At 71.0% G+C, this 56564-nt stretch carries 58 protein-coding genes (1 of these 58 running past the window's edge); 20 read left to right on the top strand and 38 right to left on the bottom strand.

Features of this window, described 5'->3' with window-relative positions; genetic code table 11:
* Window positions 1-622, top strand: the 3' portion of a protein-coding gene (gene ypfJ, locus KUV85_RS04715; protein ID WP_219962066.1) for a KPN_02809 family neutral zinc metallopeptidase. Its footprint begins 347 nt before the window's first position; the window shows 622 of its 969 coding nt (coding positions 348-969); its start codon lies off the left edge, out of view; its stop codon occupies window positions 620-622.
* Between the two features lie 8 nt (window positions 623-630).
* Here ypfJ and KUV85_RS04710 read toward each other — a convergent pair whose 3' ends face one another.
* Together KUV85_RS04710 and KUV85_RS04705 are read right to left on the bottom strand one after the other, a co-directional pair.
* Window positions 631-1536: a phosphotransferase family protein gene (locus KUV85_RS04710; protein WP_219962065.1), complete on the bottom strand. Its 906-nt coding sequence runs from the start codon at window positions 1534-1536 to the stop codon at window positions 631-633.
* 48 nt (window positions 1537-1584) lie between these two features.
* Window positions 1585-2193: an acVLRF1 family peptidyl-tRNA hydrolase gene (locus tag KUV85_RS04705; RefSeq protein ID WP_219962064.1), complete on the bottom strand. Its 609-nt coding sequence runs from the start codon at window positions 2191-2193 to the stop codon at window positions 1585-1587.
* Window positions 2194-2235: 42 nt separating this feature from the next.
* Here KUV85_RS04705 and KUV85_RS04700 point away from each other — a divergent pair, with 42 nt between their 5' ends.
* Complete coding sequence (locus KUV85_RS04700) at window positions 2236-2739, top strand: SRPBCC family protein (protein WP_219962063.1); 504 nt, start codon at window positions 2236-2238, stop codon at window positions 2737-2739.
* A 24-nt stretch (window positions 2740-2763) separates the two neighbouring features.
* Here the strand turns inward: KUV85_RS04700 and KUV85_RS04695 are convergent, their stop codons facing one another.
* Window positions 2764-3276 carry an ASCH domain-containing protein gene (locus KUV85_RS04695; protein ID WP_219962062.1) on the bottom strand — a complete coding sequence of 171 codons (513 nt, stop codon included), beginning with the start codon at window positions 3274-3276 and terminating at the stop codon, window positions 2764-2766.
* 85 nt (window positions 3277-3361) lie between these two features.
* Here KUV85_RS04695 and KUV85_RS04690 point away from each other — a divergent pair, with 85 nt between their 5' ends.
* The gene (locus KUV85_RS04690) at window positions 3362-3919 is read left to right on the top strand and encodes a type 1 glutamine amidotransferase domain-containing protein (protein ID WP_219962061.1); all 558 of its coding nucleotides are present in this window, start codon (window positions 3362-3364) and stop codon (window positions 3917-3919) included.
* A 73-nt stretch (window positions 3920-3992) separates the two neighbouring features.
* Here KUV85_RS04690 and KUV85_RS04685 read toward each other — a convergent pair whose 3' ends face one another.
* The 10 genes from KUV85_RS04685 to KUV85_RS04640 form a co-directional block, all read right to left on the bottom strand.
* Entirely contained in the window at window positions 3993-4397 is a 405-nt protein-coding gene (locus tag KUV85_RS04685) for a metal-sulfur cluster assembly factor (RefSeq protein WP_219962060.1), read from the bottom strand.
* The gene (gene sufU / locus KUV85_RS04680; RefSeq protein WP_237690200.1) at window positions 4394-4879 is read right to left on the bottom strand and encodes a Fe-S cluster assembly sulfur transfer protein SufU; all 486 of its coding nucleotides are present in this window, start codon (window positions 4877-4879) and stop codon (window positions 4394-4396) included. The genes KUV85_RS04685 and sufU overlap by 4 nt, the downstream gene beginning before the upstream one ends.
* Window positions 4880-4881: 2 nt before the next feature.
* Window positions 4882-6135 carry a cysteine desulfurase gene (locus KUV85_RS04675; RefSeq protein ID WP_237690199.1) on the bottom strand — a complete coding sequence of 418 codons (1254 nt, stop codon included), beginning with the start codon at window positions 6133-6135 and terminating at the stop codon, window positions 4882-4884.
* Window position 6136: 1 nt separating this feature from the next.
* Window positions 6137-6895 (bottom strand): Fe-S cluster assembly ATPase SufC, encoded by a 759-nt coding sequence (gene sufC, locus KUV85_RS04670; RefSeq protein ID WP_219962059.1) that lies wholly within the window; start codon window positions 6893-6895, stop codon window positions 6137-6139.
* The gene (locus KUV85_RS04665) at window positions 6892-7239 is read right to left on the bottom strand and encodes a non-heme iron oxygenase ferredoxin subunit (RefSeq protein WP_219962058.1); all 348 of its coding nucleotides are present in this window, start codon (window positions 7237-7239) and stop codon (window positions 6892-6894) included. The genes sufC and KUV85_RS04665 overlap by 4 nt, the downstream gene beginning before the upstream one ends.
* Window positions 7236-8435 carry a Fe-S cluster assembly protein SufD gene (gene sufD, locus KUV85_RS04660; protein ID WP_219962057.1) on the bottom strand — a complete coding sequence of 400 codons (1200 nt, stop codon included), beginning with the start codon at window positions 8433-8435 and terminating at the stop codon, window positions 7236-7238. Before sufD ends, KUV85_RS04665 begins: the two co-directional genes overlap by 4 nt.
* Window positions 8435-9853 (bottom strand): Fe-S cluster assembly protein SufB, encoded by a 1419-nt coding sequence (sufB, locus tag KUV85_RS04655; protein ID WP_219962056.1) that lies wholly within the window; start codon window positions 9851-9853, stop codon window positions 8435-8437. Before sufB ends, sufD begins: the two co-directional genes overlap by 1 nt.
* Entirely contained in the window at window positions 9850-10587 is a 738-nt protein-coding gene (locus KUV85_RS04650; protein ID WP_219962055.1) for a helix-turn-helix transcriptional regulator, read from the bottom strand. The genes sufB and KUV85_RS04650 overlap by 4 nt, the downstream gene beginning before the upstream one ends.
* 65 nt (window positions 10588-10652) lie before the next feature.
* Window positions 10653-11057: a hypothetical protein gene (locus KUV85_RS04645; RefSeq protein ID WP_219962054.1), complete on the bottom strand. Its 405-nt coding sequence runs from the start codon at window positions 11055-11057 to the stop codon at window positions 10653-10655.
* Complete coding sequence (locus tag KUV85_RS04640; RefSeq protein WP_219962053.1) at window positions 11050-11415, bottom strand: hypothetical protein; 366 nt, start codon at window positions 11413-11415, stop codon at window positions 11050-11052. The genes KUV85_RS04645 and KUV85_RS04640 overlap by 8 nt, the downstream gene beginning before the upstream one ends.
* A gap of 45 nt (window positions 11416-11460) precedes the next feature.
* On the opposite strand from KUV85_RS04640, the gene KUV85_RS04635 reads away from it, so the two are divergent.
* From KUV85_RS04635 to KUV85_RS04625, 3 genes are read left to right on the top strand one after another with little or no spacing between them, the layout of a single operon-like run.
* Window positions 11461-12399, top strand: coding sequence for an ABC transporter ATP-binding protein (locus KUV85_RS04635; protein ID WP_219962052.1), 939 nt, complete (start codon window positions 11461-11463; stop codon window positions 12397-12399).
* The gene (locus tag KUV85_RS04630; RefSeq protein ID WP_219962051.1) at window positions 12399-13184 is read left to right on the top strand and encodes an ABC transporter permease; all 786 of its coding nucleotides are present in this window, start codon (window positions 12399-12401) and stop codon (window positions 13182-13184) included. Before KUV85_RS04635 ends, KUV85_RS04630 begins: the two co-directional genes overlap by 1 nt.
* A gap of 14 nt (window positions 13185-13198) precedes the next feature.
* Complete coding sequence (locus KUV85_RS04625) at window positions 13199-14110, top strand: COX15/CtaA family protein (RefSeq protein WP_219962050.1); 912 nt, start codon at window positions 13199-13201, stop codon at window positions 14108-14110.
* 25 nt (window positions 14111-14135) lie between these two features.
* Here the strand turns inward: KUV85_RS04625 and KUV85_RS04620 are convergent, their stop codons facing one another.
* Window positions 14136-15182, bottom strand: a complete 1047-nt coding sequence (locus tag KUV85_RS04620; protein WP_425299384.1) for a heme o synthase — start codon at window positions 15180-15182, stop codon at window positions 14136-14138.
* A gap of 119 nt (window positions 15183-15301) precedes the next feature.
* On the opposite strand from KUV85_RS04620, the gene tkt reads away from it, so the two are divergent.
* From tkt to KUV85_RS04585, 7 genes are all read left to right on the top strand, one after another.
* Entirely contained in the window at window positions 15302-17407 is a 2106-nt protein-coding gene (gene tkt, locus KUV85_RS04615; RefSeq protein WP_237690198.1) for a transketolase, read from the top strand.
* A 37-nt stretch (window positions 17408-17444) separates the two neighbouring features.
* Window positions 17445-18551, top strand: coding sequence for a transaldolase (gene tal / locus KUV85_RS04610; protein WP_219962048.1), 1107 nt, complete (start codon window positions 17445-17447; stop codon window positions 18549-18551).
* 2 nt (window positions 18552-18553) lie between these two features.
* Window positions 18554-20233 (top strand): glucose-6-phosphate isomerase, encoded by a 1680-nt coding sequence (pgi, locus tag KUV85_RS04605; protein WP_219962047.1) that lies wholly within the window; start codon window positions 18554-18556, stop codon window positions 20231-20233.
* The gene (gene pgl, locus KUV85_RS04600; protein WP_219962046.1) at window positions 20230-20979 is read left to right on the top strand and encodes a 6-phosphogluconolactonase; all 750 of its coding nucleotides are present in this window, start codon (window positions 20230-20232) and stop codon (window positions 20977-20979) included. Before pgi ends, pgl begins: the two co-directional genes overlap by 4 nt.
* 54 nt (window positions 20980-21033) lie before the next feature.
* Entirely contained in the window at window positions 21034-22599 is a 1566-nt protein-coding gene (locus KUV85_RS04595; RefSeq protein WP_219962045.1) for a sodium-dependent transporter, read from the top strand.
* Entirely contained in the window at window positions 22596-22700 is a 105-nt protein-coding gene (locus KUV85_RS04590; RefSeq protein WP_219962044.1) for a methionine/alanine import family NSS transporter small subunit, read from the top strand. The genes KUV85_RS04595 and KUV85_RS04590 overlap by 4 nt, the downstream gene beginning before the upstream one ends.
* 237 nt (window positions 22701-22937) lie before the next feature.
* The gene (locus KUV85_RS04585; RefSeq protein ID WP_219962043.1) at window positions 22938-23891 is read left to right on the top strand and encodes a hypothetical protein; all 954 of its coding nucleotides are present in this window, start codon (window positions 22938-22940) and stop codon (window positions 23889-23891) included.
* Between the two features lie 100 nt (window positions 23892-23991).
* On the opposite strand, the gene KUV85_RS04580 is transcribed toward KUV85_RS04585, so the two are convergent.
* From KUV85_RS04580 to uvrA, 12 genes are all read right to left on the bottom strand, one after another.
* Window positions 23992-24351: an RNA polymerase-binding protein RbpA gene (locus tag KUV85_RS04580; RefSeq protein ID WP_219962042.1), complete on the bottom strand. Its 360-nt coding sequence runs from the start codon at window positions 24349-24351 to the stop codon at window positions 23992-23994.
* Between the two features lie 56 nt (window positions 24352-24407).
* Complete coding sequence (secG, locus tag KUV85_RS04575; RefSeq protein WP_273544004.1) at window positions 24408-24638, bottom strand: preprotein translocase subunit SecG; 231 nt, start codon at window positions 24636-24638, stop codon at window positions 24408-24410.
* Window positions 24639-24671: 33 nt separating this feature from the next.
* Entirely contained in the window at window positions 24672-25463 is a 792-nt protein-coding gene (gene tpiA / locus KUV85_RS04570; protein WP_219962041.1) for a triose-phosphate isomerase, read from the bottom strand.
* Window positions 25464-25512: 49 nt separating this feature from the next.
* Window positions 25513-26727, bottom strand: a complete 1215-nt coding sequence (locus KUV85_RS04565) for a phosphoglycerate kinase (RefSeq protein WP_219962040.1) — start codon at window positions 26725-26727, stop codon at window positions 25513-25515.
* A 6-nt stretch (window positions 26728-26733) separates the two neighbouring features.
* Entirely contained in the window at window positions 26734-27729 is a 996-nt protein-coding gene (gene gap, locus KUV85_RS04560; protein WP_219962039.1) for a type I glyceraldehyde-3-phosphate dehydrogenase, read from the bottom strand.
* Between the two features lie 119 nt (window positions 27730-27848).
* A complete protein-coding gene (whiA, locus tag KUV85_RS04555) occupies window positions 27849-28835 on the bottom strand; it encodes a DNA-binding protein WhiA (RefSeq protein WP_219962038.1) in 987 nt (328 codons plus the stop codon).
* A gap of 22 nt (window positions 28836-28857) precedes the next feature.
* Window positions 28858-29838, bottom strand: a complete 981-nt coding sequence (locus KUV85_RS04550; RefSeq protein ID WP_219962037.1) for a gluconeogenesis factor YvcK family protein — start codon at window positions 29836-29838, stop codon at window positions 28858-28860.
* A 9-nt stretch (window positions 29839-29847) separates the two neighbouring features.
* Window positions 29848-30738 (bottom strand): RNase adapter RapZ, encoded by an 891-nt coding sequence (rapZ, locus tag KUV85_RS04545; protein ID WP_219962036.1) that lies wholly within the window; start codon window positions 30736-30738, stop codon window positions 29848-29850.
* A complete protein-coding gene (uvrC, locus tag KUV85_RS04540) occupies window positions 30738-32708 on the bottom strand; it encodes an excinuclease ABC subunit UvrC (RefSeq protein ID WP_219962035.1) in 1971 nt (656 codons plus the stop codon). Before uvrC ends, rapZ begins: the two co-directional genes overlap by 1 nt.
* 42 nt (window positions 32709-32750) lie before the next feature.
* Window positions 32751-33188, bottom strand: a complete 438-nt coding sequence (locus tag KUV85_RS04535) for a Rieske (2Fe-2S) protein (RefSeq protein WP_219962034.1) — start codon at window positions 33186-33188, stop codon at window positions 32751-32753.
* Window positions 33185-33694, bottom strand: coding sequence for a Rieske (2Fe-2S) protein (locus KUV85_RS04530; protein WP_219962033.1), 510 nt, complete (start codon window positions 33692-33694; stop codon window positions 33185-33187). The genes KUV85_RS04535 and KUV85_RS04530 overlap by 4 nt, the downstream gene beginning before the upstream one ends.
* 78 nt (window positions 33695-33772) lie before the next feature.
* Window positions 33773-36790 carry an excinuclease ABC subunit UvrA gene (gene uvrA / locus KUV85_RS04525; RefSeq protein WP_219962032.1) on the bottom strand — a complete coding sequence of 1006 codons (3018 nt, stop codon included), beginning with the start codon at window positions 36788-36790 and terminating at the stop codon, window positions 33773-33775.
* A 56-nt stretch (window positions 36791-36846) separates the two neighbouring features.
* Here uvrA and KUV85_RS04520 point away from each other — a divergent pair, with 56 nt between their 5' ends.
* Both KUV85_RS04520 and KUV85_RS04515 read left to right on the top strand, forming a co-directional pair.
* Window positions 36847-37530, top strand: coding sequence for a maleylpyruvate isomerase family mycothiol-dependent enzyme (locus KUV85_RS04520; protein ID WP_219962031.1), 684 nt, complete (start codon window positions 36847-36849; stop codon window positions 37528-37530).
* The gene (locus tag KUV85_RS04515) at window positions 37527-38198 is read left to right on the top strand and encodes an MBL fold metallo-hydrolase (RefSeq protein ID WP_219962030.1); all 672 of its coding nucleotides are present in this window, start codon (window positions 37527-37529) and stop codon (window positions 38196-38198) included. Before KUV85_RS04520 ends, KUV85_RS04515 begins: the two co-directional genes overlap by 4 nt.
* 3 nt (window positions 38199-38201) lie before the next feature.
* Here KUV85_RS04515 and KUV85_RS04510 read toward each other — a convergent pair whose 3' ends face one another.
* The 5 genes from KUV85_RS04510 to KUV85_RS04490 form a co-directional block, all read right to left on the bottom strand.
* Entirely contained in the window at window positions 38202-39395 is a 1194-nt protein-coding gene (locus KUV85_RS04510) for a hypothetical protein (RefSeq protein WP_219962029.1), read from the bottom strand.
* A complete protein-coding gene (locus KUV85_RS04505; RefSeq protein ID WP_219962028.1) occupies window positions 39392-39901 on the bottom strand; it encodes a SigE family RNA polymerase sigma factor in 510 nt (169 codons plus the stop codon). Before KUV85_RS04505 ends, KUV85_RS04510 begins: the two co-directional genes overlap by 4 nt.
* A 64-nt stretch (window positions 39902-39965) precedes the next feature.
* Window positions 39966-41048, bottom strand: coding sequence for a ferredoxin--NADP reductase (locus KUV85_RS04500; protein ID WP_219962027.1), 1083 nt, complete (start codon window positions 41046-41048; stop codon window positions 39966-39968).
* A 34-nt stretch (window positions 41049-41082) separates the two neighbouring features.
* Entirely contained in the window at window positions 41083-41379 is a 297-nt protein-coding gene (locus KUV85_RS04495) for a hypothetical protein (RefSeq protein ID WP_219962026.1), read from the bottom strand.
* A 2-nt stretch (window positions 41380-41381) separates the two neighbouring features.
* Window positions 41382-42527 carry a Rieske 2Fe-2S domain-containing protein gene (locus KUV85_RS04490; protein ID WP_219962025.1) on the bottom strand — a complete coding sequence of 382 codons (1146 nt, stop codon included), beginning with the start codon at window positions 42525-42527 and terminating at the stop codon, window positions 41382-41384.
* A gap of 61 nt (window positions 42528-42588) precedes the next feature.
* Between KUV85_RS04490 and KUV85_RS04485 the strand changes: the two genes are divergently transcribed.
* The 3 genes from KUV85_RS04485 (at window position 42589) to KUV85_RS04475 (ending at window position 46490) form a co-directional block, all read left to right on the top strand.
* Entirely contained in the window at window positions 42589-43776 is a 1188-nt protein-coding gene (locus KUV85_RS04485; RefSeq protein ID WP_219962024.1) for an acyl-CoA dehydrogenase family protein, read from the top strand.
* A gap of 72 nt (window positions 43777-43848) precedes the next feature.
* Complete coding sequence (locus KUV85_RS04480) at window positions 43849-44919, top strand: acyl-CoA dehydrogenase family protein (RefSeq protein WP_219962023.1); 1071 nt, start codon at window positions 43849-43851, stop codon at window positions 44917-44919.
* Window positions 44916-46490, top strand: a complete 1575-nt coding sequence (locus tag KUV85_RS04475; protein ID WP_219962022.1) for a long-chain-fatty-acid--CoA ligase — start codon at window positions 44916-44918, stop codon at window positions 46488-46490. The genes KUV85_RS04480 and KUV85_RS04475 overlap by 4 nt, the downstream gene beginning before the upstream one ends.
* A 15-nt stretch (window positions 46491-46505) precedes the next feature.
* On the opposite strand, the gene KUV85_RS04470 is transcribed toward KUV85_RS04475, so the two are convergent.
* From KUV85_RS04470 to KUV85_RS04460, 3 genes are read right to left on the bottom strand one after another with little or no spacing between them, the layout of a single operon-like run.
* On the bottom strand, window positions 46506-48020 hold the full coding sequence (locus KUV85_RS04470) for an LVIVD repeat-containing protein (RefSeq protein ID WP_219962021.1): 1515 nt from the start codon (window positions 48018-48020) through the stop codon (window positions 46506-46508).
* A gap of 12 nt (window positions 48021-48032) precedes the next feature.
* Window positions 48033-49139: an NAD(P)H-dependent flavin oxidoreductase gene (locus KUV85_RS04465; RefSeq protein WP_219962020.1), complete on the bottom strand. Its 1107-nt coding sequence runs from the start codon at window positions 49137-49139 to the stop codon at window positions 48033-48035.
* Window positions 49139-50788, bottom strand: a complete 1650-nt coding sequence (locus tag KUV85_RS04460) for an acyl-CoA synthetase (RefSeq protein ID WP_219962019.1) — start codon at window positions 50786-50788, stop codon at window positions 49139-49141. Before KUV85_RS04460 ends, KUV85_RS04465 begins: the two co-directional genes overlap by 1 nt.
* Before the next feature lie 46 nt (window positions 50789-50834).
* On the opposite strand from KUV85_RS04460, the gene KUV85_RS04455 reads away from it, so the two are divergent.
* Window positions 50835-51653, top strand: coding sequence for a crotonase/enoyl-CoA hydratase family protein (locus tag KUV85_RS04455; RefSeq protein WP_219962018.1), 819 nt, complete (start codon window positions 50835-50837; stop codon window positions 51651-51653).
* Here KUV85_RS04455 and KUV85_RS04450 read toward each other — a convergent pair.
* The 4 genes from KUV85_RS04450 to KUV85_RS04435 all read right to left on the bottom strand — a co-directional run bounded on the left by KUV85_RS04450 (window position 51640) and on the right by KUV85_RS04435 (window position 55481).
* Window positions 51640-52200 (bottom strand): cytochrome b, encoded by a 561-nt coding sequence (locus tag KUV85_RS04450; RefSeq protein WP_219962017.1) that lies wholly within the window; start codon window positions 52198-52200, stop codon window positions 51640-51642. The genes KUV85_RS04455 and KUV85_RS04450 overlap by 14 nt on opposite strands.
* 39 nt (window positions 52201-52239) lie before the next feature.
* On the bottom strand, window positions 52240-53838 hold the full coding sequence (gene fadD8, locus KUV85_RS04445) for a fatty-acid--CoA ligase FadD8 (protein WP_219962016.1): 1599 nt from the start codon (window positions 53836-53838) through the stop codon (window positions 52240-52242).
* Window positions 53839-53986: 148 nt separating this feature from the next.
* Complete coding sequence (locus KUV85_RS04440) at window positions 53987-54373, bottom strand: hypothetical protein (RefSeq protein WP_219962015.1); 387 nt, start codon at window positions 54371-54373, stop codon at window positions 53987-53989.
* 64 nt (window positions 54374-54437) lie between these two features.
* Window positions 54438-55481, bottom strand: coding sequence for an LLM class F420-dependent oxidoreductase (locus KUV85_RS04435; protein WP_219962014.1), 1044 nt, complete (start codon window positions 55479-55481; stop codon window positions 54438-54440).
* A 123-nt stretch (window positions 55482-55604) separates the two neighbouring features.
* Between KUV85_RS04435 and KUV85_RS04430 the strand changes: the two genes are divergently transcribed.
* A complete protein-coding gene (locus tag KUV85_RS04430; protein WP_219962013.1) occupies window positions 55605-56564 on the top strand; it encodes a Zn-ribbon domain-containing OB-fold protein in 960 nt (319 codons plus the stop codon).

Genomic DNA, 56564 nt, shown 5'->3' with positions numbered 1-56564 from the left:
GGAGAACTCGTTGACCGACTACTGGGCCGACGAGCTCGGCGGCGACTTCCGCCCCATCTCCTCCCTCACCACGTTCACCGGCGGCGTGACCACCCAGTGCGGGACCGCGACGACCGCGGTGGGCCCCTTCTACTGTCCCGCCGACCTCGGCATCTACCTCGACACGACGTTCTTCGACGACGTCCTCGAGCGCGAGCTCGGCGGACCCGACGGCGGTTTCGTGGAGTTCTACGTGCTGGCCCACGAGTACGGGCACCACGTCTCCAACCTGCTCGGCTACCTGGGCCGAGTACGGAGCCAGGACACCGGCCCGCAGAGCCAGACGACCCGCCTGGAGCTGCAGGCAGACTGCTACGCCGGCATGTGGGCGCACCACGCGACGACGACCGAGGACGCCAGCGGCCAACCACTCGTCCTCGACCTCACCCGGCGCGACGTGGACCTGGCCCTGGAGGCCGCCGCGGCCGTCGGTGACGACCACATCCAGCAGCAGACGCGGGGGCAGACGAACCCCGAGACCTGGAACCACGGCTCGTCCGCGCAGCGCATGCGTTGGTTCACCGTCGGCTACGAGCAGGGCTCGTTGCGCGCCTGCGACACCTTCGCAGCGGACCGGGTGTAGGGCACGTCCTAGCGCTGGAGCAGCGCCTCGATCAACGGATACTGCCGCTGCAGCGCTCTCAGGTGCGGGGCGACGGCAGGGTGCCGGAACTTGCTGCCCAGGGCCCCCTCGCCCCCGGCCACCCTGGCCAGGGCCCACTCGGCCCGGCTCAACGCCGTGAAGACGGCGGTCACCTGGGCGCCGAGCACGACGTCCTCGCGGTCGGCGACCCCCTCGGGCACGCCCATCAGGTAGGCATCGAGCAGCGGCTCGAACTCCTCGCGCGCGGAGAGCGCCAGGTAGCCGAGGTCGCCGCCGACGGGGCCGATGCCCAGCGTGCCCCAGTCGATCGCCACCGCATCGCCACCCTCGCGACCGGGGAGGTTGCCGGGCGTCGGGTCGCCGTGCTGCGGCACCTGCGGCACGCCGTCCAGCAGGTCCAGGAACACTGCCCGTCGCGACCACAGGTGCTCGGCGACGTCGGCAACCGGCGTCCGCGCCAGCGTCGGCCAGCCGCCGTTGTGCTCGACGCGGGCCAGGCGGTCCCGCAGCAGGCGGCGCGCGAGGAAACGCGGCCGGCCGATCTCGGCGCCGGCGAAGCGCCCGAGGGCGATGGCCAGGAACAGGCCGCTCGACGCGGCGTCCTCCACCCAGTCACGGGTGATCGTGACCCCCTCGGCGTCCTCCGCCACCGAGGCGACCACGGAACGCAGTCCCGGCGTGTGGGTGGTCAGCCCCGTGGTCAGGACGTCGGCCTCGCGGCGCCAGTAGCCGACGTGGTCGGGATCGGACAGCGAGCGCGGCTCATCGGGCCCCGGCGGCGCCAAGCGCTTGATCACGACCGGTTCGCCGCCGAGCGCCGTGCGCCAGACACCGACGGTCGAGGTGCCGGTGCCGCCCGGCAGCGGATGCCAGTCCGGCTCGGGCTGCCACATGGTCCGAACCTAGAACGAAAATGGGCCCGGATGCAGCACCCGTGCCACTCACGGCGCGTTCTCGACGTGCACGGCCACCGCTCGCGCGTCCGTCGCGGCCCGCTCCAGGACCTGGCGGCGCGGGTCCGCAACCGCCAGCCACCGCTCCACCGGACGGACCCGACCCATCCGCGGATCGGTGAGCACCTCCGCCACGGCCGCCCGGTCGCCCCCGGTCACCACGGTCGTGATGCCGTGCAGCACCCGTGCGGCATGGTCGGCGGCCGCCTCGTTGGCCTCACGGGCCTGCTTCTCACGGCGGCGGGCGAACCGCTGCTGCGACTGGCCGCCGGCCTTGGTCCGGCCCTGCACATGACGCCGTCCGACCTTGGAGTCGACCATCTCCTCCCCCGCCATCCGAGCGACGGCGAAGCCTCCCTTGCGCACCAGCAACAGGCCCCACTCCCGCGGCGTGGCCGCCGCATCGCGGAAGCCCTCGGCCACCGCCGGTCCGACGTACGTCGCGTCGAACGGGAGGAGGGCCACGAACCAGGACCCGTCCTCGGCCTCGCCGCGCAGTGCGCCGTCCGCCACGTCGAGTCGTGCGCCGCCGTGACCGGTGGTGAAGTTCTCGACCCAGCGGGGCCACCGCGCGGGCGGGACGAAGACATCGGGCACAGCCCCGACAGTACCGACAAGAACATGTTCTAGCATGGCGGGATGGCAACCATGCGCCCTTGCGAGCGGGTCGGCCTGGACTTCCTCGGCACCGCTCCCCACCGCTTCCGCAACAGCGTCGAGCTCGACGTCAGCCCCGACCAGCTCTGGGACGTGCTCACCGACGCCGCCGCCTGGCCCGAGTGGGCCAGCGTCATCACCCGGGTGACCTGGACCAGTCCCGAGCCGCACGGCGTAGGCACGACGCGGACCGTGGCCATGCGCGGTGGACTGGTCGGCGAGGAGGAGTTCCTGGCGTGGGAACCCGGTCGGCGCATGGCGTTCCGGTTCAACGCTGCGTCCACCTCGGCGGTCAGGGCATTCGCCGAGCTCTACGAGATCGAGCCGACGCCCGCGGGCTGCCGGCTGACCTGGACCCTGGCCCAAGAGGTCGGCGGACCGTCGCGGTTCACCATGCCGCTGGGCCGGCCGCTGCTGGACATCGGTTTCCGCCGGTTCCTGGGCAACCTCCAGCGCTACACCGCACGGCGGTTCGCCACCGCGTGAGCGACGTGCTGCTACACCGCCGCCTCACGCGCGGTGCAGCACCTCGAACCGCTCCAGCACCACCGGCATGTCGGAGCGAAAGCCGTGGCCGTGCGTGGCGTGGTCGGTGAAGAACTCCTCGTGAACCTGTCGCCAGTACGCCAGGCTCCGGTCGCCCTCACCCTCGAGTCGGGCGTGCTCCTCGTCGACCTCGTCGAAGGGAACCACGGTGACTTCGGTCGTCACCAGCAGCGCCTGCGGACGTCCGGCCGAGTCCAGCACGATGCCCAGCGTGCCGACCTCGGGCAGTGGCTCGTCCTCGGCCTCGTAGTCCCACAGCGCGCTGGCGGTCGCGGTCTTGGTGCCCTCCAGCACCAGCGCCAGCAATTCGTCGGCGTGCTCGGGCGTCGCACCGAAGGACCACGCCGGCGGCGGGACGGCCTCGGTCGGGTTGGCACCGAAGTAGCCGGGCATGGTCGTCAGCTTCGCGCGGTGCTTGGCGTCGTTCCAGAACGCCGCGATGGCCTCGTCCGCGGCCCCGGTCCCCGTTTCGCTCATGGCGACATGGTCGCACCTGCCGCCAACCCGCCGTCGGCTCCCTCGCGACACGCATGGATCGCGGCCCGGCGGGTACTGCTCCGGCATGACTGACACCACGCTGCAGGGACGCCGTATCGCCTTCCTCGTCGCCGGCGAGGGCATCGAGCAGGTCGAGCTCACCGACCCGTGGGAGGCGGTGACGCGCGCGGGCGCGACCGCAGAGCTCGTCGCCACCGAGCCCGGGACCGTCCGCGGCTACCACCACCTCGAGGCCGCGGACAGCTTCGACGTCGACGCGGTGGTCGCCGAGGCCGACCCCGCCGGGTACGACGGTCTCGTCCTGCCGGGCGGCGTCGCCAACGGCGACTTCCTCCGCGGCGACGCCGACGCGGTGCGGTTCGTCCGCGCCTTCGTCGAGTCGGGGCGCCCGGTCGCCGCCATCTGTCACGCAATCTGGAGCCTGGTCGAGGCCGACGTCGTCCGCGGCCGCGAGATCACCTCGTTCCCGACACTGCAGACCGACGTGCGCAACGCCGGTGGGACCTGGGTCGACCGCGAGGTCGTCGTCGACGAGAACCTGGTGACCAGCCGCAAGCCCGACGACCTGCCGGCCTTCAACGCACGCTTCATCGAGCTCGTGGCCGAGTTGCCGCGAACCTGAGGCACGCCGGCCGCACAGCACGACGACGGCCCCGGAGCATCGCTCCGGGGCCGTCGTCACGTCGCGACGCGCCTCAGACGTTGAAGCCGAGCGCGCGCAGCTGCTCGCGACCGTCGTCGGTGATCTTGTCCGGACCCCACGGCGGCATCCAGACCCAGTTGATCGCGACCTCGTTGACGATGCCCTCCAGTGCCGACTCGGTCTGGTCGGTGATGACATCGGTCAACGGGCACGCGGCCGAGGTGAGCGTCATGTCGAGGGTGACATTGGAGTGCTCCTCGACGTGGACGTCGTACACCAGGCCCAGGTCGACGACGTTGATCCCGAGCTCGGGGTCGACGACGTCCTTCATCGCCTCGGTGACGTCCTCCTTGGTCAGCGTGGAGGTGCCGGCACCGGTCGCCTCGGGGACCTCGGGCAGGTCGCTGTGGTCAGCGGTGGTCTCGGTCTGGCCCGTCTCTTCAGTCTGCTCAGTCATGTCTTCTCCTCAACCCCGGATGCCTGCGTGGTCGCGTCCTTCCACGCCATCCAGGACAGTAGTGCGCACTTGACGCGCGCCGGGAACTTGGCGACACCGGCGAAGGCGACCCCGTCCTCGAGGACGTCCTCGTCGGGCTCGACGGCCCCCTTGCCCTGCATCAGGGCCACGAACTCACCGTGGATCCGCTCGGCCTCGGCCAACGGCTTGCCGACGAGCAGCTCGTTCATCACCGAGCCGGAGGCCTGCGAGATCGAGCAGCCCACGGAGTCGTAGGAGACGTCGGCCACCACGGGCCCCTCCGCGGAGTCCTCCAGGTGCACCCGCAGGGTCACCTCGTCGCCGCAGGTGGGGTTCACGTGGAAGACCTCGGCCTCGTAGGGCTCGCGCAGTCCCTTGCCGATGGGGTTCTTGTAGTGGTCGAGGATGATCTCCTGGTAGAGCGCATCCATGTTCTGGGCGTCGCCCGGCGTGGTGGTCATCGTCAGTCCAATCGGAAGAACGAGCGGGTGTATTCCAGCGCCTCGACCAGCGCGTCGATCTCCCCCGGCGTGGTGTAGAGGTAGGACGACATCCGCGTGGAGGCCTGCACGCCGAAGCGGGCGTGGGCCGGCTTCGCGCAGTGGTGCCCGGCACGCACCGCGACCCCGCGCGAGTCCAGCAGCTGGGCCACGTCGTGCGGATGCACCCCGTCGACCTCGAACGAGATCGCGCCCCCGCGGGACGCCGCGTCGGTCGGTCCGAGGATCCGGACACCGCTCACCGACGCCAGCCCCTCCAGGGCGTACGCCGTCACTGCCTGCTCGTGGGCGTGGACCGCGTCCATGCCCAGGTCGCTGAGGTAGTCCACCGCCGCACCGAGACCGACGGCCTCGGCGATGGGCGGCGTGCCGGCCTCGAACTTGTGCGGGATGCCGGCGTAGGTGGACCGCTCCATGGTGACGGTCTCGATCATCTCACCGCCGCCGAGGAAGGGCGGCAGCTCCTCGAGCACCGCGCGGCTCCCCCACAGCACACCGATGCCGGTCGGACCCACGACCTTGTGGCCGGTGAAGGCCAGCAGGTCCGGCCGCTCCTCCGGCGCCATCGCCGCGAGATCGATCGGCACCTGCGGCGCCGCCTGCGAGGCGTCGACCATCACCAGCGCACCCACGGCGTGGGCACGGCGGGTGATCTCGGCGATCGGGTTGATCGTGCCGAGCATGTTCGACACCCACGTCAGCGAGACCACCTTGGTCTGCTCGGTGATCAGCTCGTCGATGTCGGACAGGTCCAGCCGCCCGTCGTCGGTCAACCCGAACCACCGCAGCTCCGCGCCGCTGCGCTCGGTGGCCAGCTGCCACGGCACGATGTTGGAGTGGTGCTCCATCTCGGTGATCACCACCCGGTCACCGGGCCCGAGCGGGATGGTCTGCGCGGCGAGGTTGAGCGCCTCGGAGGCGTTCTTGGTGAAGACCACCTCGTCGCGCTCCGGCGCCTTGATGAACGCGGCCACGCGGTCGCGCGCTCCCTCGAACGCCTCGGTCGCCTCGGCGCCGATCTGGTGCATCGCACGCGCGATGTTGGCGTTGTGCCGCTCGAGGTGGTCGACCATCGCGTCGATCACCACCTGCGGCTTCTGCGAGGTGTTGGCGCTGTCGAGGTAGACCAACGGGTGGTCCCCCGCCAGCGCTCGCTCGAGGATCGGGAAGTCCTTGCGGACCACCTCGAGCTCGGGGAGCAGGCCGGGAAGCGTCATCTCAGACCGCGGCCTTCACGTACTTGTCGTAGCCGGTCTCCTCGAGCTGGTCGGCCAGCTCGGGGCCGCCCTGGTCGGCGATGCGACCGTCGACGAAGACGTGCACGTGGTCGGGCTTGATGTAGCGCAGGATCCGCGTGTAGTGCGTGATCAGCAGCACGCCCTTGTCCTCGCGCTCACGGAACCGGTTGACACCGTCGGACACGACCTTCAGCGCGTCGATGTCCAGGCCGGAGTCGGTCTCGTCCAGGATCGCGGTGTTGGGGTCGAGCAGCTCCAACTGGGCGATCTCGTGCCGCTTCTTCTCACCACCGGAGAAGCCCTCGTTGACCGCACGCTGGGAGAACGTCGAGTCCAGGTCGAGGTTCTCCATCGCGGTGTTGACGTCCTTGACCCAGGTCCGCAGCTTCGGGGCCTCGCCGTCCATGGCGGTCTTGGCGGTGCGCAGGAAGTTCGCCACCGAGACGCCGGGGACCTCGACCGGGTACTGCATCGCGAGGAAGAGGCCGGCACGGGCGCGCTCGTCGACGCTCATCTCCAGCACGTCCTCGCCGTCGAGGGTCACCGAGCCGCCGGTGATCTCGTAGCGGGGGTGGCCGGCGATGGAGTAGGCCAGCGTGGACTTGCCCGATCCGTTGGGGCCCATGATCGCGTGGGTCTCGCCGCCGTTGATGGTCAGCGTGACGCCCTTGAGGATCTCCTTGGGACCGTCGTCGGTCTGGACCTGCACCTTCAGGTCGGTGATCTCGAGCTTGCTCATTGGGGGGTGACTCCGTTCAGGGTGGTGGTGGTGTCGACGTACACCTGATCGACGCCGTCGTCCCGACGAATTTCGACCGGGAACGTGGCGACGGGTTCGGTCGCAGGTAGTTGGGTGGGCTTGCCGGTGCGGAGCTCGAAGCAGGAGCCGTGGAGGAAGCACTCGATCGCGCCGTCCTCCACCTCGCCGTCGGTGAGCTCCACCGCAGCGTGGGTGCAGAGGTTCTGCACCGCGAAGAACTCCTCGCCGTCACGTGCGACCGCGACCTCGTACGCACCGATCGTGGCGGCGACCGCCTCGTCGGTGGGTACGTCGGCCACGGCGCACGCCCGCTGGAAGCTCACGACGCGGGCTCCGTGGTGCCGAGATCCTTGAGGACGTTCTTGGCCAGCTCGGCCTCGACCGTGGTCAGCAGCTGCTCCTCGAAGGCGGGGATCCCGACCTTGCGGATCAGGTCGTTGAAGAACCCGTGCACCACCAGGCGCTGGGCCTCCTTCTCCGAGACGCCGCGCGAGCGGAGGTAGAACAGCTGCTCGTCGTCGAACCGGGCGGTCGCCGACGCGTGGCCGGCGTCCTCGATCTCACCGGTCTCGATCTCGAGGTTGGGCACCGAGTCGGCCTGGCAGCCGTCGGTGAGCACCAGGTTGCGGTTCTCCTCGAACGTGGTGATGCCCTCGGCGACCTTGCGGATCAGCACGTTGCCGATCCACACCGTGTGGGCCTTCTCGCCCTGCAGCGCCCCCTTGTAGAGCACGTTGCTCTTGGTGTGGGGGGCGTTGTGGTCGGCGAAGAGCCGGTGCTCGATGTGCTGGCCCTCGTCGGCGAAGTACAGGCCGAGGAGCTCGGCCTCGCCGCCGGGACCGTCGTACTCGACGTTGGCGTGCATGCGCACCAGGTCACCGCCGAAGGAGATCGCGGTGTGGCGCACGTGGGCATCACGGCCGACACGGATCGCGTCGCGACCGAGGTGGACCGCGTCGTCCTCCCAGTCCTGGAGGCTGAGCACGTTGACCTGGGCGCCGTCGCCGACGATGACCGACGTGGTCGCCGAGTAGCGGGCCGAGCCGGAGTGCACCAGCACGACGGTCGCCTTGGAGTAGGCACCGAAGCGGAGCACGTAGTGGCCCCAGACGAGCTGGTCGACCGACTCGCCGTGGAGCCGGATGACGACCGGCTCGTCGACCTCGGTCTCGGCCGGGACGTCGATCAGGGTCGCGCCGCCGGCGTTGGCCACCGCCAGCGCCGAGGGGCGGTCGCCGGGGGCCAGCTCACCGAGCTCGCGGGCCTCCGCGGCGGAGATCTCCGACGTCGTGACGCCCGCGGGCAGGTCGGCGTCCCAGCCGAGCCGGTCGCCGGACTCCTCCCCGTCCAGGACGCCGAGCAGGCGCTTGAGCGGGGTGAACCGCCAGACCTCCTCGCGCCCGGTCGGCGCGGGGTGGTCGGCGAGGTCGTAGGACGGCGGGGGGTTGAGGTGGCTGACCACCGGGGCGGCCTCGGCCGCCCCGGCAGCGGCAGCCGCCGGGTCCTGGGTGACCGTCATCAGCCGACGGCTCCTTCCATCTGCAGTTCGATCAGGCGGTTGAGTTCGAGGGCGTACTCCATGGGGAGCTCCTTGGCGATCGGCTCGACGAAGCCGCGCACGATCATCGCCATCGCCTCGTCCTCCTCCATGCCGCGCGACATGAGGTAGAACAGCTGGTCGTCGGAGACCTTCGAGACGCTGGCCTCGTGCCCCATCGAGACGTCGTCCTCGCGGATGTCGACGTAGGGGTAGGTGTCGGACCGGCTCACCTGGTCCACGAGCAGCGCGTCGCACAGCACGTTGGACTTCGACCCGTGGGCGCCCTCGTTGACCTGGATCAGGCCGCGGTAGGACGTCCGGCCGCCGCCGCGGGCGACCGACTTGCTCAGGATCGAGGACGAGGTGTGGGGCGCCGCGTGCACCATCTTGGCGCCGGCGTCCTGGTGCTGGCCCTCGCCGGAGAAGGCAATGGACAGCGTCTCGCCCTTGGCGTGCTCGCCCATCAGGTAGATGGCCGGGTACTTCATCGTCACCTTGGAGCCGATGTTGCCGTCGACCCACTCCATGGTCGCGCCCTCCTCGCAGGTGGCGCGCTTGGTGACGAGGTTGTAGACGTTGTTCGACCAGTTCTGGATCGTGGTGTAGCGGCAGCGACCGCCCTTCTTCACCACGATCTCCACCACGGCCGAGTGCAGCGAGTCGGTGCTGTAGATCGGGGCCGTGCAGCCCTCGACGTAGTGCACGTAGGCACCCTCGTCGACGATGATCAGCGTCCGCTCGAACTGGCCCATGTTCTCGGTGTTGATCCGGAAGTAGGCCTGGAGCGGGATGTCGACGTGGACGCCCTTGGGCACGTAGATGAACGAGCCACCCGACCACACGGCGGTGTTGAGCGCGGCGAACTTGTTGTCGCCGACCGGGATGACGGTGCCGAAGTACTCCTCGAAGATCTCCGGGTGCTCGCGCAGCGCCGTGTCGGTGTCGAGGAAGAGGACGCCCTGCTCCTCCAGGTCCTCACGGATGGAGTGGTAGACCACCTCGGACTCGTACTGCGCCGCGACACCGGAGACGAGGCGCTGCTTCTCGGCCTCAGGGATGCCGAGCTTGTCGTAGGTGTTCTTGATGTCCTCGGGGAGGTCGTCCCAGGTCTGCGCCTGCTTCTCGCTGGAGCGGACGAAGTACTTGATGTTGTCGAAGTCGATCCCCGACAGGTCCGAGCCCCAGGTGGGCATGGGCTTGCGGTCGAAGAGCTTGAGGCCCTTCAGCCGTCGGTCCAGCATCCACTGCGGCTCGTCCTTCTTGCCGGAGATGTCGCGCACGACCTCTTCGCTGAGGCCGCGCTCGGCCTTCTCACCGGCGACGTCGGGGTCGGACCAGCCGAACTCGTAGCGACCGATCCCCTTCAGCTCGGGGTTGAGGTCTTCGATCGAGGTCATGGGGTGACCTGCTCCTTCTTCTCGGGGGACGGAGTCCTGTGCGCCGTCGGGCCGTCCGCGGCCCGGCGGTGGTCGATCTGGTGGATGTCGGGAAGGCTCGTGGTGCACACGCCGTCGCCGTGGGCGATCGTGGCGAGCCGCTGCACGTGACGACCGAGCACCCGACCGATGGCGCGGGTCTCGGCCTCGCACAGCTGCGGGAACTCGTGCGCCACGTGGGAGACCGGGCAGTGCTGCTGGCACAGCTGCTCGCCGACGGGCACGTCGCGCACCGCGGCGGCGTAGCCCTGCTCGGTCAGCACCCGGGCCAGCACCTCGGCCGCGCTGGCGTCGGGGTGGGCGGCGGCCACCGCCGGGAAGCGCTCCTCGATGAAGGCGACCCGCCGTTCCGCGAACTGGCGGACGGCTTCCTCCCCCACCTCCTCGGCGAGGAAGCGCAGCGCGTCGGCCGCGAGGTCGTCGTACTGACGGTCGAAGGCGTCGTGCCCCTGCTCGGTGAGCACGAACTCCTTGGCCGGGCGACCACGCCCACGGTGGCTCCGCGGGTGCGGGTCACGGGCGCGGACGGCGCCCTCCTCGACCAGCTGGTCGAGGTGGCGACGGACCGCGGCCGGCGTGAGCTCCAGGCGCTCGGCCAGGGCGGCGGCCGTGGAGGGTCCGTTGAACAGGATCGTCTGCGCGACCCGGTGACGGGTCGGCTGATCCTGGTCTCGGTGGCCCTGCACGATTTCCACAACATCAGTGTGGCGTTATTGATTCCGGCGTTCAACGAAGGTGAGGCAACCCTTGGTGGCCTGGGTCACGTCGGCCGCGTGTGTCGCAGCCACAGCAGCCCGGCAACGGGCAGCACCAGGGGGAAGAACGCGTACCCCTGCCCGAAGTGGGACCACACCGTCCGGTCCGGGAAGAGGTCCGGTGCGGCGTAGCTCAACGCCCCGACCCCGAGCACGCCGACCAGCTCGACCACCACGGCAATGCCGGCGATGCGCCAGCCCCGGACACCGCCCAACAGCAGGCAGGTCGTGGCGAGCAGGTAGATCACCGCCGCCACGAGCGAGAGGGAGTAGGCAAGGGGGGCCCGGTCGGCGTCGGTGCCCAGCTGGACCAGCGAGCGCCCGGTCGCGGCCACGGCGAACACGCCGTAGACGAACACGAGCGCGCGACCCCAGCCGGTCGCCAGGTCGACCCGCCGCGACTCAGGCACCGGCCGCGCCCCAGATCGCATCGAGCCGCACCTCCAGTGCAGCAACCGTCACCACGGACAGGACCAGCACGAGCGTGCCAGCGCGGGAGCGCTCCGCGAGTGACCAGAAGGCCCCGATCACCGGCGCCACCGCGACGCCGACCAGGTAGCTCACGAACAGCACGCCGGCCACGTCCGCGTCCGTGCGTGCCAGCGCGACACCGCCCAGCACCAGCTGCACCACCAGGAGCAGCTCGAGCACGCCGACGATCACGAACGCCGGGTCGCCGGCGGGGAGGTCGCGCACCAGGAGGCTCACGAAGTACAGCACCGCCAGCAGGCAGATGGCGAGGATCACGCCGTACAGCCACTCGTACACAGCCCGCACACTAGAGGACCACCGGCGCGGTCCTAGACTCCCCGGGTGCCCGCACCGCTTCCCTCCCCGGCCGTGACGGTCGACGACCTCGTGATGCGGTACGACGACAAGACGGCTGTCGACGGCCTCAGCTTCGACGTCGAGCCCGGCACGATCACCGCCGTCCTCGGTCCCAACGGTGCCGGGAAGACCACGACGCTCGAGACCTGCGAGGGATACCGGACCGCCCAGCACGGCCGTGTCCGCGTGCTGGGGCTCGACCCGGTTGCCGACCGTCGGGCGCTGCTGCCGCGGATCGGCGTCATGCTCCAGTCCGGCGGCGCCTGGAGCGGAGCGCGCGCGGAGGAGATGGTGCGCCACTTCGCGCGGCTCCACGCCCACCCCCTCGACCCCGACCTGCTCGTGGAGCGACTCTCCCTCGCCGACTGCGGGCGTACGCCGTACCGTCGCCTCTCCGGTGGCCAGCAGCAGCGCCTGGGCCTCGCGCTGGCGCTGGTCGGGCGACCGGAACTGGTGTTCGTCGACGAGCCGACCGCGGGCCTGGACCCCCAGATCCGCCGCACGGTGTGGGAACTGCTCGAGGAACTGCGCGGCGACGGCGTCACCGTGGTGCTCACCACCCACTACCTCGAGGAGGCCGAGCGCCTCGCCGACCGCGTGCACATCCTGGACCGGGGACGACTGGTCGCCAGCGGCTCGCCGTTGGAGCTCACCCGCGGCGGCACCGTCGCCACCATCCGGCTCGTAGTGACCCAGCCGTTCCCTCCCGGCTCCCCCGACTCCCTGGCCACCACGCTCGGCAACGGCACGGAGGTCACCGTGCTCGACGAGCTGAGCCTGCAGGTGTCGGGCCCGGCGGACAGCACGACGCTGGCGAAGGTCGCCGGCTGGTGCGAGGACCACGCGGTGCTGCCCGAGTCGCTGACCCTCGGCCAGCGCAACCTCGAGGACGTCTTCCTCGAGCTCACCGGAGGCAACGAGTGATGGCCACGACCCGCCCCGCCGCCGGCCGCGGCACCTTCACGCCGCGCCCCGGCGCCGCTCCCCTGCTCCGGCAGGTCACGACGCAGGCCTCGATGGAGGCCCGACTGCTCCTGCGCAACGGCGAGCAGCTCCTGCTCGCGCTGGTCATCCCGCTGATCGTGCTCGTCGGCGCGGTGACGGCGGCCGACCGGCTCTCCTTCACCTTCGACCGGCCCGTCATCGACGTCCTGACCCCCGGCGTACTCGCGCTGGCGGTGATGTCCACCTCCTTCACGTCCCTGGCAATCGCGACCGGATTCGAGCGGCGGTACGGCGTCCTCAAGCGGCTCGGCACTGCTCCCCTGCGGCGCCCCACGCTGCTCGCCGGGAAGATCGCGGCCATGCTGCTGGTCGAGGTCCTCCAGGTCGCCGTGATCGGCGCGGCCGGCCTGCTGCTCGGCTGGAACCCCGACATCTCGGTGGTGGCACTGGTCCTCGCCGCGCTGCTGGGGACGGCCGCCTTCGCCTCGCTGGGCATGCTGCTCGCCGGCACGCTGCGCGCCGAGGCGACCCTGGCGGCCGCCAACCTCGTCTACCTGCTGCTGCTGGCCGGCGGTGCCGTCGTGCTGCCCACGACGTCCTACGGCGCCCTCGGCGAGGTCGTGCACTGGCTCCCGTCGGGGGCGCTGGGTGAGGCACTGCGCGCCGCCTGCTCCTCGACCATCGCCTGGCGGGAGCTGGCCGTACTGTTCGTGTGGGCGGTGGCGGGCTCGGCCGCGACCGCCCGATGGTTCCGATGGGAGTGACGGGGAGTGACACGGTGAGCACCCTGCGCGAGGCGCCGACACGGTCCCGGCTGCCGCAGTTGCCGTTGCTGCCGCTGGCGGTGGCGAACCTGGTCGCCAACATCGGCATCGTCGTCACCGGCGGTGCGGTGCGGCTGACGAGCTCGGGCCTCGGGTGTCCCACGTGGCCCCGCTGCACGGCCGATTCCTACCGCCCCCACGGCGAGCTGGAGTTCCACAGCGCGATCGAGTTCGGCAACCGGCTGTTGACCTTCGTGCTCGTCGCGATCGCTGTCGCGACCTGGGTGGCGGCCCTGCAGCGGGTGCTCGCCGACCGCACCGGTGCGGACCGCCGCCCCCTCACGCTCGCGACCGTCGTCGCCCTCGGCGTCCCGTTCCAGGCCGTCATCGGTGGCGTCACGGTGCTCACCGACCTCAACCCGTGGGTCGTCGCCCTCCACCTGCTGCTCTCGATGGCGATGATCGGCGTGTGCGTCGTGCTCGTCGACCACGTCCGCGGCGGTGCCCGTCCCGGGGCCGCAGCCGGGGTCCGCCGCCTCGCGTGGGCGGTCTTCGCCAGCGGCTGGCTGGTGCTCTACCTCGGCACGGTCGTGACCGGGTCCGGTCCGCACTCCGGCGACGAGAACGCCCGACGGACCGGACTGGACCCGCAGGTCATGTCCCACGTGCACGCGGCGAGCGTCTACCTCCTGCTCGCCCTCACCGTCGCGCTCCTCCTCGCGACGCGGCGTACGTCGACCGCGGGTGGGAGTGCCGCCCGAGCGGTGACCGTGCTGCTCGTCATCGAGCTCGCCCAGGGCGTCATCGGGTTCGTGCAGTACTTCACGGACCTGCCGGAACTGCTGGTCGGCACCCACCTGCTGGGCGCGGCGTTGACCTCGGCCGCGTTGACCTGGGTCGTGCTCGCCACCCGGTCCCGCGACTGACCCTGCGGCGGACTCCGCGGGTCGCTCAGCCCAGCAGCGGGTCGATCGCGACCGCGACGAACAGCAGCGAGAGGTAGAGGTTGCTGCTGTGGAACAGGTGCATCGGCCGGATGACCGACAGCTCGTCGGACCGGCTCGCGCGACGCTCCATCTGGTGGGCCTGCACCAGGAAGATCGCGCCGAGCACCGTCGCCGCGATCGGGTACGCCGGCCCCGTGCCGGCCACCGGCCACAGCAGCAACGACGTCGCGACCATCACCCAGCTGTAGGCGACGATCTGCTTGGCCACCGAGTGGGCGGACTTGACCACCGGCAGCATCGGCACGTCGACCTGTGCGTAGTCCTCGCGGTAGCGCAGCGCCAGCGCCCAGGTGTGCGGCGGTGTCCAGAAGAACACCACGGCGAAGAGGACGACCGGGACCCACGAGAGCTCATTGGTCACCGCGGTCCAGCCGATGAGCGCCGGGAAGCAGCCGGCGATGCCGCCCCACACGATGTTCTGGGTCGTCCGCCGCTTGAGCAGCATGGTGTAGCCGAAGACGTAGAACGCGTTGGCGCTGACCGAGAGCACCGCGGAGAGTGGGTTGACCAGGAACCACAGCACCAGCGTGGACCCGACGCCGAGCACGACGCCGAACACCAGGGCCGCACGGGGCGTCACGATGTGGCGCGGCAGCGCCCGCCGCCGGGTGCGGCGCATCTGCTCGTCGATGTCGCGGTCGTAGACGCAGTTGAAGACCGAGGCGGAGCCGGCCGAGAGCGTGCCGCCGAGCACGGTGGCGGCGACGAGCCCGAGGTCCGGGACGCCGCGGGCGGCGAAGAACATCACCGGCACCGTCGTCAGCAGCAGCAGCTCGATCACGCGCGGCTTGGTCAGCCCGACGTATGCGGCGACCACGTCACGCAGCGACGCCCGAGGGCGGTCCGTCCCGGCCTCCACGGCGCCGTTGACCCCGACGAGCTGCCGCGGGGCAGACCGGGTCGGATCGGCGTACGTCACGGAGGTCCTCGAAGCGATTGCGGGGGCTGAGCCGTCAGCGATTGTAGCCCTCCACTCCGCTGGTCGAGGCATCGCCGGGGGCCTTCGGGCCACCGACCCGGAGCGATTGCCGTCGCGGCCCCCGCGCTGGGTAGGCTCGGTCCCGACAGCGCCCCCGTCCCCCTTCCGTCTGATCGAAAGGCACGCGCCTCGTGACCAGCATCCCCGCACTGGAGTGGACCGAACTCGACGACAAGGCGGTGGACACTGCCCGGGTGCTCGCCCTGGACGCCGTCCGGCCACCCGCGAACGGACACCCCGGCACGGCCATGAGCCTCGCCCCGGTGGCGCACCTGCTGTTCCAGAAGGTCATGCGGCACGACCCGGCCGACCCGCAGTGGGTCGGGCGCGACCGCTTCGTGCTCTCCATGGGGCACTCGTCGCTGACGCTGTACAACCAGCTCTTCCTCGGCGGCTTCGGCCTCGAGCTGGACGACATCAAGGACCTGCGCACCTGGGGCAGCCGCACCCCCGGCCACCCCGAGCACGGTCACACCGCCGGCGTCGAGACCACCACCGGCCCCCTGGGCCAGGGCGTGGCCAACGCCGTCGGCATGGCGATGGCCGCGCGTCGCCAGCGCGGCCTGCTCGACCCCGACGCGCCGGCCGGCGAGTCCGTTTTCGACCACGCGATCTACTGCCTCGCCTCCGACGGCGACATCCAGGAGGGCGTGAGCGCCGAGGCGTCGGCGCTCGCGGGCGTGCAGCAGCTGGGCAACCTGACGCTCATCTACGACGCCAATGAGATCTCGATCGAGGACGACACCAGCATCGCGCTGGGCGAGGACGTGGGAGCCCGCTACGCGGCGTACGGCTGGCACGTGCAGGAGGTCGACTGGCGCCGCGGCGGTGAGTACGTCGAGGACGTCGCCGCACTGCACGCGGCGCTCGCCGAGGCCTCCACCGTCACCGACCGTCCGAGCCTGATCACCCTGCGCACGATCATCGCGTGGCCCGCGCCCAACGCGCAGGACACCGGCGCCGCCCACGGCAGTGCACTCGGCGAGGACGAGGTCGCCGCCACGAAGAAGGTGCTCGGCCTCGACCCCGAACAGTCCTTCGACGTGCCGCCCGAGGTCCTGGAGCACACCCGCGGTCTCCGCCAGCGCGGTGCCGCCGCTCACGAGGAGTGGCAGCAGCGGTTCGACGCCTGGTCCGAGGCCCACCCCGAGGGCCGGGCCGCCCTCGACCGGATGGCCGCCCGGTCGCTCCCCACGGGATGGGACGCCGACCTGCCCACCTTCGAGGCCGACGCCAAGGGCGTCGCGACCCGCAAGGCCTCCGGCAGCGTCATCAACGCCGTCGCCCCGGCCATGCCGGAGCTGTGGGGCGGGTCCGCGGACCTCGCGGGATCCAACAACACCACCATCGACGGCGTGCCCTCGTTCCTGCCCGCGGAGCGCTCCAGCGACATGTTCACCGGCGACCCGTACGCCGGTCGGGTGCTGCACTTCGGCATCCGCGAGCACGCGATGGGGTCGGTGATGAACGGCATCACCCTCCACAGCGGCACCCGCATCTTCGGCGGCACCTTCCTGGTGTTCTCCGACTACATGCGTCCGGCGGTGCGTCTCGCCGCGCTCATGCACCTGCCCACGATCTACGTGTGGACCCACGACTCGATCGGGCTCGGCGAGGACGGCCCCACCCACCAGCCGGTCGAGCAGCTCGCCTCGCTGCGCGCCATCCCCGGCCTCGACGTGGTGCGCCCCGCCGACGCCAACGAGACCGTCGCCGCCTGGTCGACCGTGCTCGAGCAGACCGACCGGCCGGCCGGCCTGGTCCTCACCCGCCAGAACGTGCCGACCTTCCCCCGCGGCACCGACCCGGAGACCGGCCAGGAGTGGGGCGCGGTCGACGGCGTACGGCGCGGTGCCTACGTGTTGCTCGACACCGACGGCACGCCCGACGTCGTGCTCGTCGGCACCGGCTCGGAGGTCCAGCTCGCGGTCGAGGCACGCGCCGAGCTCGCCGAGCAGGGCATCGCCGCACGGGTGGTGTCCATGCCGTGCCGAGAGTGGTTCGACGCCCAGGACCAGGCCTACCGCGACTCGGTCCTGCCCCCCGAGGTGCGCGCCCGGGTGAGCGTCGAGGCCGGCATCGCCCAGGGCTGGCGCGACATCGTCGGTGACGCCGGACGGTCGGTCTCGCTGGAGCACTTCGGCGCCTCGGCCGACTTCGCCACCCTCTACCGCGAGTTCGGCATCACCACCGAGGCCGTCGTGGCGGCAGCCCAGGAGTCGCTCGCCGCCCGCTGATCGGACCCCCTACGTCCCCACCACCCGAGGAGAACCCATGAGTGATCGTCTGCAGGCCCTCGCCGAGGCGGGGGTGTCCATCTGGCTCGACGACCTGTCGCGCGAGCGGATCGAGACCGGCAACCTCGCCGCGCTGATCGAGGACCGGTCCGTCGTGGGGGTGACGACGAACCCCACGATCTTCGCCGGTGCCGTCGCCGACGGCGAACGCTACGACGCCCAGGTCCGCGAGCTCGTGTCGCGCGGCGCGCAGGTCGACGAGGTGGTCTTCGAGCTCACCACGCGGGACGTGCGCGAGGCGTGCGACGTGCTGGCGCCCGTCCACGAGCGCACCCCGGCCGACGGACGTGTCTCCATCGAGGTGGAGCCCGCGCTGGCGCACCGCACGGAGGACACCATCGCGTCGGCGCGCGCACTGTGGAAGGCCGTCGACCGTCCGAACGCGCTGATCAAGATCCCGGCGACCGAGGCGGGCCTCCCGGCGATCACTGCCGCGATCGCCGACGGCATCAGCGTCAACGTCACCCTCATCTTCGGCCTCGACCGCTACCGCGACGTCATGGCGGCCTACCTCGAGGGGCTCGAGCGGGCCCACGAGGCCGGCCACGACCTGTCCCGGATCCACTCGGTGGCCTCGTTCTTCGTCTCCCGCGTCGACGCGGAGGTGGACGGCCGGCTCGACGAGATCGGGACGGTGCAGGCGCAGAACCTCCGTGGCCGCGCCGCGGTCGCCAACGCCCGGCTCGCGCACGCGGCGTACGCCGAGGTGTTCAGCGGTGAGCGCTGGGAGGCCCTGGCCGCAGCCGGCGCCAACGTGCAGCGACCGCTGTGGGCCTCGACCGGGACCAAGGACCCGGCCTACCCGGACACCCTCTACGTCAGCGAGCTCGTCGTGGCCGGCACCGTGAACACGATGCCGGAGAAGACGCTGGAGGCCTACGCCGACCACGGCCCGGTGGAGTCCGGCAACGCCCCCGACACCGTCACCGGGACGGCCGACGCGGCCCAACAGGTCATGGACGAGCTGGCCGAGGTCGGGATCGACCTCGACGACGTGCTCACCGTCCTCGAGCGCGAGGGCGTCGAGAAGTTCGTCGCCTCCTGGGACGAGCTGGTCGCCACCGTCCAGGGCCAGATGGGCTGACCGTGGAGTCCCGGCCCGGAGCACCCGTCGACCCGACCGGGACCGCCGCGTGGGCCCGGCTCACCGACCTGGCCGCGGGGTTCTCCCCCGACCTGCGGGGCTGGTTCGCCGCCGACCCCGACCGGGCCACGCGCTGGACTCACCCGGCGGCCGACCTGCACGTCGACCTGTCGAAGAACCTCGTCGACGGCGAGGTCCTGGCCGCTCTCCTCGCGCTCGCGGACGAGACCGGCGTCGCCGACCACCGCGACGCGATGTACGCCGGTGCCCCGGTCAACGCGACCGAGGACCGCCCGGCCCTCCACACCGCGCTCCGGCTCCCCCCGGGCGCCGACCTGACCCTGGACGGGCAGGACGTCGTCGCCGACGTCCACGACGTCCTCGCCCGCGTCTACGCCCTCGCCGAGAGCGTCCGCTCCGGGGCGTGGACCGGCGTGACCGGTGAGCCGATCACCACGGTCGTCAACATCGGGATCGGCGGGTCCGACCTGGGGCCGGTGATGGCGTACGAGGCGCTCGCCGCGTACCGCCACGAGCGCATCACGTGCCGCTTCATCAGCAACATCGACCCGACCGATGCGGCGCAGTGCCTGGCGGACCTCGACCCCGCGACGACGCTCTTCGTCGTGTCGAGCAAGAGCTTCTCCACCCTCGAGACCCTCACCAACGCGCGGCTGTGCCGCGCCTGGCTGCTGGACTCGCTGACGGCGGCCGGCGCCCTCACCGAGGACGACCGCGCCGAGGCGGTGGCGCGCCACTTCGTAGCGGTCTCGACCGCACTGGACAAGGTCGCGGAGTTCGGCATCGACCCCGCCAACGCCTTCGGGTTCTGGGACTGGGTCGGGGGCCGCTACTCGCTGGACTCCGCGATCGGCACCTCGCTGGCGATCGCGATCGGGCCCGAGGGCTTCGCCGAGCTGCTCGACGGGTTCCACCGGCTCGACGAGCACTTCCGCACCGCCGCCCCGCACGAGAACGTGCCACTGCTGATGGGGCTCCTCAACGTCTGGTACGTCAACTTCCTCGACGCCCACACCCACGCCGTCCTGCCCTACAACCAGCACCTGCACCGCTTCCCGGCGTACCTCCAGCAGCTGACCATGGAGTCCAACGGCAAGCGGGTCCGGTGGGACGGCTCGCCCGTCGCGGCGCACACCGGCGAGGTCTTCTGGGGCGAGCCCGGCACCAACGGCCAGCACGCCTTCTACCAGCTGCTGCACCAGGGCACCCGACTCGTGCCGGCCGACTTCATCGCGGTGGCGACGCCCGCCCATCCGCTGCAGGACGGCGACGTGGACGTGCACGAGGTGCTGCTGGCGAACTTCTTCGCCCAGACCGCGGCACTCGCCTTCGGTCGCACCGCGGAGGAGGTCCGTGACGCCGGCGTCGCCGCGGACCTGGTCCCGGCACGAACCTTCCCCGGCAACCGGCCCACGACCTCGATCATGGCCCCCGAACTGACCCCGGGCGTGCTCGGCCAGCTCATCGCGCTCTACGAGCACATCACCTTCGTGCAGGGTGCACTATGGGGTGTCGACAGTTTCGACCAGTGGGGAGTCGAGTTGGGCAAGGAGCTGGCACAGCAGGTCACCCCCGCGGTGGCCGGCGACACCGATGCCCTCGCCCGGCAGGACCCCTCCACCCGGTCGCTCATCGGCTACTACCGGGAGCACCGGCGGTGACCGGCCAGCGGCCCGAGTCCCGCATCGAGATCCATCCCGATGCCGACTCCCTCGCCACCGCGGTGGCGGGCGCACTGCACGGCCGCCTCTCCCGCATGGAGGCCGCCGGTCGGGCACCCAACCTCGTGCTCACCGGCGGCACCGTCGCCGGGCTGGTGCACGCCGAGATCGCGCGCCACCACTCCCCCGCCATGCCCGACGTGCGGCCGGTGGACTGGAGCGCCGTCAGCCTGTGGTGGGGCGACGAGCGCTTCGTCGACGCCGACTCCGAGGACCGCAACGCCGTCCAGGCACGCCGTGACTTCCTCGACGACGTCGGCGCCACGAGGGTGCACGAGGTGCCGGCAGCGGGCCAGGCGCCCGACGTGCAGGCCGCGGCGGCGGCGTACGCCGAGACGTTGGCGGCGCACCGTCCGGACCTGTTCGACATCGTGATGCTCGGCGTCGGACCGGACGGCCATGTGGCGTCCCTCTTCCCGCACCACGCCGCCCTCACCGAGCACGACCGGAGCACGGTGGCGGTCACGGACTCGCCCAAGCCGCCGCCCGAGCGGGTCAGTCTCACGCTGCCGGCGCTCAATCGGGCACGGTCGGTGTGGTTCCTGGTCTCGGGCAGCGAGAAGGCCGAGGCCGTGGCGCGCGCACTCGCCGCCGAGGGCTCCGCCGAGGAGACTCCCGCACGCTCCGTGCGGGGCGTGGAGGAGACCATCTGGTTCCTCGACGCGGGCGCTGCATCACAGCTGTGACGAGGCCGGCGGCCGCATTTGCCGTGACGTGACGAGACCCGCCACGATGATGCCGTGACCAGCACTGATGCCGCTCCCGAGACGCCCCGTCGTGGGTCGTTCGACTCCCGGAAGGTCTTCATCCTCGCCGCCATCGGCTCGGCCGTCGGGCTGGGCAACATCTGGCGGTTCCCCTACGTCGCCTACGAGAACGGCGGTGGGTCGTTCCTGCTGCCCTACCTCGTCGCACTGCTGACAGCGGGCATCCCGTTCCTGCTGTTCGACTACGCCGTCGGGCACCGCAACCGTGGCTCGGCGCCGCTGTCCTTTGCCCGGCTCGCACGGCCCGCCGAGTCCCTGGGCTGGTGGCAGGTCGGCATCTGCTTCATGATCGGCGTCTACTACGCCGCGGTGCTGGCGTGGGCCCTGCGCTACACGATCTTCGCGACCGACCAGGCGTGGGGCGAGGATCCCAACGCGTTCTTCTTCGAGGACTTCCTGCAGGCGGGCGACGTGGGCGTCCAGGCAGACCTGGTCCCCGGCATCATCTGGCCGCTGGTGGTGATCTGGCTGGTCGTGGGCGGCGTACTCCTGCTGGGCGTCCAGCGCGGCATCGGCAACACCGCGAAGGTGTTCATCCCCGTGCTGGTCGTCGCCTTCCTCGCCCTCGTCGTGCAGTCACTCTTCCTCGACGGTGCCGCCCAGGGGCTCCAGGCGCTCTTCGAGCCGAACTGGGCCGCACTGGGCGACCCGCTGGTGTGGGCGGCGGCGTACGGCCAGATCTTCTTCTCGCTCTCGATCGGCTTCGGCATCATGATCACCTACGCCTCCTACGTGGGCCGGCGCACCGACATGACCGGGTCCGGGCTCGTCGTCGGGCTGTCCAACTCCGGCTTCGAGCTGCTCGCGGGCATCGGCGTCTTCGCCGCACTGGGCTTCATGGCGGAGGCCCAGGGGGCCGAGGTCGACGCCGTGGTCTCCGACGGCGTGGGCCTGGCCTTCGTCGCGTTCCCGGCGATCATCAACGAGGCACCGGGCGGCGCGCTGCTGGGCGTGCTCTTCTTCGGGTCGCTCGTCATCGCCGGCCTGACGTCGCTGATCAGCGTCATGGAGGTCGTCATCTCCGCGGTCCGCGACAAGCTGGAGAGCAGCCGCGCCGTCGCCGCGACGCTCGTCCTGGTCCCGGCCGGCCTGATCAGCCTGGCGTTCTTCAGCACCACCAGCGGCCTCTACGTGCTCGACATCGTCGACTACTTCATCAACCGCTTCGGCATCCTGCTCGTCGCCGTGGTCAGCATGATCGTCGTCGCCTGGGTGCTGCGGGCGCTGCCGCTGCTCACCCGCCACCTCGACCAGTACGGCACTCCATCGGTCCGCGGCTGGTGGCCGGTGCTGATCGGTGGCGTCGCGCCGGTGGCGCTGGTGCTGGTGCTCGGCCGCGAGTTCTACGTCGCCGTCACCACGCCGTACGGCGACTACCCGACCTGGATGCTGACCGTGTTCGGGTGGCTCCCGGTGGGGATCCTGGTCGCCCTGGCGGTGACGATCAGCGTCGCCCAGTTCGTACGCCGCGCACCGGCGCTGCCGCCGCCTCCCGGTTCGGTCGAGGCCCGCACCGAGAGCGAGGTGGAGAGCGAATGAGCACGAGCGCGATCGTGATGATGCTGGTGGCGATGCTGGTCATCTGGGGCGGCCTCGCCCTGGCCGTGGCCAACCTCTGGCGTTCCCCCGACGACTCCTGACCCCCCCAGCGTGCCGAGTCGGCGCCAACTCGGCTGAACGGACCGTCGAGTCGGCGCGAACTCGGCTCACCGCACCGTCGAGTCGGCGCGAACTCGGCTCACCGCACCGTCGAGTCGGCGTGAACTCAGAACGCCACGGCCCAGTTGCGCTCCCCAAGCGCGCGCGGGGCAGCGACCCTCCACAGGCACCATCGACGGTGTTGCCGGCCGTGCCCTCGCCGCGGGACAACGGTGGGCATGCGCACCGCACGTTGGCAGGACCTGGCGTACCTCGACGAGACCTTCCCATTGCCGCTCGACCGGCCGTTCACCGCCGCGGAGGCACGTCGCGACGGCGGTCTCACCTACGACGTCCTCGCCCCGCTGGTCGCCCGCGGGTTCCTTCGACACCCGATCCGCGGCGTGTACGTCGCAGCGCAGGTACCCGACACGCTCTCGCTGCGCTGCGCCTGCCTGCGGCTGGTCGTCCCCGCCGACTGCGTCGTCGTCGACCGGCATGCCGGCTGGCTGCACGGCGCCGAGATGGTGCTCGCCCCGAACGAGCACATCGAGCGCCAACCCGTCCGCGTCTTCCGACCCGCTGGCCGCGGGCGACTGCGCAACGGCCTCACCGACAGCGGCGAGCGGAACCTGTCGGCGAGTGACATCACCGAGGTCGAAGGCCTGCGGGTGTCGACACCGCTGCGCACCGCGTGGGACCTCGGGCGTCAGCGCTGGACCGATCGGGCCATCGCCGGGGTCGATCAGATGCTGCGGCTGCGGAACTTCGAGAAGGAGGAGCTCCTCGCCGGCATCGAACGCTTCCGCGGCATGCGCTGGATCACCACCCTGCGAGCGATCGCACCCCTCGCCGACGGACGCGCGGAGTCGCCACCCGAGTCGGTGTTGCGCCTTCGATGGCTCGAGGCGAACCTGCCCGCGCCGGAGCCCCAGGTGGAGGTGTGGCAGGACGGCACGTTCCTCGCGCGGGTGGACCTCGGCCATCGCGAGCTCCGCTTCGCCGCGGAGTACGACGGCGCCGAGTGGCACTCGACGCCGGAGCAGCTCGCGCACGACCGCGCGCGGCGTACGGTCCTCACGCGGGAGGCCGACTGGCACGTCGTGGCCGTCCGCCGGGACAACCTGTTCGGGCGCTGGCAGGACGCCGAGGTCCTTCTGCGCCGCGGGATCGAGCTCGCGCGGCAGCGTTGACCACGCGGTGAGCCGAGTTCACGCCGACTCAGCGGTCCGGTCGGCCGAGTTGGCGCCGACTCGACGGTCTCTTCAGCCGAGTTGGCGCCGACTCGGCGGGTCAGAAGAGGATCTCGCCGGCCTTGCGGCGGGAGCGCAGCGACTGGACGGCCTCGTCGAGGAGGGCGGCGCCCTCCTCCTCGGAGCGGCGCTCCTTCACGTAGGCGAGGTGGGTCTTGTAGACCTCGGTGGTCGGCGGGGGCGGCGGGTTGTCGGCATCGACCGAGGCGGGCATGCCGCACTTGGGGCAGTCCCACTCGGTCGGCGGCGTCGCCTCGACCGAGAACGCCAGCGTCGAGCGGTGCCCACGCGAGCAGTGGAAGGTGACCGTCTGGCGGGGTGCGGCCTCGCCGCGCGCCTCCTCGCCGACGGGTCCGGAACCGATGCGGCTCCCTCGGATCGCGTTTCCGCCACCAGGCACGTGGGTGTCCCCTCTGAACTCTCGACTACGTCGCGGATGGGCCGGTCAGGGCCGGGTCAGTAGGCCAGCAGGAGGCCGAGCGCGATGACGCACGCGAACCAGATGACCCCGATGCCGATGGTGAACCGGTCGAGGTTCTTCTCGGCCACCGACGAGCCGCCGAGCGAGCTCGTCGCGCCGCCGCCGAACATGTCCGACAGGCCGCCGCCGCGTCCCTTGTGCAGGAGGACGAGCAGGATCATCAGCAGACTGCTGAGCACCAGGATGACGGTGAAGAGCGTTTCCAGCACGACCGGAATCCTACGTCAGGGGCCTGAGCCTCACAGCACCGGCAGGTCGTAGTAGCGGCAGATCGCGCCGAACTCCTCCGAGTCCAGCGACGCGCCGCCGACCAGGGCGCCGTCGATGTCGGGCTGCTGCATGATCGAGGCGACGTTGGCGGCCTTCACCGAGCCGCCGTACTGGATCCGGACCGCTTCCGCGGCCTCGGTGCCGAACGCCTCCGCGACCTGGCCGCGGATCGCCGCGCACACCTCCTGGGCGTCCTCCGGCGTCGCGACCTCGCCGGTGCCGATGGCCCACACCGGCTCGTAGGCGATGACCAGGCCGGCCACCTGGTCGGTGGGGAGTCCGGCGAGGGATCCCTCGACCTGGGCCATGGTGTATGGCACGTGCTCTCCCGCCTGGCGGACCTCCAGGCCCTCCCCGACGCACACGATCGGCGTCATGCCGGCCTCCAGCGCCGCGCGCGCCTTGCTGGCCACGACCTCGTCGCCCTCGCCGTGCTGGTCGCGCCGCTCGGAGTGCCCGACGACGACGTAGCTGCAGCCGAGCTTGGCCAGCATCGCGGCGGAGATGTCGCCCGTGTGGGCACCGGCCGGGTGGGGCGAGACGTCCTGGGCGCCGTACCGGATCGCCAGCTTGTCGCCGTCGATCAGCGTCTGGACGGACCGGATGTCGGTGAACGGCGGGATCACCGCCACGTCGACCTTGCCGAAGTCGTGGCGCTTGTCCGACAGCGTCCACGCGAGCTTCTGCACCAGGACCACGGCCTCGGCGTGGTTCAGGTTCATCTTCCAGTTGCCCGCCATCAGCGGGGTGCGCTTGCTCATCGAGTTCCTTCTCGGAGTCGTCGCGGCCGGGGCCGGCCGCGGGATGGGATCAGTGCTCGAGGACGTCGAGGCCCGGCAGCGCCCTGCCCTCGAGGTACTCCAGGCTGGCGCCGCCACCGGTGGAGATGTGGCCGAACGCCGCCTCGTCGAAGCCGAGCGCGCGGACCGCGGCCGCGGAGTCGCCCCCGCCGACCACGGAAAGGCCGTCGACGCCAGTGAGCGCCTGCGCGACGGCGCGGGTGCCCTCGGCGAAGGCGGGCACCTCGAAGACGCCCATCGGTCCGTTCCAGAAGACCGTGCGCGCGTCGGCCAGCGCGGCCGCGAAGGCGCGACCCGACTCCGGGCCGATGTCCAGGCCGAGACAGTCGGCGGGGATGGCGTCGGCCGCCACGACGCGCGGCTCCGGCGTCCGGCCGCCGGCAGGGAACGCCGTGTCGACCACGACGTCGGTCGGCAGCAGGATCCGTACGCCGGTCTCCTCGGCCCGCGCGAGGTAGCTGCGGCAGGTCTCGAGCTGGTCGGACTCCAACAGGCTGGCGCCGACCTCGTGGCCCTGGGCGGCGAGGAAGGTGAAGACCATCCCGCCACCGATCAGCAGCTGGTCGGCCTTGCCGAGGAGGTTGTCGATGACGCCGAGCTTGTCGGAGACCTTCGAGCCGCCCAGCACGACCGCGTAGGGCCGCTCGGGGGTCTCGGTGAGCCGCCGCAGCACGTCCACCTCGGTGGCCACCAGCTGCCCCTTGGCGTGGGGCAGGCGCTGCGCGACGTCGTACACGCTGGCCTGCTTGCGGTGGACCACGCCGAAGCCGTCGGAGACGAAGGCGTCGGCGAGCGCGGCCAACGCATCGGCGAACGCGCCGCGCTCCGCGTCGTCCTTGCTGGTCTCACCGGCGTTGAAGCGCACGTTCTCCAGCACCGCGACCCCACCGTCGGCGAGCCCGTCGACGGTCTCGCGGGCGGAGTCACCCACCGTGTCGGTCGCGAACGCCACCGGCCGGCCGAGCAGCTCCCCGAGCCGCTGCGCCACCGGCCGGAGGGAGTACGCCGCGTCCGGCTCGCCCTTCGGGCGGCCCAGGTGCGCCGCCACGACCACGCGGGCGCCGGCGTCGGCCAACGCGGTGATCGTCGGCAGGCTCGCACGGATGCGGCCGTCGTCGGTGATCGTCGCCCCGTCCAGTGGCACGTTGAGGTCGGAACGGACCAGGACGCGCTTGCCGGGAACACTGTCGAGGAATGCGGGGTCCAACCCCAGGTCAGCAGCCATCAAGCGTCAGAGCGTAGCGCCCACGTGCAGGATGAGGTCGGCCAGCCGGTTGGAGTAGCCCCACTCGTTGTCGTACCACCCCGAGACCTTCACCTGGTTGCCGATGACCTTGGTCAACGGTGCGTCGAAGGTGCAGGAGGCCGGGTCGGTCACGATGTCGCTGGAGACGATGGGGTCGGTGGAGTACTTCAGGATGCGGCCGTCGGCCGCTGCCCGCACCGCCTCGTTGACCTCCTCGACCGAGGTGTCGCGGGAGGCCTCGAAGGAGAGGTCGGTCAGTGACCCGGTGGGGGTCGGGACCCGCAGGGCGTAGCCGTCCAACTTGCCGGCGAGCTCGGGCATCACCAGGCCGATCGCCTTGGCCGCGCCGGTGGAGGTCGGCACGATGTTGAGCGCCGCTGCGCGGGCACGACGGGGATCCTTGTGGATGTTGTCCTGCAGGTTCTGGTCCGCGGTGTAGGCGTGGACCGTGGTCATCAGGCCCTTCTCGATGCCGATGGCGTCGTGGAGCGCCTTGGCCATCGGTGCCAGGCAGTTCGTGGTGCACGAGGCATTGGAGATGACGGTGTGGGCGGCCGGGTCGTAGGACTCGTGGTTGACGCCCATCACCACCGTGATGTCCTCGTTGCTCGCGGGGGCCGAGATGATCACCTTGCGCGCACCTGCGTCCACGTGGGCGCGGGCCTTGCCGGCGTCGGTGAAGAACCCGGTGGACTCCACCACGACGTCCACCCCCAGGTCCCCCCACGGCAGCGCCGACGGGTCCCGCTCGGCGAAGGCACGGATCTCCCTGCCACCGACGACGATCGCCTCGTCGGTGGAGGAGACCTCCGCGTCGAGGCGGCCGAGGATCGAGTCGAACTTGAGCAGGTGGGCCAGCGAGGCGTTGTCGGTCAGGTCGTTGACCGCGACGATCTCGATGTCCGCGCCGGACGCATGGACGGCGCGGAAGAAGTTGCGGCCGATCCGGCCGAACCCGTTGATGCCTACACGAACTGTCACCAGGTACTCCCGTGGGTCAAAAGTGTGGTCTGGATCTCGTCCTCGTCACACTACCGGCAGCCGCCGCAGCGGCTGGGCCCGTTGTCCGGCGTACGTTCGGGTAACTTCCCGCAGTCCGGTCAGCTCTCGCCGGCCAGCATCTCCGGCGTCAGCGAGGACTCGGTGTCGGGTACGCCGAGCTCCTCGGCCCGCTTGTCCGCCATCGCCAGGAGCCGGCGGATGCGACCGGCGATGGCGTCCTTGGTCAGCGGGGGGTCGTGCAGCTGACCCAGCTCCTCCAGCGAGGCCTGCTTGTGCTCCAGGCGGAGGTCGCCGGCCATCTTGAGATGGTCGGGGACCTCGTCGCCGAGGATCTCCATGGCGCGGTGCACGCGGGCTCCGGCCGCGACCGCAGCGCGTGCGGAGCGGCGCAGGTTGGCGTCGTCGAAGTTGGCGAGCCGGTTGGCGGTGGCCCGGACCTCGCGCCGCATCCGGCGCTCCTCCCACGCCATCAGCGTCTCGTGGGCGCCCAGCCGCGTCAGCAGCTGGCCGATGGCGTCGCCGTCACGGATCACGACGCGGTCGACGCCGCGGACCTCGCGCGCCTTGGACTGGATGCCGAGCCGCCGCGCCACACCCACCAGGGCGAGCGCCGCCTCGGACCCGGGGCAGGTGACCTCCAGCGAGGAGGACCGACCGGGCTCGGTCAGCGACCCGTGGGCGAGGAACGCGCCCCGCCAGGCGGCGACCGCGTCGCAGCCGCCACCGGACACGACCGTGGGCGGCAGGCCCCGCACGGGACGGCCGCGCTGGTCCAGCAGGCCGGTCTGGCGCGCCAACGCCTCGCCGTCGCGGACGACGCGGACGATGTAGCGGCTGCCCTTCTTGATGCCGTTGCCCTGCACCATGACCACGTCGGAGGACTGGCCGAACATGTCGGCGATGTCGTTGCGCAGTCGGCGCGCTGCGGCGCCGGTGTCGAGCTCGGCCTCGACGACGATGCGACCGCCGACGATGTGCAGGCCACCGGCGAACCGGAGGGTCGCCGCGACCTCTGCCTTGCGGCAACACGCCTTGGTGACTGAGGTGTTCGCCAATTCCGCCTTCACCTGAGCCGTCATCGCCATAGCGCCGATCTTCCCACGCGGGTCAACCGAGGTCGCCACCACCGCCGATGATCGCGCGGTACGCCGCCGCGAGACGCTGCGGATCGTGGCGCGGGCTGCCGTCGGCCATGGCCACGTCGGCCAACGCGAGGTCGGCTCCCAGGGCGGCGGCGAGCTCGGCGAGCTCGGCGCGGTCCTCCCCCACGCTGGCGCGGTCGGCGAGGACGGTGTGGACGGTCAGCTCCGGGGCGTGCTCGGCCAGCACGGCGAGGTGGTCGGCCGGTCCGAAGCCGTGGGTCTCCCCCGCCTGCTCTGCCAGGTTGAGCACGACGATGACGCGTGCGTCGGTCTCGACGAGCGCCTGCCGGAGCTCGGGCACCAACAGGTGCGGGATCACCGAGGTGAACCACGATCCCGGCCCGAGCACGGCCCAGTCGGCGTCGTGGACCGCCTTGATCGCGTGCGGGCTCGCGCGGGGCGAGGGCGGGTCGAGCGCGACCGACTGGATGACCCCGTCGGTGGTGGCGACCTCGACCTGGCCGCGCACGGTCACCAGGTCCTCGGGATCGGCGCCGATGCCGCGGACCTCGGCGGTGATGTCCATCGGGGTGGTCGCCATGGGCAGGACGCGACCCTCGGCGCCCAGCAGGCGCGCCACCCAGTCGAGCGCGTCGACGTGGTCGCCGAGCAGCTCCCAGAGGCCGACGATGAGGAGGTTGCCGACGACGTGGCCGCGCATCTCACCCTCGCCGGCGAACCGGTGCTGGAGCACCTTCGCCCAGGTCTCGCCCCAGTCGGTGTCGCCGCACAGCGCCGCGAGGGCCATGCGGAGGTCGCCGGGCGGCAGCACCCCGAACTCGCCGCGGAGCCGACCCGACGAGCCGCCGTTGTCGGCCACGGTGACGACGGCGGTGAGCTCGTCCACCGTGAGGTCGGAGTGCAGCAGCCGCAGTGCGCTCAGCGAGGCGTGGAGGCCGTGGCCGCCGCCGAAGGCGACGACCGCCTGGGCACGGTTGGGCGACACCGGGCTCACCTACTCCCGTCCCAGGTCGCGGTGGACCGCCTGGGCGGCGTACCCCTCCTCGGCGAGGCGGCGCGCGATCTCCTCGGCCATGGCGACACTGCGGTGCTTGCCGCCGGTGCAGCCGATCGCGACGCGCATGAACCGCTTGCCCTCGCGCAGGTAGCCGGACGCGACACCGGTCAGCAGCGGGACGTAGCCCTCGAGGAACTCCGCGACGCCCTCCTGGTCCAAGACGTAGTCCGAGACCGGTGCGTCCCGGCCGGTCTGGCCCCGGAGCTCGGGCACCCAGTGCGGGTTGGGGATGAAGCGCATGTCGGCGACGTAGTCGGCGTCTACGGGGATGCCGTACTTGAAGCCGAAGCTGATCACGTTGACCCGGAGCCGCACGGCGTCCTCGGTGCCGAAGGCGGCCGCGATCCGTCCGGTGAGCTCGTGCACGTTGAGGTTCGTCGTGTCGATCACCAGGTCGGCCGAACCGCGGAGCTGTGCCATCACGTCGCGTTCGCGGGAGAGACCGTCCAGGAGCCGGTCCTGTTCCTGTAGCGGGTGCGGTCGACGGGCCGCCTCCTGACGGCGCACGAGGACCTCGTCGCTCGCGTCGAGGAACACCAGGGTCGTGGATCGCCCGGTCACGCCGTGCGCGAGCGCCGCTTGCAGGCCGGAGAAGAAGGTGCCCGAGCGGACGTCGACGACCACGGCGACCGGCTGCTCGGGACCGAAGCCCTCGTCGACGAGTCGGACGGTCTGGGCGAGCAGGTTGGGCGGCAGGTTGTCGACCACGAAGAAGCCCAGGTCCTCCAGCTCCTTGGCCGCGGTGCTGCGGCCCGCACCGGTCATGCCCGTCACCACCACGAGCTGTCCGGCGTGCGGTGCCTGGGCGTGGGTGTCAGCGGCTGTCATCAATCGATCTCTCCGGTTGCGGTGTTGACGCTGGTGCCAGTCTTGCCTGCCCGGTCGTCGGTATCCACCGCCGCCTTGATCGCGGCGGCGGTCCGGGGGCCGATGCCGGGGACCTCGGCGATCTCCTCGACCCGGGCGGCGCGGAGCTTGCGGAGGCTGCCGAAGTGCCGCAGCAGGGTCTTGCGGCGCACCTCACCGAGTCCCGGGACGTCGTCCAGGGTGCTCTCGACCATCGACTTCGTACGACGGTTGCGGTGGTGGGTGATCGCGAACCGGTGGGCCTCGTCCCGGATCCGCTGCAGGAGGTAGAGGCCCTCGGAGGTGCGCGGCAGGATGACGGGATCCTCCTCGCCGGGCACCCAGACCTCCTCGAGCCGCTTCGCGAGGCCGCAGACCGGGATGTCGTCGATCCCGAGCTCGTCCAGGGCCCGCTGCGCCGCCGCGACCTGTGGTGGACCGCCGTCCACGACGACCAGCGACGGCGCGTAGGCGAACTTGCGGGGCCGGCCGGTGTCGGGATCGACCAGCATGGGCCCGTCCTCACCCTCCCGCGCCTCGGAGCTGGCCTGCTCGTCCAGCAGGCGTCGGAAGCGCCGAGTGATGACCTCGTGCATCGACGCGACGTCGTTGGCCCCGGTCTCACCGCCGACGGACTTGATGATGAAGCGGCGGTACTCGCCCTTGCGGGCCAAGCCGTCCTCGAACACCACCATCGAGGCGACGACCTCGCTGCCCTGGAGGTTGGACACGTCGTAGCACTCGATGCGCAGGGGTGCCTCGTCCAGCGACAGTGCCTCTCCGATCTCGGCGAGTGCCCGGTTGCGGGTCGTCAGGTCGCTCGCCCGCTTCGTCTTGTGCTGGACGAGGGACTCGGCCGCGTTGCGGGCGACCGTCTCCTGCAGGGAGCGCTTGTCCCCGCGCTGCGGCACCCGCAGGCTCACGCGCGACCCACGCAGGTCGGCCAACAGCTCCTCGAAGGTCGCCGCCTCGGGCGGCAGCGCCGGCACGAGGACCTCCCGGGGCACGTTGCCCTCCTCACCGGCGTAGAGCTGGAGCAGGAAGTGCTCCACGAGCTCGGGTGTCTCCGCGTCGTCGGTCCGGTCGGCCACCCAGCCGCGCTGGCCGCGGATCCGGCCACCCCGGACGTGGAAGACCTGGACGGCGACCTCGAGGGGGTCCTCGGCGAGAGCGATCACGTCCGCGTCGGCGCCGTCCCCGAGCACCACCGCCTGCTTCTCCAGCGCCTTGTTCATCGCGCCGAGGTCGTCACGCAGCCGCGCGGCCCGCTCGAAGTCCATCGCCTCCGACGCGGCGTACATCTCGGCCTCGATGCGTTGGGTGAACCGCTTGGTGCGGCCTGCCATGAAGTCGCAGAAGTCGTCGACGATCTCGCGGTGCTCCTCCGCCGTCACCTCTCCCACGCACGGCGCCGAGCACTTGTCGATGTAGCCCAGCAGGCACGGTCGGCCGATCTGCTGGGACCGCTTGAAGACGCCGTTGCTGCACGAGCGCATCGGGAAGACGCGGAGCAGGATGTCGACAGTCTCTCGGATCGCCCACGCGTGGCTGTAGGGCCCGTAGTAGCGGTTGCCCCGGCGCTTGCGGCCCCGCCCGACCATCACCCGCGGGATCTCCTCGGCGTAGGTCACCGCGAGCCACGGGTAGGACTTGTCGTCGCGGTACTTGACGTTGAACCGCGGGTCGAACTCCTTGATCCAGGAGTACTCCAGCTGCAACGCCTCGACCTCGGTCCCGACGACCGTCCAGTCCACCGAGTGGGCCGTGGTGACCATCGTCGCGGTGCGCGGGTGGAGGTTGCCGACGTCCTGGAAGTACGACGACAGCCGGGCGCGCAGGTTCTTCGCCTTGCCGACGTAGATGACCCGCTGCGCCTTGTCACGGAATCGGTAGACCCCGGGCTGGGTCGGGACCGACCCCGGTGCGGGCCGATAGGTCGACGGATCAGGCACGACTCAAACCCTACGGCCGGGCACCGACGGCGGAGCGGACGGTCAGGCGGTGACGATCTCGTCGCCGCGCACCTCGATGGCGACCTCGGCGAGCGCCTCGGGAGCAGGGCCGCCGGTCACCTCGCCCGTGGCCGCGTCGTAGCTGCTCTGGTGGCAGTTGCACGGGATGCTGCCGTCGGCCGGGGTGCTGACGATGCACTGCGAGTGGGTGCACACGGCCGTGAAGGCCTTGAACTCGCCCTCGGTGGGCTGGGTGATGACGACCTGCTCGTCGCTGAGCACGACTCCCCCGCCGACCGGGACGTCACCGGTCGGGGTGAGCACGGTGCCGGCCTCGGCCGACCCGCCGCCCCCGTCGCTGCCGGAGCCACTGTCGCTGCCGGAGTCACTGCTGCCGCAGCCGGCGAGTGCCGCGGCGACACCGAGGGAGCCGACGCCCTGGAAGAAGATGCGCCGATCGGCGCGGGGCTGTTCGTTCATGCGCGCACCACCTGGTTGCCTTGCACCGTCACCGGGACCTCCGGGAGCGGACTGGTCGCGGGTCCGTTCAGCACGGACCCGTCGTCGAGGGCGAAACTGCTCGCGTGGCCGTCCCCGCAGAAGATGTCGTTCTCACGCACCTCGCTGAGGACGAACTGGGCGTGGGGGCAGATCGCGGAGAACCCACGGAACTCCCCCTTCGCCGGCTGGGTGACGACCACCGCGGCGCCGGCGAGGATGATGCCGCCGCCGACGGGTACGTCGGCCACGGCGACCAGCGGTTCACCGCCTCCCGCGCCCGATGGCGTCGCCGGGTCGCTGTACGGGCTCGCCGGGGTCGTCGCGGCGGTCGAGGGCGCCGTGCTCGACGGAGCGCTCGAGGAGGTGGCGGCCGTCGAGCCCCCGGCACCGTCGTCGGAGCCGCACGCGGCGACCAGGGGAGCACTCGTGCCCAGGGCGAGCATGCCCAGGGCACATCGTCGGGTCATCGGGGGTCGGTCGGCCACGGGATGACTACCTTTCGGTCGCGTCGCACCAGCGTACCGATGCGGTGCACGGCACGGGCGTACTCCGCCCGATCCGCCTCAGGCGGAGCGGCGCCTGGGCGCCGCCTTCTTGGCCGTCTTCTTCGCCGCCGGCTTCTTGGCTGCCGGCTTCTTGGCTGCCGGCTTCGTCGACGCCCTCTTCGCGCTGGCCTTCTTGGTGGTGGGCTGCTTCGACGCGGCCGGCGCGGCCTCCGTGGTGGTCGCTGCCAGCATCGGGGCGAGGAACTGGCCGGTGTAGCTGGTGGGGTGGGCGGCCACCTCCTCGGGCGTCCCCTGCGTCACCAGCGTGCCGCCCCGGTTGCCGCCCTCGGGTCCCATGTCGATGATCCAGTCGGCGGTCTTGATGACGTCGAGGTTGTGCTCGATGATCAACACCGTGTTGCCCTTGTCGACCAGCGAGGACAGTACGCCGAGCAGGCGTCGGATGTCCTCGAAGTGCAGGCCGGTCGTGGGCTCGTCGAGCACGTAGACGGTGCGACCGCTCGACCGCTTCTGCAGTTCGGTGGCCAGCTTGACCCGCTGCGCCTCACCGCCCGACAGCGTCGTCGCGGGCTGCCCGAGCCGGACGTAGCCCAGCCCGACATCGACGAGCGTCTTCATGTGCCGCGCGATCGCGGGCACGGCGCCGAAGAAGTCGACCGCCTCCTCGATCGGCATGTCGAGGACCTCGGCGATTGTCTTGCCCTTATAGTGCACCTCGAGGGTCTCGCGGTTGTACCGCGCACCGTGGCAGACCTCGCAGGGGACGAACACGTCGGGCAGGAAGTTCATCTCGATGCGCAAGGTGCCGTCACCGGTGCACGCCTCGCAGCGTCCGCCCTTGATGTTGAAGGAGAAGCGGCCCTGCTGGTAGCCGCGCATCTTCGCCTCGGGGGTCTGGGCGAAGAGCTTGCGGATGTGGTCGAAGACGCCGGTGTAGGTCGCGGGGTTCGAGCGGGGGGTGCGGCCGATCGGCGACTGGTCGACGTGGATCACCTTGTCGACGTGGTCCAGGCCGCTGATCCGACGGTGGCGGCCGGGCACGTTGCGGGAGCGGTAGAGGTGCTTGGCCAGCGCGGTGTAGAGGATGTCGTTGACCAGCGTCGACTTGCCGGACCCCGACACGCCGGTGACGGCGGTGAGCACCCCCAGCGGGAACGTGACGTCGATGTCCTTGAGGTTGTGCTCCTTGGCGCCGTGGACCGTCACCTCCCGGCCCGCCGTGCGCGGGCGGCGTACGGCGGGGAGCGGGATCTCGCGGCGGCGTGAGAGGTAGTGCCCCGTCAACGAGTCGGGGTGGTCCAGCAGCCCCTGGACCGGGCCCGCATGGACGACCTGGCCACCGTGCTCACCGGCCGCGGGCCCGATGTCGACCACCCAGTCGGCGGTGCGGATGGTGTCCTCGTCGTGCTCGACCACGATGAGGGTGTTGCCGAGATCCTTGAGACGCACCAGGGTCTCGATGAGCCGGTGGTTGTCGCGCTGGTGCAGCCCGATCGAGGGCTCGTCGAGGACGTAGAGCACGCCGACCAGGCCGGCGCCGATCTGGGTCGCCAACCGGATCCGCTGCGCCTCGCCGCCGGACAACGAGCCCGAGGGCCGGTCCAGCGTGAGGTAGTCCAGGCCCACGTCGAGCAGGAACTTCAGCCGGACCTGGATCTCCTTGAGCACCAGCTCGGCGATCTGCCGCTCGCGGGAGGACAGCGCGACCGAGTCGAGGTACTGCGCGGCCTCGTCGATCGGCAACGCGCACACCTCGGCGATGTTGCGGCCGCCCTCCTCCTTGGCGCCCAGCGTCACCGACATCGACACCGGCTTGAGCCGGCTGCCCTCGCACACCGTGCAGGGCACCTCGCGCATGAAGCCCTCGAGGCGCTCGCGACTGGTGTCGGACTCCGCCTCCCGGTGCCGACGGGCGACATAGGTGCGCACGCCCTCGTAGTTGGCGTAGTAGGAGCGCTGGCGGCCGTACCGGTTGCGGGTGACCACGTGGACCTTGGTCGGGTGCCCGTCGAGGAGCGTCTTGCGCGCCTTGGCGGGCAGGTCCTGCCACGGGGTGTCGACGTCGAAGCCGAGCTCCTCGCCCAGTGCCTCGATGAGCTTGCCGAAGTAGTCACGCACGTGGGCGTGCGTCCACGGCGACAGGGCGCCCTCTGCGAGCGTGGCGGAGGGGTCGGGCACGACCAGCTCGGGGTCGACCTCCATCCGCGTGCCGATGCCGCTGCAGGTCGGGCAGGCGCCGTAGGGGCTGTTGAACGAGAACGAGCGCGGCTCGAGCTCGTCGGTGTCGATGACGTGCTCGTTGGGGCAGGCCATCTTCTCGCTGAACCGCAGCTCGCGGCCGGGATCGTCGTCGGGGAGGTCGACGAAGTCGAGGACCACCAGGCCCCCCGAGAGCCCGAGCGCGGTCTCCACGGAGTCGGTGAGCCGGCGCTTGGCCGAGTCGGCGACCTTGAGCCGGTCGACCACGACCTCGATGGTGTGCTTGAGCTTCTTGTCCAGCGTGGGCGGCTGGTCGAGCGTGTGGGTCTCGCCGTCGACGCGGACGCGGCCGAAGCCCTGGGTCTGCAGCTGGCGGAACACCTCGGTGTACTCGCCCTTGCGGCCGCGGACCATCGGGGCGAGCACCTGGAAGCGGGCGCCGTCCTCCAACGCCAGCACCTTGTCGACGATCTGCTGCGGCGTCTGGCGCTCGATCGGCGAGCCGCAGGTCGGGCAGTGCGGGCGGCCGGCCCGGGCGTAGAGGAGCCGAAGGTAGTCGTAGACCTCCGTGATCGTGCCCACCGTCGAGCGCGGGTTGCGGCTGGTCGACTTCTGGTCGATCGACACCGCCGGGCTCAGGCCCTCGATGAAGTCGACGTCCGGCTTGTCCATCTGGCCGAGGAACTGGCGGGCGTAGGCGCTCAGCGACTCCACGTAGCGGCGCTGGCCCTCGGCGAAGATGGTGTCGAAGGCCAGGCTCGACTTGCCCGACCCCGAGAGGCCGGTGAAGACGATGAGCGAGTCCCGGGGGAGGTCGATGGAGACGTCCTTGAGGTTGTGCTCGCGCGCACCACGGACGATCAACTGGTCAGCCACGGGTTAGAGGCTAGTACTGGACACCGACAGCCCCCGATCCGGCAGGATGGGGAGACGTGACACCACTCCCCGACGCCATCAACCTCGCCACCGCCCGACTGCTCGACACCGTCGACTCGCTGGCCGATGACAAGTTCGCCGAGCCCAGCCTGTTGCCGGGGTGGTCGATCGGGCACGTGGTCGCCCACCTCGCCCTCAACGCCGAGGGCATCACGCAGGTCCTCCAGGGGGTCGCCGCCGGCGAGGTCCCGCCGATGTACCGCTCCCCCGAGATCCGCGACCAGGAGATCGAGGAGCTCGCCGGGCAGGACCCCGACGAGCTGCGCACGCGACTCTCCGTGGGGTCCACGCTGCTCACCGAGCAGATCTCGGTCATCGACCCGCGCGACGACGACGTGGAGTTCCCACGGGCGCCGGGCCACGGTCCGATGTTCCGGGTCGGCACCATGCCGCTCCTGCGGCTCCGCGAGGTGGAGATCCACCACGCCGACCTCGGCGTCGGCTACACCCACCGCGAGTGGCCCGAGGAGACCGTCGTCCGGCTGCTGGACCACGCCTCCGGGGCGTACGCCGGGACGCCGTTCACGGCGTACGCGACCGACCTGGACCGTCGGTGGGAGTTCGCCGGCGGCGGCGCGGCGGTGGAGGGCGTTGGGTCCGCTTTGGCATGGTGGACAACCGGCCGTGGGCCCGAGGGCATCTCGGCCGACGGAGAACTACCCAGGATCGAGGGACGATGAGTTACTCGGGGGCGGTCAAGCCCGGCGGACCGATCGACGTGCGGGAATTGGGCACGCTGACCATCACCAAGGTCGCGGTCGACCCGGACACCAGCAACAACTGCTATCTGGTCACCTGCCGGGAGTCCGGTGACCAGCTGCTCATCGACGCCGCTGCCGAGCCGGGCACCCTGATGCCGCTGATCGGCGAGAGCGGGCTCAGCACGGTCGTGACCACCCACCAGCACTGGGACCACCATCGCGCACTGGCCGACGTCGTCGGCGCCACCCAGGCGGTGACGGTCGCGGGTGAGCCCGACGCTGCCGCGATCACCGAGCAGACCGGCGTCCCGATCGACCGGACGGTCACCGACGGTGACGTCGTGACCGTCGGTGGGTGCGAGCTCGAGGTCATCCGGATCACCGGCCACACCCCCGGCTCGATCTGCCTGGTGTACGACGACCCCGACGGCCACCCGCACCTGTTCACCGGCGACAGCCTCTTCCCCGGCGGCGTCGGTGCGACCTTCGGCGACGAGGCAGCCTTCGCGACCCTGATCGACGACGTGGAGCACAAGCTCTTCGGTCGCCTCCCCGACGACACCTGGTTCTACCCGGGCCACGGCGACGACTCCACGCTCGGCGCCGAGCGTCCCGGCCTGCCGGAGTGGCGCGAACGGGGCTGGTAGCCCTCACCGGGACCGTAGGTCCAAGTCCTGCAGCAGGGCCACCAGTTGGTCGACGGTCACGGGGAGTGCGACCTGACGCGGGTCACCCCCCGGGTAGGTGGGGTCCTCCCAGATGAGGTCGTGGTACTCATCGGTGTCCTGGAGCCAGAGCCGGAAGCCGGCCTGCGGGCCGTCGTCCCACGCGAGGCCCACGGTGGCCCCGTCGACGCGCCACGTTTCGCAGGTGGGGTCCCCGCCACATCGGGCTCCCGCTGCCCCACCCTGTTCCACGTAGACCGACACCACGGCTGGCTCGAGGTCCGCGGCGCTCACGTCCAGCTCGACGCCGAGGCCGTCGAAGCTCTCCTCGACCTCAGCGCTGGCGTCGAGATGGCGGGTCACGATCTTGGTCGGATCACCCGCCACGGTGAGGTCGAGTTCACCACCCGGTGTGTAGGTGCCGTCCTGGGAGAACGTCCACGACTCGAGCTCGGCGGCGGCCAATTCGGGGGTGGTCTCGAAATCGAGTCGTTCATCGGCGACCAGACCGGCCAGTTCCTCGACGGACTGGGCGAGCTCGAGGTCCCTCGGATCGCCGACGATCGCCATGGAGCGGTAGGTCAGGTCCCGCAGCGTCTGGGTGTCGACGTCGACGTACGCGACCGTCAGGTAGCCGCTGACCACGAAGTCGTCGTTCGCCGGCGCATCGGTCGGCGCCCACGTGAGCTCCACCTCACCTCGGTCGGTGTCGACGGCCGTGCACCGGCCCTGGTCACCGGCGCACGGCGTCCAGTCGGCCACGAAGGACTTGGGGACCCATCGGACCGAGGCGTCCAACGACGGGACGTCGTCGGGGTGCCCCTCCTCGGCCGGAAGGTCGACACCGATGCTGGTGCGGGCCGCTCCCTGGGTGATGCCGACCGCGCGCGTGTCGGACGGGAGGTCCAACCGCTGGATCACGAGCGCTGCGAGCGATTGCGCGCTGCCCTCGACGTAGCCCGACCGATCCGCGACCGGCGGCTGGGTGGCACGCTGCACCGCCAGTGCCACGGCGACCCCGATCACCACCACGGCGACGGCGGCGAGGACCAGGCGGCCACGCCGCTCTTGTCGGCGGGCGGCACGTCCGCGGACGAGCAGGTCATGGGTGTCGGGCACGGGGACGTCGATCGTGTCGGTCGCGGCGTGCACGCGGCGACGCAGTTCCTCGGTGCTCATCGGTCCTCTCCCTCCACGGCGTCCACGGCGTCGGTCCCCAACAGCGATCGCAGCGACTCCAGTGCCTTGTGGGCCTGCGACTTCACGGTGCCCTCGCTGATGGCGAGCTCGCGAGCGGTCTCGGCCACGCTGAGGTCGGCGTAGTAGCGCAGCATCACCACGGCCCGTTGTCGCACGGGAAGCCGACCGATGGCGGCCAGCAGGTCGTGGTCGGCGTAGGTGTCGTGCGTCCCGAGGTCCGGGACGACGTCCACGGGGCGTTCGCGGAATGACTTCTTGCGGAACCACCCGATCGCGGTGTTGGCGATCGTCGACCGGGCGTAGGCCTCCCGCGCGTGGGGATCCTTGATCCGCCCCCAGTTGCGGTAGGTCGCGAGCAGGGCGGCCTGCAACAGGTCCTCGGCGCGTGCATGGTCCGGGACCATCACGTACGCCGCGCGGTACAGCGCCCCCCACCGCGCGGACACGAAGTCGGTGAACTCCGCGTCACGATCTGCTGCCGGCATCCGCACTCCTCGTCCCGAGAACTCCTTCACCCTCCCAGTGCGGTGGGACCGGCGAACGGTTGCCTCAGGAGTAGGAGATCTTGAGCGTGTCGGTGACCGGCAGCGCCTGGCAGCCCAGCCGGATGCCGTCCTCGAGGTCCTCCTCGTCGAGCACGTCGTTGTGCAGCATCCGCACGTCACCCTCGATGACCCGGATGGCGCACGCCGAGCACTCGCCCTCCCGGCAGGAGAACGGCGCGTCGACGCCCTTGGACTCCAGGAACTCCAGCAGCTTGGTGCGTGGGTCCCAGTCGTCGAAGGTGTACTCGGTGCCGTCGAGCTCGACCTCGACCTTGACCGGGCCGGTCGGGCCGGACTCCCCCGGGTCGTCCTCGTCGTGCTCGGCGGCATCGATCTCGTCGTTCGCCTGCTGGACCTCGACCACGTCGCCGAACGGGTTGCCACCCAGGGAGACGAACTTCTCCTGGTGACGCCGCTCGCGGGGGAACTCCAGCTCCTTCAGGGCAGCCGTCGCCATCTTCATGAAGGGCTTGGGGCCGCACACGAACGCGTTGAAGCCGGCGTACCCACGGGCGAAGGCGGTGAGCTGCTCCTGGGACGGCAGGCCCTGCACCGACTCCAGCCAGTGGATGACGGTGAGGCGGTCCGGGTGCTCCATGGCGAGCCGGGCGAGCTCGTCGGCGAAGATCACCGAGGACTCGTCCCGGTTGGCGTAGAAGACCACGATCCGGCCGGTGCCCCGCGCGAGGGCGGCGCGGGTGATGGACATGATCGGCGTGACGCCGCTGCCACCGGCGAGGAGCAGCAGGTCGTCGTCGAGCTCGTCAGGGGTGAAGATGCCGCTCGGCGGCAGCACGCGGATGGTGTCCCCGGGGCGCAGGTTGTCGTTGACCCAGTTCGAGGCGTACCCCTCCACCGTCCGCTTGACGGTGACGGTGAGGTGCTCGGCGTCGGGGCTCGACGACAACGAGTAGCACCGCGCGGCCAGCCCCGTACGGTCGCTCGGGACGGCCAGGGTGAGGAACTGGCCCGGCTTGAAGTCGAACCGCTCGCCGCCCTCAGCGGGCCGTTCGAACGTGATCGACTTGGCGTCGCCGGTCTCCTCGACGACGTCGGCGACGGTCAGCACGAAGGACTCGATGTCCACGGTTCTTCTCTCTTGCTAGGGCTGGTCGAGCGGATCAGTAGCCGTCCTCGGCACCGACCGGGACGGTGCCGTCCTCGACGGCGGCCTCGATGCTAGCCGTCATCCGCGGGCACGCCCGGTGTCCTGCCCGACCGCTGGACGAGCGGCGCTGGAACTCCGGGCACTGCTCGACGGCACTGCTGCTCCACTGGATGGAGGTGTGGTGGTCACTGTTCTTCTTCACGCCCACCCGGGCCAGGCAGTCCAGGCACGCGACCTCGACCAGTCGGGCGCTGGTGTAGAGGCGCTGGTCCTCCAGCGTCTCCTCGGAGGTCGGCACGAAGGACGGCATGACTAGGCGTCGGCCGTCTCCGGCGCAGCCACCTCGTCCTCGGCCATGCGCTTGAGGTTGTCGGCGACCTCGGCCTGCCAGTACTCGTTGGCCTTGTCGGTGTCGACCTCGAACTCGAAGCGATCGGTCATCTCCGCGGTGACGTCGGCGGCGTCGACGTAGAACTGCTCGTACCACCGCCGGAGCTGGTAGACGGGGCCGTCCTCCTCGCACAGCAGCGGGTTCTGCACGGGGACCTTGTTCTTCCAGATCGCCACGTCCTGCAGGAAGCCGTCACCGAACATCTCGGCGTACTTGGTGGCGATGAAGTCGGCGGTCTTGTCGTCCAGGCCCTCGGGCTTCTTCACCGTGATGCCGTACTGGAGCAGGAACGAGTTGGGCCCGGTCGGCACGTGGCAGTTGATCAGGATGACCTCGGTCTCGAAGCCCTTGTAGTCCACGTCGAGCCAGTTGATCATGTACGACGGCCCGTAGTAGGTGGCCTCGGACTTGAGGAAGAGCTCGTCGGAGCCGTACCCACCGGCCTTGTCCGGGCGTCCCTTCGACTCCATGAACTGGGTCGCCTCGGTGCCCTCGAAGACGTTGCGGAAGTCGGTCGGGAAGGCGAAGTGCACGTAGTAGAAGTGGGCCATGTCGACGACGTTGTCGATCAGCTCGCGGCAGTGTGACCCCTCGATGTGCTCGGGCACCCACACCCAGTCGGTGTAGAGGCCTTCCTCGAGGCCCGGCAGCTGCGGCGGCAGGATGTCGTGGTCAGCCTTGGACCCCTCCACGTCGTGCCAGACCAGCAGCTGGTCGTTGACGATCGCGGTCTCGTAGCGCTGGGTGCGGGCACGCAGCGGGACCCGACGGGCGTAGGGGATCTGCTTGCACTTGCCGTCACCACCCCAGCGCCAGTCGTGGAACGGGCAGGCGATCTCGTCGCCCTTCACCTCGCCCTGGGTGAGGTCGCCGCCCATGTGGCGGCAGTAGCCGTCGAGCACGTTCAGCTCGCCGTGGGAGTCCGCCCACACCACGAGCTTGGTGCCGAAGCCCTCGACCGCGTGGGGCTTGCCGTCCCGGAAGGAGTCGGCCAGTCCCAGGCAGTGCCAGCCGCGGGCATACCGCTCCGGGGCGGTGCCCTGATCCAACATGCGAACGCCACTCATGTAGAACACGTTATAGTTTTCGCCGGGACCACACAAGGCAGCCACCCCAGGAGTCGCCGTCATGCACGTCACGCTCGAACCCCACCACCACGCGCTCCGGGAGGAGCTCCGCGCGTACTTCGACGATCTCGTCACCCCCGAGGTGCGCGCCGGACTCGCGGCCGCCACCGGCGAGTTCGGCGAGGCCGGCGTCTACAAGGACGTGATCCGCCAGGTCGGCAAGGACGGCTGGCTGGGCATCGGGTGGCCCGAGGAGTACGGCGGCCAGAACCGCTCGATGATCGAGCAGCTGATCTTCACCGACGTCGCCGCCGTGGCCGGCGTGCCGATCCCCTACCTGACGCTCAACACGGTGGGTCCCACGATCATGCGCTTCGGCACGCCGGAGCAGAAGGAGTACTTCCTGCCCAAGATCCTCGCCGGCGAGCTGCACTTCTCCATCGGCTACTCCGAGCCCGGCTCCGGCACCGACCTCGCGTCGCTGCAGACGAGGGCGACGCTGGAAGGCGACGAGTGGGTGATCAACGGCCAGAAGATGTGGACCTCGCTGATCCAGTACGCCGACTGGATCTGGCTCGCCTGCCGCACCGAGCCCGACGCGCCCCGCCACAAGGGACTCTCGATGATCCTGGTGCCGGCCGACGCCCCGGGCGTCTCGTACACGCCGGTCCACACCGTCGCCGGCGTCGGCACCAGCGCGACCTACTACGAGGACGTGCGGGTCCCGGCCGGCAACCTGATCAGTGAGCGGGGCGGCGGGTGGCCGCTGATGACCAACCAGCTCAACCACGAGCGCGTCGCCCTGACCTCCGCCGCCCCCCTGGTGCACTCCCTGCAGCAGGTCCGCGACTGGGCGGCCACCACCCGCAACCCCGACGGCGCGCGCGTCATCGACACCGAATGGGTGCAGATCGCGCTCGGCCGCGCGCACGCCAGGGTCGAGGCGCTGTCGCTGATCAACTGGAAGCTCGCGTCCGACGCCGACCACGGCGTCGACCTCTCCCCGGCCGAGGCCTCGGCCACCAAGATCTACGGCTCCGAGCTCGCCACCGAGGTCTACCGCAGTCTCATGGAGATCGTGGGCCCGCACGCCACGGTGTCCGGCGACTCCCCCGGCGCCGCCCTGGCGGGCCGGCTCGAGCGCTACCACCGCTCGTCGTTGGTCATGACCTTCGGCGGCGGCACCAACGAGATCCAGCGCGACATCATCGGCTACGTCGGTCTCGGCCTGCCGGCTGCGAAGCGCTGACCCTCCCCCTGCCGGTCGAGCCGGGCGAGCCAGCGAGTCCGCGTCGCGACCACGACACCGAAAGGCACACCGATGGACTTCCGTTTCACCACCGAGCAGGACGAGGCCGCCGCGCTCGCCGCCGAGATCCTTGGCGACCGCGCGACGAATGACCACATGAAGGCCGTCGAGGCCGCCGGCGACAGGTTCGACCGGGACCTGTGGCGCGAGCTCGGCGACGCGGGCCTGCTCTCGCTCGCGCTCCCCGAGGCGTACGGCGGCGCCGGGCTCGGCGTCATCGAGCTCGGCCGGGTGCTGGTCGAGGTGGGGCGCCGCGTGGCGCCGGTCCCCCTGGCCGTCCACGCCCCCGCGGCACTCGTGCTGGCCGAGAGCGGCGACCACGGCGCCCTGGTGACCGCGGCTGCGGCCGGCACCAAGGTCCTGACGGCAGCCGTGGCCGAACCCCACGCGCACCTGCCCGAGCGGCCGACGGTGACCGCCGAGGACGGACGCCTCACCGGCACGAAGACACTCGTCCGGGCGGGCACGACGGCCGACGCGTTCCTCGTGACCGCCGTGACCGGTGACCGGGTCGGCGTCCACCTGGTCGCCGCCGACGCCGAGGGCGTGACCCGGGAGGCACAGCGCACCAGTGACGGGGACGCGACTGCACTGGTGCGTTTCACCGACGCGCCGGCCACGCCGGTCGGGGACGCCGCGACTTCCCGACGCCTGGAGCAGCTGCTGGTCGTCTGCGCCGCCGCCGAGCAGCTGGGCGTCACCGAGGGAGCGCTCCGGTTGACGGCGGCGTACGCCCAGGAGCGGGAGCAGTTCAAGCGCCCGATCGGCACGTTCCAGGCGGTCGCGCACCGCCTGGCCGACGGTTACATCGACGTCCTCGCCCAGCGGCTGACGTTGTGGCAGGCGATCTGGCGCGTCAGCGAGGGCCTCGACGCGGCGACCGAGGTGGCGGTGGCGAAGTACTGGGCCGCCGACGCCGGGCACCGCCTCGCCCACACCACCACCCACGTCCACGGCGGCGTCGGCATCGACCTGGACGGCGAGGCCCACCGCTACTTCACCGCCGCCAAGCGCTTCGAGTTCACCCTGGGCGGGGCGACCGAGCAGGCACTGCGCGTGGGTCGCGACCTGGCCGCGACGTGACCGGCACGGACGCCGGCACCGTCCGTGACCTGCTGCTCGCGCGGGCGGCCGACCACCGCACCGGGCTGTCGTTCGAGGACCGGACCTGGACCTGGCACGAGGTGGTGGCGGAGTCGGCGCGGTGGGCGGCCACCCTCGGCTCCCAGCTCCCGGCCGAGGGACCGCGGCACGTCGGCGTGCTCCTCGACAACCTGCCCGAGTTCTGCTTCCTGCTCGGTGCCGCTGCGCTGGAGGACATCGTCGTCGTCGGGCTCAACCCGACGCGACGCGGCAGCGCGCTCGCCGAGGACGTCGCCCGCACCGACGTGGCGCTGGTGCTGACCGAGCCACGCCACGCGGGCCTCCTGCCGGAGGACCTGCCCGTGCCGGTGTGGGACGTCACCGGCACATCGTGGTCGGCGTTGCTGGCGCGCCACGACACGGACATCCCATCAGCTGCCGCCGCGCCCGACGACCTGCTGATGCTGATCTTCACCTCCGGGACCTCCGGGGCGCCCAAGGCGGTGCGGGTCACCCACGAGAAGGTCGCCGGACCCGGCCGACTGCTGGCTGAACGGTTCGGGCTCGGCCCCGACGACGTGGCCTACCTGTCGATGCCGCTGTTCCACTCCAATGCGGTCATGGCCGGCTGGGCCCCGGCGCTGGCGAGTGGGACCGGCATCGCGCTGGCGCGGCGGTTCTCCGCATCCGGCTTCCTCGAGGACGTACGACGCCACGGCGCGACCTACGCCAACTACGTCGGGAAGCCGTTGACCTACGTGATGGCCACGCCACAGCGCGCCGACGACGCCGACAACCCGCTGCGGGTGGTGTTCGGCAACGAGGCGAACGAGCGCGACATCGCCGGCTTCGGCGACCGGTTCGGGTGCACCGTGGTCGACTCCTACTCCTCCACCGAGAACGCCGTCATCGTGCAACGGCGCCCGGACATGCCGGCCGGCTCCCTGGGCATGCCCCTGGAGGGCGTCGATGTGCTCGACCCGGCGACCGCCGAGCGCACCGCCGATGCCGTGTTCGACGACGACGGCCGCTTGGCCAACCCCGAGGCGGCGATCGGCGAACTGGTCAACACGCACGGTGCGGGCGCGTTCGCCGGCTACTACAACGATCCCGCAGCCGAGGCCGAGCGGATGCGCGGTGGCAGGTACTGGTCCGGCGACCTCGCCTACCGGGACCGCGACGGATGGGTCTACTTCGCCGGCCGCTCGGGCGACTGGCTCCGCGTCGACGGCGAGAACCTCGCCACGGCCCCGATCGAGCGGATCCTGCTGCGCCACCCGGCCATCGCCGAGGCAGCGGTCTACGCCGTGCCGGACCCGGACGTCGGCGACCAGGTCGTGGCAGCGATGACCACCGCCGGCGCGCTGACGCCGGAGGAGTTCGAGTCCTTCCTCGGCGCCCAGGACGACCTGGCCATCAAGGCGTGGCCGCGGCACGTACGACTGCTGGAGGCGCTCCCCCGCACCGCCACCAACAAGGTGCTCAAGCGCGAGCTCGCCGCCGCCGGGACCGGGCACGACGGCACGCGGTGGGAGCGCGCCGAGCGCGGCACGTCGTACGCCGTGCGCTGACGCAGCGTCGCGCGCTCACGGGAGCAGCTCGGCGGCCGCGCCGGTGAGGCGGACGTTGTAGAACCCGCTGTTGACGTCGGTGTACCAGACGGCGTCGTTGTCGGCGTCCCACGCCGGCCGCGACATCGCGTAACCACCGACCGCCGGCGGGAGCAGCACGAACGGCTTGTCACGCGCCACGCTGGGCTGGTTGAAGTAGCCGACCTCGCGGGGGTTCTCGACGTCGCTGATGTCGAAGAGCCGCAGTCCGGAGAGGATCATCGAGCAGCCCGCGATCCGCGGCTCGTCCCGCGTCGGCAGCGAGCAGTAGTGCGCGGCGTACCCCTGGGCCGGGAACGTCGCACCGGGGTCCGCGAACTGCGCGTCGGTGCGGTGCTCGGGTTGGTGCACCGACAGCCTGAGGTGGGAGACGACCTCGGGACGCCGGGGGTCCTCGACGTCGATGATGCGCGCCGCTCCCACCGGGGCGTTGCGGGCGAAGAATCGACGACCGTCGCCGAAGAGGTCGCTGAACTCGTCGACCTCGAGGACGTACTGCCGACCGCCGGAGGTGAAGGGCTCGGCACTCTGCGGGATGGACGCCTCGGGCCAGGTCAGCTCGGAGAGCAGGTGGATCTCGGGGTCGGGCTCGCGGTCGTGGACCTCGGAGACGTCGTAGATGCGCAGCCCGGGGTCGGCCAGGACGTCGGTGCCGTTGGGCGAGCCGATGTTGGCGACGTACATCGTCCGGCCGTCGTCGGAGAACCGCAGCCCGTGGTGGACGACGCCGTTGTGGTCGAGGAGGGTCCGCGGGCGACGGGGGTCGGTGAGGTCGACCGCGGTCATCGTGGTGCTCGCGGCGCCCGCGGACCAGAAGGTGCGCCCGTCGGGCGACAGTCCGCTCTCGTGGCCGAACCGCGCCGAGAGGGTGGTGGACATCAGGCGTGGCTTCCGGCAGTCCCCGCTGATGTCGTAGACGTCGAGGACGCCGGGCGCGGTGGCGAGCGTGCCCATCACCGCCACGAGGAGTCCCCGCTCCTCGTTGAGCAGCAGCGACTCGTGCGGGCTCAGCATCGCCGGCGTCGTCAGGTTGGCCGTACGACGCGGCGCGGCCGGGTCGTTCATGTCCAGCACGACCACCCCCAGCCCGTCGCCGCGGAGCAGGTTGCTCACGACGTCGCGGGGCACCAGGAGCGTGGAGTCGTAGTAGGCGCAGGTGTTGCCCTGCTGGTCGGTGTAGCGCAGGGTCTTGAAGCCACCGGAGGAGCCCTGTTGCGCGGTCTGCTCGGTGTTGCAGGTGTAGCCCCGAGCAGCGCGCCCCGAGGCGTAGTCGGCCTTCGGCACGCGCCCCTGGATCGAGGTCTCGGGACGGGAACCGGGGCCGCAGTCCGCCGCGGGAGTCGCCTCCGGGGGTGGCGGCGGGTCGCCGGCGGCGGCGTACGCCGCGGAGCCGACGGCCCCCGCAGCGACGAGCGCGACAGTGAGGTGTCGCCAGGTCGCGCGACGACGCGTGGACGTTCGGGCAGCGCGATCACGCGCGGTCGGGAGCACGGCTCGACGATCTCAGAGTCCCGCGACCCCGTCCAGACGCTTGACGGTCTCCTCGAAGTCGGCGATCAGCTCGGCCATGACCTGGCGGACGGGCTTCACCTCGTTCATCCGCCCGACGACCTGACCGACCGGCATGGACACCACCTCGGGATCGCCCGCGGCGTTGATCCGGTTGTGGGCGTCGGCGACGAGGAGGTTCTGCAACGGCATCGGCAGGGCGTCGGGGGCATCGGCCTCGTCCCAGGCGTCGGTCCACTTCGTCTTCAGCAGCCGGGCCGGCTTGCCGGTGTAGATCCGCGTGCGTCGGGTGTCGCTCGACGTGGCACTGGTGAACGCCTCCGTCCACCCGGCGTGGCTGTTGAGCTGCTGGTACTCGGTGGTGGAGAGCCAGATGGAGCCGGTCCACACGCCCTGGGAGCCCAGCGCGAGGGAGGCGGCGATCTGGCGGCCCGACCCGATGCCGCCGGCCCCGAGGACCGGCACGTCCGGACCGACGGCGTCGACGATGTCGGGCTGGAGCACCATGCTGGCGACCTCACCGGTGTGGCCACCGGCCTCGTAGCCCTGGGCGATGATGATGTCGACGCCGTTGGCGACGTGGCTCAACGCGTGCTTGGAGGCACCGGCGAGCGCTGCCACCTTCACCCCGTGGGCGTGGGCCTGTTCGATGACGTCGACCGGCGGTGAGCCCAGCGCGTTGGCGATGAGGACGGGGCGGTGCTGGAGCGCGACGTCGACGTGGGAGCGCGCGACCGAGTGCAGCCACCCCAGTACTCCCTCACGTCCCTCGCCCTCCGGCAGGGGCGGGATGCCGAGCTTCTGCAGTGTCTGCTCGACGAAGGTGACGTGCTCCTCCGGGATCATCGTCGACAGGTCCATGTCCTTGACCTCGTCGGGGACCTTCATCGGCATGACCACGTCGACGCCGTACGGCTTGCCGTCGGTGTTCTCGTCCATCCAGGTGAGGGTCTGCTCGAGCTCCTCGGTGTCGTTGAAGCGCACGCAGCCGAGCACGCCGAGACCGCCCGCGCGCGAGACCTCCGCCGCGACGTGCTCGGAGGGGGTGAACGCGAAGATGGGGTGGTCGATGCCGAACGCATCGCACAGGGGGGTACGCATCAGGCTCCTGCCTTCTCGGTCTTCTGGTCACGGTCGGCCAGGGCCAGCTCCTTGGCCCGGGGGTACTGCGCCTTGCCGGTGGCGTTGCGGGGGATCTCCTCGACCAGCGTCAGCGCCCGGGGCAGCTTGTAGCCCGAGAGGTGGTTGCGCAGGTAGGTCCGCAGGGCCTCGAGCTCCACGGTGCACCCCTCGGCCGGCTGCACCACGGCAGTGACGGCCTGGCCCCACTTCTCGTCGGGCAGCCCGACGACGAGGACGTCGTACACGTCGGGGTGGGACTTGATCGCCATCTCCACCTCCTCGGGGTAGACCTTCTCGCCGCCGGTGTTGACGCAGTTCGACCCACGGCCGAGCAGCGTGATGCGGTTGTCGGTCTCGATCCGCGCGTAGTCCCCGGGGATGGAGTAACGGGTCCCGTCGATCTCGACGAAGGTCTTCGCCGACTTCTCGGGATCCTTGTAGTAGCCGACGGGCACGTTGCCGCCCCGCGCGGTGCGTCCCACCTGGCCGACGTCGGTCGCCGGGTCCAGCACGCGGCCGTCGTCGCCGATGATCACGGTCGCGGGCCCGATGGAGATGACGGGACCGTCGGTGCTGAGGTCGTTCTTGTCCTGCAGGCCGGTGCCCTGGAAGCCGGTCTCGGTGGAGCCGACGGAATCGGTGAAGATCGCGTTGGGGAACCGCTCCATCCACCGCTGCTTCAGTGACGGGCTGAAGACGGCGGCGCTGCTGGCGATCGCGAACAGGCTCTGGCCGCTGAAGTCACCCGCCTCGTAGGCCTCGATCAGTGGACGCGCCATCGCGTCGCCGGTCATGAACATCATCTGCGCCTGCTGCTCGTCGACGAGCTCCCACGTCCGGACCGCGTCGAAGCGGGGCTCGAGGATCGTGAGGTGGCCGGCGAAGAGGTGCATCAGCAGCGACGCCTGGGCGCCGCCGTGCATCAGCGGGCTGAGCGGGAAGGTGACCATCCGCCCCTCCTGCTTCGCCTGTTCGGACTGGTCGTACTCGCTCAGCGGCTCGCCGGTCATGAAGTCGATGCCGCCGCCGAGCACGCGCCAGAAGTCCTCGTGGCGCCACATCACGCCCTTGGGGAACCCGGTCGTGCCGCCGGTGTAGATGATGTGGATGTCGTCGGCACTGCGGTCCCCGAAGTCGCGTTCGGTGCCCTGGGCCGCCATCGCGTCGGCGAGCAGCACGCCGCCGTACTGCGCGAGCACGGCGGGGTCGAGGGCGGCGTCGGGCTCGAGCGGGTCGGGCAGGACGACGAAGGTCGACAGCCGCTCGTGCTTGGGGGCGACCTCGGCCACGAGGTCGGCGTAGGCACTGTCGTGGACCAGCCCGACCAGGTCCGCGTTGTCGAAGAGGTAGTCCAGCTCGCCTGCGACGTAGCGGAAGTTGACGTTGATCGCGACCGCACGGACCTTGAGGATCGCCAGCAGCGCGACCACGTGTTCGATGCTGTTCTTGGCGTAGAGACCGACGTGGTCGCCCACGCCGATCCCCTGCGCGGCGAAGTGGTGGGCCAGCTGGTTGGACCAGGCCTCCAGCTCGCCGTAGGAGACGTAGCGCCCGCTCACCAACAGGGCCCGGTTGTCCGGGTTGGCGTCGACGGCGTGCTCGAAGAGATCAGCGATGTTGAGTGCCACGGGACGAGACTAGAACACGTTTCACTTTCTCGCTAGGGTGGTTCGTATGACGACCCCCGACCAGTCCGCCGACACCGCGACCGCGCCCCACTGCCTGGTGGAGCAGGACGGCCACACGCTGATCGTCACGATGAACCGTCCCGAGGTGAAGAACGCCCTGTCCGGCGAGATGCTGGCCACCATGGAGGACGCCTGGGACCGGGTGAACACGGATCCCGAGATCCGCGTGTGCATCCTCACCGGTGCGGGCGGCGCCTTCTGCGCCGGCGCCGACCTGAAGTCGATGTCGCGCAAGGCGCCCTCGGAGAGCTTCGAGTCCGGCGAGTACGACCCGTCGGTGATCAAGGGGCTGCTGAAGGGGTTCCGGCTCACCAAGCCGCTCATCGCGGCGGTCGAGGGGCCGGCCATCGCCGGCGGCACCGAGATCCTGCAGGGCACCGACATCCGCGTCGCCGGGGAGTCGGCGAAGTTCGGCGTCTCCGAGGCCCGCTGGAGCCTCTACCCGATGGGCGGCTCGGCCGTGCGACTTCCGCGCCAGATCCCCTACACCGTCGCGGCCGACATCCTCCTCACCGGCCGCCACGTGAAGGCTCCCGAGGCCAGGGAACTCGGCCTCATCGGTCACGTCGTGCCCGACGGCGAGGCGCTGGCGAAGGCCCGCGACATCGCGGCCACGATCGCTGCCAACGGCCCGCTCGCCGTCCAGGCGATCCTGCGGACCATCCGCGACTCCGAGGGCAGGCACGAGGACGACTGCTGGGCCGACGACGCCCGCGTCGGCGCGGCCGTCTTCGCCTCCGAGGACGCCAAGGAGGGTCCCCGGGCCTTCGTGGAGAAGCGACAGCCGGTGTTCACCGGCCGCTGAGCGGGGCGCCGGGCAGCATTCGTCCGGTCACGCGGCGGCGTACGACGAGGCCGACGTGGACCGCGAGGGCGAGGAAGAAGGCCACGTGCGCGCCGACGTGCAGCCACAGCAGGTCGTCCCCACCCAGCACGAGTGCGACGCCGGTCGCCGGGATGACGAACAACAGGACGAGCAGCGCTCGCTCGACCGCACCGAGCAGGCGCCGGTCCCGCTCCCCCAGCCGAGGTGACCACGGCGGCAGCGGGGTGGCGCGGCGCCAGACCACCCGTGCCAGCGCGACGACGAGGATGGCGCCCGCGAGCGCGAGATGGAGCTCGACCAGCCCGAACGGCGCGTCGAGGAGGTCGTACGACGCCTCGTCGCCACCCCGTCCCCGACCACGGCCGGACTCCTCCCCGCGCCCGCGGCCCCGGCCGCGCCCCCGACCGCCGTCGTCGGCATCCATCGCGTAGCCGACCGCGAACTGGGCCACGAGGAGTGCCACGGTGCCCCAGTGGAGCGCCTTGGTCACCGCGCCGTAGCCGTGCTCACCGTTGCGCCACCGCATGGGTCATTGTGACCCGGCCACGCCCGCGACGTCGGCGCTTCAGCCGACCGAGCGCTCACCGTCCCAGTACCGCGCGCGCAACGCCTTCTTGTCCGGCTTGCCCAGGGCGGTGAGCGGCAGGCTGTCGGCAGCGATCACCTGCTTGGGCGCCTGGACGGCACCCTTGCGGTCCTTGACCATCTGCTGGATCTCGGCCACGACCTCGTCGGTGAGGTCGTGCCCCTCCCGCGCGACGACGATCGCCGTGACCGCCTCACCGAACTTCTCGTGCGGCGTACCGATCACGCCGACCTGGGCGACTGCCGGATGCTCTGCGACGACGTCCTCGACCTCGCGGGGGAAGACGTTGAAGCCGCCGGTGACGATCATGTCCTTGGTCCGGTCGACGATGTACCAGAAGCCGTCCTCGTCCTCCCGCGCGACGTCGCCGGTGTGCATCCAGTCCGCACGGAACGTGTCCGCGGTCTCCTCGGGCTTCTTCCAGTAGCCACCGGCGAGCAGCGGCCCGGCGACACAGATCTCGCCGGGCTCCCCCGGCGCCACCGGCTCACCGTCCTCGCCCAGCAGGGCGGTCCGGACGAACGCCGCCGGCCGGCCGCACGAGGTCAGCCGCGACTCCATCGGGCGGCCGTCGGCGTCCACGTGGTCCCCCTTGGGGAAGTAGGTGATGACCATCGGCGCCTCGGACTGGCCGTAGTACTGGGCGAAGATCGGGCCGAACCGCTCGATCGCCTCCTTCAGTCGCACCGGGTTGATCGCCGAGGCGCCGTAGTAGACGGTCTCGAGCGAGGACAGGTCGCGCGTGCGGCTGTCGGGGTGGTCCATCAGGGCGTAGAGCATCGTCGGCACCACCATGAGCGAGGTGATGCGCTCGCGCTCGATGGTGGCCAGCACCTCGGCGGGATCGAACTTCGCGGTGACGAACAGCGTGCCGCCCTTGATGACCACGGGCACGAAGAAGGCGGCGCCCGCGTGGGACAGCGGCGTGCACATCAGGAACCGCGGCGACTCGGGCCACTCCCACTCGGCCAACTGCACCTGGGTCATGGTGTTCATGGCCTGCGCCGTGCCGATCACGCCCTTGGGCTGGCCGGTGGTCCCGCCGGTGTAGGTGATCGAGACGACGTGGTCCGGCGGCAGCAGTCGGGCCGCGAGCGGCTGCGGCTCGAACCCGGCGGCGACCTCGATCAGGTCGGTGCCCGCGTCGGCCAGCGCCTCGGGGACCGGCCCGATCGTCAGCACCTGCTTCAGGTCGGGGCACTTCTCCCGCAGCTCGACCGCCCGCTCGGTGAACACCGGGTCCACCACCAGGGTGGTGATGCCGGCGTCGTTGATCACGTAGGCGTGATCGTCGGCCGACCCCAGCGGGTGCAGCGAGGTCCGCTGGAATCCCTGCGTCTGCCCGGCGCCGAGGATGAAGAGGACCTCGGGGCGGTTGGGCGCGAGCAGCGCAGCGGCGGCGTCCGTGCCGGCGCCGAGGGACTCGAACGCCTGGACGTACTGACTGATCCGCGCGGCGACCTCGCCACCGGTGAGGGTCACGTCGCCGAGGTGGATGATCGGCCGTTCGCGGTGCCGCTTCAGGGCGGCGACCATGAGGTGTCCGTTGTGCGTGCCGAGGCGCAGGGTCTGGTCCATGGTGGCCTTCCGGGTTGTTGAGCTGCCCGTGAGGAACGAACGGGCTAGTCGAAACACGGTTGTTGAGCTGCCCGTGAGGAACGAACGGGCTAGTCGAAACATAGAACGCGTTCTAGTTCCTAGCAAGGCGGCTCAACGGCCGAGACCGTCAGTGGTCGGCCTCCAGTGGGACGCGCAGCAGGGGCCGGACCCCACCGAGCCGGCGGTGGAAGCGCACGTGGTCGGCGTACGCCGCCAGTGCCGACCACAGCGCGTCGTGCGCCCGCCACGGCAGCGGCTCGGCACCCTCGCGCCAACTGTCGCCGAAGGTGACCCAGACCGGCACCCAGTCCTCCGCGAGGTCCCACGCGCCGCGCTGGGCCATCACGAGCCGGCGCCGCACCTGGAACGCCGTGCGGGGCCCGTCGACCACGTTGGGCGCACTGCGGATCGGCCACACCCGCAGGTCGAGCTCCATCAACGCCAGCTCGAGGTCAGCGAGCGTCCCCGGCTCCACCAGGACCGTGGCGACGTTCTCGTGAGGTGTCCGCCTCATGCCACCGCACGCTACGCGCCGGCACCGACGGCCGACCACCAGTGCTCACCGCACAGGGACGGGCTCAGGCGAGCAGCGCCGCCACCTGACGCACCTCGGCGACGCTGCGGCAGCTCAGCAGCAGCGTCGTGACACCGGTCTCCTCCCACTGCGCGACCTTCTCCTTGACCTCGCCCTCGGTGCCGATGATGTGGAGGTCGTGCACGAGCTCGTCGGGGATCAGCGCGGTGGCCTCCTCCTTGTGGCCGTCGAGGTAGAGCTGCTGCACCCGGTCGGCCAGCTCGGCGTACCCCATGCGTTCGAAGACCTGCTTGTGGAAGTTCTGCTCCTTGGCGCCCATGCCGCCCATGTAGAGCGAGACGTAGGGCTTCATGCCGTCGGTGACGGCACGCTTCTCCTCCTCGTCGGCGACCACCTGCAGGTGGCAGGTGGCGGCGATCTCGAAGTCGTCGCGCGTACGCCGGGCACCCGGCCGGGCGAAGCCCTCGTCGAGCCACGGCTGGTACATGCCCGCACTCTTGGGCGTGTAGAAGATCGGGATCCAGCCGTCGGCGATCTCGGCGGTCTGGGCGACGTTCTTGGGTCCCTCCGCACCGAGCCAGATCGGGACGTCGGCCCGCAACGGGTGCACGATCGGCTTCAGCGGCTTGCCCAGGCCCACGGCCCCCTCGCCGTGGAACGGCAGGGGGTAGTGCGGCCCGTCGTTGGTCACCGGCGCCTCGCGGGCGAGCACCTGGCGCACGATGGACACGACCTCGCGGGTGCGGGCCAGCGGCTTGGCGAAGGGCTGTCCGTACCACCCCTCGACCACCTGCGGACCACTCACGCCCATGCCCAGGACGACCCGTCCACCACTGAGGTGGTCCAGCGTCAGCACGTGCATCGCGATCGACGCGGGACTGCGCCCCGACATCTGCACGATCGAGGTGCCGAGCCGCATCCGGGACGTCTCGCGCCCCCACCAGGCCAGCGGCGAGAAGGCGTCACTCCCCCAGGCCTCGGCAGTGAAGAGGGCGTCGAAGCCGGCCTCCTCGGCGGCCGCGACCAGTTCCCCGACACCTTCCGGCGGCTGTGCACCCCAGTACCCCAGTTGCAGGCCGAGCTTCATCGCGTTCCCTTCGTCGTCTCCGTCCGGCGACGGTCGCCACGGCCGTGACCCGCGACGTGATCCGCGCAACACGCTAGTGGACGAACCTTGCTCACAAAGATTAGAACATGTTTCACTTTGGCCATGAGTCGCACGCTGCAGGCACCGGTCACGGTGGCCTTCGACTACACCCGTTCCACCGGACCGGTCCTCGGTCGCTTCCTCACCGGCCTCCACGACCGCCGCGTCGTGGGCGGGGTGCTCGCCGACGGCCGGGTCGCCGTGCCGCCCCCCGAGTTCGACCCCACGACGCACGAGCCCGTGACCGAGTTCGCCGACGTCGGCGAGAGCGGCACGGTCACCTCGTGGACCTGGGTCAGCGAGCCGGTCAAGGGCCAGCCGTTGGACCGCCCCTTCGCCTTCGCCCTGGTCACGCTCGACGGCGCCGACACCCCGCTGCTCCACGCCGTGGCGGTCGACTCGCCCGAGGCGATGGCGACCGGCATGCGGGTGCGGGCCCGGTGGGCCGAGGAACCCACCGGCGGCATCAACGACCTCGCCTGGTTCGAGCCCGAGTCCGCGGACGCAGGGCCGTCCCCGACGCCGGCCGACTCGCTCGAGGAGGACCTGACCGGCATCATCACCCCGGTCAGCCTCGACTACTCCTACGCGGCGTCACCGGAGGAGTCGGCCTTCTTCCGCGGGCTCGCCGAGGGCCGCATCGTCGGCCAGCGGTGTCCCCAGTGCACCAAGGTCTACGTGCCGCCCCGCAGCGCCTGCCCGGTGGACGGCATCCCCACCGAGGAGGAGGTGGAGCTGGCCCACACCGGCACGGTCACGACCTTCTGCATCGTCAACGTGCCCTTCCTGGGCCAGCAGATCGACCCGCCGTACGTGTCGGCGTACATCCTCCTCGACGGCGCGGACATCGCGCTGCAACACCTCATCCTCGACATCCCGGCGGAGGAGGTCCGCATGGGCATGCGCGTGACCGCGGTGTGGAAGCCGCGCGAGGAGTGGACCACCTCGGTGGAGAACATCAGCCACTTCGCGCCGGCCGACGAGCCCGACGCCGACTACGAGACCTACCGCCACCACCTCTGA

The organism is Nocardioides panacisoli, assembly GCF_019448235.1.
GTDB lineage: Bacteria > Actinomycetota > Actinomycetes > Propionibacteriales > Nocardioidaceae > Nocardioides > Nocardioides panacisoli_A.
This window is presented reverse-complemented; position numbering and strand designations above follow the sequence as displayed.

Coding starts and splice junctions, on each gene's coding strand:
- KUV85_RS04710 (WP_219962065.1), bottom strand. CDS start 1,536: ATGTGGCAGCCCGAGCCGGACTGGCATCCGCTGCCGGGCGGCACCGGC.
- KUV85_RS04700 (WP_219962063.1), top strand. CDS start 2,236: ATGGCAACCATGCGCCCTTGCGAGCGGGTCGGCCTGGACTTCCTCGGC.
- KUV85_RS04695 (WP_219962062.1), bottom strand. CDS start 3,276: ATGAGCGAAACGGGGACCGGGGCCGCGGACGAGGCCATCGCGGCGTTC.
- KUV85_RS04690 (WP_219962061.1), top strand. CDS start 3,362: ATGACTGACACCACGCTGCAGGGACGCCGTATCGCCTTCCTCGTCGCC.
- KUV85_RS04685 (WP_219962060.1), bottom strand. CDS start 4,397: ATGACTGAGCAGACTGAAGAGACGGGCCAGACCGAGACCACCGCTGAC.
- sufU (WP_237690200.1), bottom strand. CDS start 4,879: ATGACCACCACGCCGGGCGACGCCCAGAACATGGATGCGCTCTACCAG.
- KUV85_RS04675 (WP_237690199.1), bottom strand. CDS start 6,135: ATGACGCTTCCCGGCCTGCTCCCCGAGCTCGAGGTGGTCCGCAAGGAC.
- sufC (WP_219962059.1), bottom strand. CDS start 6,895: ATGAGCAAGCTCGAGATCACCGACCTGAAGGTGCAGGTCCAGACCGAC.
- sufD (WP_219962057.1), bottom strand. CDS start 8,435: ATGACGGTCACCCAGGACCCGGCGGCTGCCGCTGCCGGGGCGGCCGAG.
- sufB (WP_219962056.1), bottom strand. CDS start 9,853: ATGACCTCGATCGAAGACCTCAACCCCGAGCTGAAGGGGATCGGTCGC.
- KUV85_RS04630 (WP_219962051.1), top strand. CDS start 12,399: ATGGCCACGACCCGCCCCGCCGCCGGCCGCGGCACCTTCACGCCGCGC.
- KUV85_RS04620 (WP_425299384.1), bottom strand. CDS start 15,182: ATGCCTCGACCAGCGGAGTGGAGGGCTACAATCGCTGACGGCTCAGCC.
- tal (WP_219962048.1), top strand. CDS start 17,445: ATGAGTGATCGTCTGCAGGCCCTCGCCGAGGCGGGGGTGTCCATCTGG.
- KUV85_RS04590 (WP_219962044.1), top strand. CDS start 22,596: ATGAGCACGAGCGCGATCGTGATGATGCTGGTGGCGATGCTGGTCATC.
- KUV85_RS04585 (WP_219962043.1), top strand. CDS start 22,938: ATGCGCACCGCACGTTGGCAGGACCTGGCGTACCTCGACGAGACCTTC.
- tpiA (WP_219962041.1), bottom strand. CDS start 25,463: ATGAGCAAGCGCACCCCGCTGATGGCGGGCAACTGGAAGATGAACCTG.
- KUV85_RS04565 (WP_219962040.1), bottom strand. CDS start 26,727: ATGGCTGCTGACCTGGGGTTGGACCCCGCATTCCTCGACAGTGTTCCC.
- whiA (WP_219962038.1), bottom strand. CDS start 28,835: ATGGCGATGACGGCTCAGGTGAAGGCGGAATTGGCGAACACCTCAGTC.
- rapZ (WP_219962036.1), bottom strand. CDS start 30,738: ATGACAGCCGCTGACACCCACGCCCAGGCACCGCACGCCGGACAGCTC.
- KUV85_RS04535 (WP_219962034.1), bottom strand. CDS start 33,188: ATGAACGAACAGCCCCGCGCCGATCGGCGCATCTTCTTCCAGGGCGTC.
- KUV85_RS04515 (WP_219962030.1), top strand. CDS start 37,527: ATGAGTTACTCGGGGGCGGTCAAGCCCGGCGGACCGATCGACGTGCGG.
- KUV85_RS04510 (WP_219962029.1), bottom strand. CDS start 39,395: ATGAGCACCGAGGAACTGCGTCGCCGCGTGCACGCCGCGACCGACACG.
- KUV85_RS04505 (WP_219962028.1), bottom strand. CDS start 39,901: ATGCCGGCAGCAGATCGTGACGCGGAGTTCACCGACTTCGTGTCCGCG.
- KUV85_RS04495 (WP_219962026.1), bottom strand. CDS start 41,379: ATGCCGTCCTTCGTGCCGACCTCCGAGGAGACGCTGGAGGACCAGCGC.
- KUV85_RS04490 (WP_219962025.1), bottom strand. CDS start 42,527: ATGAGTGGCGTTCGCATGTTGGATCAGGGCACCGCCCCGGAGCGGTAT.
- KUV85_RS04485 (WP_219962024.1), top strand. CDS start 42,589: ATGCACGTCACGCTCGAACCCCACCACCACGCGCTCCGGGAGGAGCTC.
- KUV85_RS04480 (WP_219962023.1), top strand. CDS start 43,849: ATGGACTTCCGTTTCACCACCGAGCAGGACGAGGCCGCCGCGCTCGCC.
- KUV85_RS04465 (WP_219962020.1), bottom strand. CDS start 49,139: ATGCGTACCCCCCTGTGCGATGCGTTCGGCATCGACCACCCCATCTTC.
- KUV85_RS04455 (WP_219962018.1), top strand. CDS start 50,835: ATGACGACCCCCGACCAGTCCGCCGACACCGCGACCGCGCCCCACTGC.
- KUV85_RS04450 (WP_219962017.1), bottom strand. CDS start 52,200: ATGCGGTGGCGCAACGGTGAGCACGGCTACGGCGCGGTGACCAAGGCG.
- fadD8 (WP_219962016.1), bottom strand. CDS start 53,838: ATGGACCAGACCCTGCGCCTCGGCACGCACAACGGACACCTCATGGTC.
- KUV85_RS04440 (WP_219962015.1), bottom strand. CDS start 54,373: ATGAGGCGGACACCTCACGAGAACGTCGCCACGGTCCTGGTGGAGCCG.
- KUV85_RS04435 (WP_219962014.1), bottom strand. CDS start 55,481: ATGAAGCTCGGCCTGCAACTGGGGTACTGGGGTGCACAGCCGCCGGAA.
- KUV85_RS04430 (WP_219962013.1), top strand. CDS start 55,605: ATGAGTCGCACGCTGCAGGCACCGGTCACGGTGGCCTTCGACTACACC.